The organism is Pontibacter beigongshangensis, from assembly GCF_014332515.1.
GTDB lineage: Bacteria > Bacteroidota > Bacteroidia > Cytophagales > Hymenobacteraceae > Pontibacter > Pontibacter beigongshangensis.
Map to the genome: position 1 here is coordinate 1 of NZ_VFSD01000004.1, position 57,671 is coordinate 57,671.

At 49.8% G+C, this 57,671-nt stretch carries 53 protein-coding genes (1 of these 53 running past the window's edge); 21 read left to right on the forward strand and 32 right to left on the reverse strand.

Annotation, left to right across the window (positions count from 1 at the left end):
- From FJM74_RS04970 to FJM74_RS04985, 4 genes are all read right to left on the reverse strand, one after another.
- Window positions 1-2,140 (reverse strand): xanthine dehydrogenase family protein molybdopterin-binding subunit (locus tag FJM74_RS04970; RefSeq protein WP_187261470.1); only part of this gene is annotated, 2,140 nt, incomplete at its 3' end.
- Between the two features lie 2 nt (window positions 2,141-2,142).
- Window positions 2,143-2,607 (reverse strand): (2Fe-2S)-binding protein, encoded by a 465-nt coding sequence (locus FJM74_RS04975; protein ID WP_194349949.1) that lies wholly within the window; start codon window positions 2,605-2,607, stop codon window positions 2,143-2,145.
- 180 nt (window positions 2,608-2,787) lie between these two features.
- Complete coding sequence (locus FJM74_RS04980; RefSeq protein WP_187261471.1) at window positions 2,788-3,384, reverse strand: nucleotidyltransferase family protein; 597 nt, start codon at window positions 3,382-3,384, stop codon at window positions 2,788-2,790.
- A 296-nt stretch (window positions 3,385-3,680) separates the two neighbouring features.
- Window positions 3,681-4,880: an XdhC family protein gene (locus FJM74_RS04985; RefSeq protein WP_187261472.1), complete on the reverse strand. Its 1,200-nt coding sequence runs from the start codon at window positions 4,878-4,880 to the stop codon at window positions 3,681-3,683.
- Window positions 4,881-5,292: 412 nt separating this feature from the next.
- Here FJM74_RS04985 and FJM74_RS04990 point away from each other — a divergent pair, with 412 nt between their 5' ends.
- The 3 genes from FJM74_RS04990 to FJM74_RS05000 all read left to right on the forward strand — a co-directional run bounded on the left by FJM74_RS04990 (window position 5,293) and on the right by FJM74_RS05000 (window position 8,021).
- The gene (locus tag FJM74_RS04990; RefSeq protein ID WP_187261473.1) at window positions 5,293-6,216 is read left to right on the forward strand and encodes a hypothetical protein; all 924 of its coding nucleotides are present in this window, start codon (window positions 5,293-5,295) and stop codon (window positions 6,214-6,216) included.
- A gap of 345 nt (window positions 6,217-6,561) precedes the next feature.
- A complete protein-coding gene (locus FJM74_RS04995) occupies window positions 6,562-6,867 on the forward strand; it encodes an ArsR/SmtB family transcription factor (RefSeq protein WP_187261474.1) in 306 nt (101 codons plus the stop codon).
- 134 nt (window positions 6,868-7,001) lie between these two features.
- Entirely contained in the window at window positions 7,002-8,021 is a 1,020-nt protein-coding gene (locus tag FJM74_RS05000) for an LLM class flavin-dependent oxidoreductase (RefSeq protein ID WP_187261475.1), read from the forward strand.
- Between the two features lie 79 nt (window positions 8,022-8,100).
- Here the strand turns inward: FJM74_RS05000 and FJM74_RS05005 are convergent, their stop codons facing one another.
- On the reverse strand, window positions 8,101-8,628 hold the full coding sequence (locus FJM74_RS05005; protein ID WP_187261476.1) for a mechanosensitive ion channel domain-containing protein: 528 nt from the start codon (window positions 8,626-8,628) through the stop codon (window positions 8,101-8,103).
- Window positions 8,629-8,817: 189 nt separating this feature from the next.
- Here FJM74_RS05005 and FJM74_RS05010 point away from each other — a divergent pair, with 189 nt between their 5' ends.
- The 3 genes from FJM74_RS05010 to FJM74_RS05020 all read left to right on the forward strand — a co-directional run bounded on the left by FJM74_RS05010 (window position 8,818) and on the right by FJM74_RS05020 (window position 12,633).
- Window positions 8,818-9,114, forward strand: a complete 297-nt coding sequence (locus tag FJM74_RS05010) for a hypothetical protein (protein WP_187261477.1) — start codon at window positions 8,818-8,820, stop codon at window positions 9,112-9,114.
- A 587-nt stretch (window positions 9,115-9,701) separates the two neighbouring features.
- Window positions 9,702-11,294, forward strand: coding sequence for a peptide chain release factor 3 (locus FJM74_RS05015; RefSeq protein WP_187261478.1), 1,593 nt, complete (start codon window positions 9,702-9,704; stop codon window positions 11,292-11,294).
- Between the two features lie 118 nt (window positions 11,295-11,412).
- Window positions 11,413-12,633 carry a glycosyltransferase family 61 protein gene (locus FJM74_RS05020; RefSeq protein WP_187261479.1) on the forward strand — a complete coding sequence of 407 codons (1,221 nt, stop codon included), beginning with the start codon at window positions 11,413-11,415 and terminating at the stop codon, window positions 12,631-12,633.
- Window positions 12,634-12,884: 251 nt separating this feature from the next.
- Here the strand turns inward: FJM74_RS05020 and FJM74_RS05025 are convergent, their stop codons facing one another.
- A complete protein-coding gene (locus FJM74_RS05025; protein WP_187261480.1) occupies window positions 12,885-13,373 on the reverse strand; it encodes a YciE/YciF ferroxidase family protein in 489 nt (162 codons plus the stop codon).
- Window positions 13,374-13,822: 449 nt separating this feature from the next.
- On the opposite strand from FJM74_RS05025, the gene FJM74_RS05030 reads away from it, so the two are divergent.
- Window positions 13,823-14,743 carry a cyanophycinase gene (locus FJM74_RS05030; protein ID WP_187261481.1) on the forward strand — a complete coding sequence of 307 codons (921 nt, stop codon included), beginning with the start codon at window positions 13,823-13,825 and terminating at the stop codon, window positions 14,741-14,743.
- A 355-nt stretch (window positions 14,744-15,098) separates the two neighbouring features.
- Here the strand turns inward: FJM74_RS05030 and FJM74_RS05035 are convergent, their stop codons facing one another.
- Entirely contained in the window at window positions 15,099-16,022 is a 924-nt protein-coding gene (locus FJM74_RS05035) for an isoaspartyl peptidase/L-asparaginase family protein (RefSeq protein ID WP_187261482.1), read from the reverse strand.
- A gap of 166 nt (window positions 16,023-16,188) precedes the next feature.
- Between FJM74_RS05035 and FJM74_RS05040 the strand changes: the two genes are divergently transcribed.
- The 5 genes from FJM74_RS05040 (at window position 16,189) to FJM74_RS05060 (ending at window position 20,700) form a co-directional block, all read left to right on the forward strand.
- Window positions 16,189-16,566: a DUF3127 domain-containing protein gene (locus FJM74_RS05040; protein WP_187261483.1), complete on the forward strand. Its 378-nt coding sequence runs from the start codon at window positions 16,189-16,191 to the stop codon at window positions 16,564-16,566.
- A gap of 190 nt (window positions 16,567-16,756) precedes the next feature.
- Entirely contained in the window at window positions 16,757-17,380 is a 624-nt protein-coding gene (locus tag FJM74_RS05045) for an RNA-binding domain-containing protein (RefSeq protein WP_187261484.1), read from the forward strand.
- Between the two features lie 261 nt (window positions 17,381-17,641).
- Window positions 17,642-18,202: a hypothetical protein gene (locus tag FJM74_RS05050; protein WP_187261485.1), complete on the forward strand. Its 561-nt coding sequence runs from the start codon at window positions 17,642-17,644 to the stop codon at window positions 18,200-18,202.
- 277 nt (window positions 18,203-18,479) lie between these two features.
- Entirely contained in the window at window positions 18,480-19,754 is a 1,275-nt protein-coding gene (locus FJM74_RS05055) for an asparagine synthetase B (RefSeq protein ID WP_187261486.1), read from the forward strand.
- 676 nt (window positions 19,755-20,430) lie between these two features.
- On the forward strand, window positions 20,431-20,700 hold the full coding sequence (locus FJM74_RS05060) for a hypothetical protein (protein WP_187261487.1): 270 nt from the start codon (window positions 20,431-20,433) through the stop codon (window positions 20,698-20,700).
- A 367-nt stretch (window positions 20,701-21,067) separates the two neighbouring features.
- Here FJM74_RS05060 and FJM74_RS05065 read toward each other — a convergent pair whose 3' ends face one another.
- Window positions 21,068-21,628: a TetR/AcrR family transcriptional regulator gene (locus FJM74_RS05065; protein ID WP_187261488.1), complete on the reverse strand. Its 561-nt coding sequence runs from the start codon at window positions 21,626-21,628 to the stop codon at window positions 21,068-21,070.
- A 679-nt stretch (window positions 21,629-22,307) separates the two neighbouring features.
- Between FJM74_RS05065 and FJM74_RS05070 the strand changes: the two genes are divergently transcribed.
- From FJM74_RS05070 to FJM74_RS05085, 4 genes are all read left to right on the forward strand, one after another.
- Window positions 22,308-23,177 (forward strand): alpha/beta fold hydrolase, encoded by an 870-nt coding sequence (locus FJM74_RS05070; RefSeq protein WP_241738957.1) that lies wholly within the window; start codon window positions 22,308-22,310, stop codon window positions 23,175-23,177.
- 73 nt (window positions 23,178-23,250) lie between these two features.
- Complete coding sequence (locus FJM74_RS05075) at window positions 23,251-23,985, forward strand: glycosyltransferase (protein WP_241738958.1); 735 nt, start codon at window positions 23,251-23,253, stop codon at window positions 23,983-23,985.
- A 20-nt stretch (window positions 23,986-24,005) separates the two neighbouring features.
- Entirely contained in the window at window positions 24,006-25,271 is a 1,266-nt protein-coding gene (locus FJM74_RS05080) for a protoporphyrinogen/coproporphyrinogen oxidase (RefSeq protein ID WP_187261489.1), read from the forward strand.
- Between the two features lie 57 nt (window positions 25,272-25,328).
- A complete protein-coding gene (locus FJM74_RS05085) occupies window positions 25,329-27,188 on the forward strand; it encodes a protein O-mannosyl-transferase family (protein ID WP_187261490.1) in 1,860 nt (619 codons plus the stop codon).
- A gap of 203 nt (window positions 27,189-27,391) precedes the next feature.
- Here the strand turns inward: FJM74_RS05085 and hisIE are convergent, their stop codons facing one another.
- From hisIE to FJM74_RS05170, 17 genes are all read right to left on the reverse strand, one after another.
- Window positions 27,392-28,003, reverse strand: a complete 612-nt coding sequence (hisIE, locus tag FJM74_RS05090; RefSeq protein ID WP_187261491.1) for a bifunctional phosphoribosyl-AMP cyclohydrolase/phosphoribosyl-ATP diphosphatase HisIE — start codon at window positions 28,001-28,003, stop codon at window positions 27,392-27,394.
- Between the two features lie 141 nt (window positions 28,004-28,144).
- A complete protein-coding gene (locus tag FJM74_RS05095; RefSeq protein WP_187261492.1) occupies window positions 28,145-28,444 on the reverse strand; it encodes a HigA family addiction module antitoxin in 300 nt (99 codons plus the stop codon).
- A 9-nt stretch (window positions 28,445-28,453) separates the two neighbouring features.
- The gene (locus tag FJM74_RS05100; protein ID WP_241738964.1) at window positions 28,454-28,555 is read right to left on the reverse strand and encodes a type II toxin-antitoxin system RelE/ParE family toxin; all 102 of its coding nucleotides are present in this window, start codon (window positions 28,553-28,555) and stop codon (window positions 28,454-28,456) included.
- A gap of 177 nt (window positions 28,556-28,732) precedes the next feature.
- A complete protein-coding gene (locus tag FJM74_RS05105; protein WP_187261493.1) occupies window positions 28,733-29,290 on the reverse strand; it encodes a hypothetical protein in 558 nt (185 codons plus the stop codon).
- 152 nt (window positions 29,291-29,442) lie between these two features.
- A complete protein-coding gene (gene hisF / locus FJM74_RS05110) occupies window positions 29,443-30,201 on the reverse strand; it encodes an imidazole glycerol phosphate synthase subunit HisF (RefSeq protein ID WP_187261494.1) in 759 nt (252 codons plus the stop codon).
- Window positions 30,195-30,917 carry a 1-(5-phosphoribosyl)-5-[(5-phosphoribosylamino)methylideneamino]imidazole-4-carboxamide isomerase gene (hisA, locus tag FJM74_RS05115; RefSeq protein ID WP_187261495.1) on the reverse strand — a complete coding sequence of 241 codons (723 nt, stop codon included), beginning with the start codon at window positions 30,915-30,917 and terminating at the stop codon, window positions 30,195-30,197. Before hisA ends, hisF begins: the two co-directional genes overlap by 7 nt.
- On the reverse strand, window positions 30,914-31,495 hold the full coding sequence (gene hisH, locus FJM74_RS05120; RefSeq protein ID WP_187261496.1) for an imidazole glycerol phosphate synthase subunit HisH: 582 nt from the start codon (window positions 31,493-31,495) through the stop codon (window positions 30,914-30,916). The genes hisA and hisH overlap by 4 nt, the downstream gene beginning before the upstream one ends.
- Before the next feature lie 444 nt (window positions 31,496-31,939).
- Entirely contained in the window at window positions 31,940-33,283 is a 1,344-nt protein-coding gene (gene mgtE / locus FJM74_RS05125; RefSeq protein ID WP_187261497.1) for a magnesium transporter, read from the reverse strand.
- Window positions 33,284-34,113: 830 nt separating this feature from the next.
- A complete protein-coding gene (locus FJM74_RS05130; RefSeq protein WP_187261498.1) occupies window positions 34,114-35,124 on the reverse strand; it encodes a bifunctional 3-deoxy-7-phosphoheptulonate synthase/chorismate mutase in 1,011 nt (336 codons plus the stop codon).
- 117 nt (window positions 35,125-35,241) lie between these two features.
- A complete protein-coding gene (gene trpA, locus FJM74_RS05135; RefSeq protein WP_187261499.1) occupies window positions 35,242-36,018 on the reverse strand; it encodes a tryptophan synthase subunit alpha in 777 nt (258 codons plus the stop codon).
- On the reverse strand, window positions 36,008-37,198 hold the full coding sequence (gene trpB / locus FJM74_RS05140) for a tryptophan synthase subunit beta (protein WP_187261500.1): 1,191 nt from the start codon (window positions 37,196-37,198) through the stop codon (window positions 36,008-36,010). Before trpB ends, trpA begins: the two co-directional genes overlap by 11 nt.
- Before the next feature lie 113 nt (window positions 37,199-37,311).
- The gene (locus FJM74_RS05145; RefSeq protein WP_194349950.1) at window positions 37,312-37,911 is read right to left on the reverse strand and encodes a phosphoribosylanthranilate isomerase; all 600 of its coding nucleotides are present in this window, start codon (window positions 37,909-37,911) and stop codon (window positions 37,312-37,314) included.
- 14 nt (window positions 37,912-37,925) lie between these two features.
- Window positions 37,926-38,741: an indole-3-glycerol phosphate synthase TrpC gene (gene trpC / locus FJM74_RS05150; RefSeq protein WP_187261502.1), complete on the reverse strand. Its 816-nt coding sequence runs from the start codon at window positions 38,739-38,741 to the stop codon at window positions 37,926-37,928.
- An 83-nt stretch (window positions 38,742-38,824) separates the two neighbouring features.
- Window positions 38,825-39,838: an anthranilate phosphoribosyltransferase gene (gene trpD / locus FJM74_RS05155; protein ID WP_187261503.1), complete on the reverse strand. Its 1,014-nt coding sequence runs from the start codon at window positions 39,836-39,838 to the stop codon at window positions 38,825-38,827.
- 101 nt (window positions 39,839-39,939) lie between these two features.
- The gene (locus tag FJM74_RS05160) at window positions 39,940-40,509 is read right to left on the reverse strand and encodes an anthranilate synthase component II (RefSeq protein ID WP_187261504.1); all 570 of its coding nucleotides are present in this window, start codon (window positions 40,507-40,509) and stop codon (window positions 39,940-39,942) included.
- A 6-nt stretch (window positions 40,510-40,515) separates the two neighbouring features.
- Window positions 40,516-41,928 carry an anthranilate synthase component I family protein gene (locus FJM74_RS05165; protein WP_187261505.1) on the reverse strand — a complete coding sequence of 471 codons (1,413 nt, stop codon included), beginning with the start codon at window positions 41,926-41,928 and terminating at the stop codon, window positions 40,516-40,518.
- 351 nt (window positions 41,929-42,279) lie between these two features.
- Window positions 42,280-43,776: a M20/M25/M40 family metallo-hydrolase gene (locus FJM74_RS05170; RefSeq protein WP_187261506.1), complete on the reverse strand. Its 1,497-nt coding sequence runs from the start codon at window positions 43,774-43,776 to the stop codon at window positions 42,280-42,282.
- Window positions 43,777-44,058: 282 nt separating this feature from the next.
- Here FJM74_RS05170 and FJM74_RS05175 point away from each other — a divergent pair, with 282 nt between their 5' ends.
- Entirely contained in the window at window positions 44,059-44,457 is a 399-nt protein-coding gene (locus FJM74_RS05175) for a hypothetical protein (RefSeq protein WP_187261507.1), read from the forward strand.
- A gap of 168 nt (window positions 44,458-44,625) precedes the next feature.
- Here the strand turns inward: FJM74_RS05175 and hisB are convergent, their stop codons facing one another.
- The 4 genes from hisB to hisG form a co-directional block, all read right to left on the reverse strand.
- Window positions 44,626-45,720: a bifunctional histidinol-phosphatase/imidazoleglycerol-phosphate dehydratase HisB gene (hisB, locus tag FJM74_RS05180; RefSeq protein ID WP_187261508.1), complete on the reverse strand. Its 1,095-nt coding sequence runs from the start codon at window positions 45,718-45,720 to the stop codon at window positions 44,626-44,628.
- Window positions 45,721-45,860: 140 nt separating this feature from the next.
- The gene (gene hisC / locus FJM74_RS05185) at window positions 45,861-46,910 is read right to left on the reverse strand and encodes a histidinol-phosphate transaminase (RefSeq protein ID WP_187261509.1); all 1,050 of its coding nucleotides are present in this window, start codon (window positions 46,908-46,910) and stop codon (window positions 45,861-45,863) included.
- The gene (gene hisD / locus FJM74_RS05190) at window positions 46,903-48,192 is read right to left on the reverse strand and encodes a histidinol dehydrogenase (RefSeq protein WP_187261664.1); all 1,290 of its coding nucleotides are present in this window, start codon (window positions 48,190-48,192) and stop codon (window positions 46,903-46,905) included. Before hisD ends, hisC begins: the two co-directional genes overlap by 8 nt.
- Window positions 48,192-49,043: an ATP phosphoribosyltransferase gene (gene hisG / locus FJM74_RS05195; RefSeq protein ID WP_187261510.1), complete on the reverse strand. Its 852-nt coding sequence runs from the start codon at window positions 49,041-49,043 to the stop codon at window positions 48,192-48,194. Before hisG ends, hisD begins: the two co-directional genes overlap by 1 nt.
- A 565-nt stretch (window positions 49,044-49,608) precedes the next feature.
- Between hisG and FJM74_RS05200 the strand changes: the two genes are divergently transcribed.
- Together FJM74_RS05200 and FJM74_RS05205 are read left to right on the forward strand one after the other, a co-directional pair.
- Window positions 49,609-50,478, forward strand: a complete 870-nt coding sequence (locus FJM74_RS05200; protein ID WP_187261511.1) for a DUF2911 domain-containing protein — start codon at window positions 49,609-49,611, stop codon at window positions 50,476-50,478.
- Between the two features lie 380 nt (window positions 50,479-50,858).
- A complete protein-coding gene (locus tag FJM74_RS05205) occupies window positions 50,859-52,685 on the forward strand; it encodes a M2 family metallopeptidase (RefSeq protein WP_187261512.1) in 1,827 nt (608 codons plus the stop codon).
- 368 nt (window positions 52,686-53,053) lie between these two features.
- On the opposite strand, the gene cysM is transcribed toward FJM74_RS05205, so the two are convergent.
- On the reverse strand, window positions 53,054-53,938 hold the full coding sequence (gene cysM / locus FJM74_RS05210; RefSeq protein ID WP_187261513.1) for a cysteine synthase CysM: 885 nt from the start codon (window positions 53,936-53,938) through the stop codon (window positions 53,054-53,056).
- 649 nt (window positions 53,939-54,587) lie between these two features.
- Window positions 54,588-54,743 carry a hypothetical protein gene (locus tag FJM74_RS05215; protein WP_187261514.1) on the reverse strand — a complete coding sequence of 52 codons (156 nt, stop codon included), beginning with the start codon at window positions 54,741-54,743 and terminating at the stop codon, window positions 54,588-54,590.
- A 7-nt stretch (window positions 54,744-54,750) separates the two neighbouring features.
- Here FJM74_RS05215 and FJM74_RS05220 point away from each other — a divergent pair, with 7 nt between their 5' ends.
- Window positions 54,751-55,389 (forward strand): hypothetical protein, encoded by a 639-nt coding sequence (locus FJM74_RS05220; protein WP_187261515.1) that lies wholly within the window; start codon window positions 54,751-54,753, stop codon window positions 55,387-55,389.
- A gap of 470 nt (window positions 55,390-55,859) precedes the next feature.
- On the opposite strand, the gene FJM74_RS05225 is transcribed toward FJM74_RS05220, so the two are convergent.
- Window positions 55,860-56,537 carry a porin family protein gene (locus tag FJM74_RS05225; RefSeq protein ID WP_187261516.1) on the reverse strand — a complete coding sequence of 226 codons (678 nt, stop codon included), beginning with the start codon at window positions 56,535-56,537 and terminating at the stop codon, window positions 55,860-55,862.
- 383 nt (window positions 56,538-56,920) lie between these two features.
- Between FJM74_RS05225 and FJM74_RS05230 the strand changes: the two genes are divergently transcribed.
- A protein-coding gene (locus FJM74_RS05230; RefSeq protein ID WP_187261517.1) for a nucleoid-associated protein crosses the window boundary here: on the forward strand, window positions 56,921-57,671 show its 5' portion. The gene runs 302 nt beyond the window's last position; 751 of the gene's 1,053 nt are visible here — the first part of the coding sequence; the start codon lies at window positions 56,921-56,923; its stop codon lies off the right edge, out of view.

Genomic DNA, 57,671 nt, shown 5'->3' on the forward strand with positions numbered 1-57,671 from the left:
TAATCTTCAGATCCTCCTGCTCCATAAAGGGCTGGTGGCGCAGACGCTTGCCTGTTGCCTTAAAGATGGCGTTGGCTACGGCTCCTCCTGTAGGCGGCAAGGCAGGCTCGCCTAAACCGGTAGGGTCAATGCCGTTGTTCACAAAGTGCACGTCTACTTCCGGCACCTCTTTCAGCCTGATCAGGTGGTAATTATGGAAGTTGGTTTGCTGTGGTGCTCCGTTCACAAAACTCAGGTTCCCATACAGGGCATGTCCCAGACCATCTACCACGCCACCCCTCACCTGCTGATACGCCCCGCTCAGGTTCACCACGATGCCACAATCGGCGGCAGCAAAAATCTTGCTGACAACCGGTTTCTTGTCTTTTAGCTGCACCTCCGCCACCTGTGCCACATACGACCGGTGCGAGAAGTACACGCTGAAGCCCTGCGATACCTTCTTTTTCTTTCCCCAGCCAGATTTCTCTACGGCCAGGTCTATCACGCCCTTCATGCGGTCGATGTCGTATTTAACGGCGCCTACAGGTGTTTTTTTGGCTCGCTCCAGCAACTCCAGCCGGAACTGCACCGGGTCTTTTCCGGCAGCCTGCGCAACTTCGTCTAGAAAAGCCTGCTCGGCAAAAGCCAGAAAGTTGGTGATCGGGGCCCGCCAGGGCCCCGTGGTAATCGGCGTTTTGTGCTCGATGGACTCGATCAGCAGGTTGTCTACGGCACCGGACGGGAAGTTGTCTTCGCGCGTGGGGTTCCCGGCGTTCATGCCTGCTCCACGCACCTTGTAGCCGATCATGTTTCCCTTTGCATCCAGAGCGGCTTCGAAGCGGTAGCGGACGGCTGGCCGGTAAATGCCTCCGGCCATGTCGTCTTCGCGGGTCCAGATTACTTTTACCGGGGCTTTGATCAGGCTGGAAAGTTCGGCTGCTTCCAGCACATAATCTGCATTAAGCCTCCGACCAAAACCACCACCCAGGCGCGTAAGTTCCAGGCTAATTTTATCAGGGTCCATGCCCAGCAATTTGGCTACCTGCCCCCGGGCCATTTCTGGTGTCTGCGTAGGGCCTATCAGTTCCACTTTGTCAAGGCGCACATCTGCAAAGAAGTTCATGGGCTCCATAGGGCTGTGCGGCAGGAACGGGCACTGAAACTCGCTTTTCACCACCTTGGCAGCCTTGCTGAATGCCGCCTCCACATCGCCATCTTTCCGGCGAACAGTGGCTTCCGGACTATCGAGCAGCTCCTTAAAAATGCGGTTGTGGTCTGCGGAGCTCTCCAGGGGGCGTTCTTCTTCGTACTCTATTTTCAGCAGTTTGCGGGCCTTCATGACCTGCCAGGTCGATTTGCCAACCACAGCTATTTTATCTTTAAAGCTCACCACATCCACAATGCCGGGCACCGCTTGGGCCGCTGCCGCATCTACAGATTTCAGTTTCAGGCCAAAGGCTTTTGGCCGCTGGATCATGGCATACAGCATCCCCTCGCGGTATACATCCATCCCATAAAGGGGCTTGCCGGTAATCATCTCGTGGTTATCGACGTTGCGGACGGCTTTACCTATCAGTTTAAAGTCTTTCTTGTCCTTCAGCTTCACCTCAGTTGGCACAGGCACCTGAGCGGCTTCGGTAGCCAGCTCGCCGTAGCTCAGCTTGCGGCCGGTTGGCTGGTGCAGCACCAGGCCCTTGTCGGTGCTGAGGCTGCTGGCGGGCACTTTCCAGCGTTTGGCGGCAGCCTCTACCAGCATGTGCCTTGCCGTGGCGCCGGCTTTGCGCAGGCGCTCCCAGGAGTGCGGAACAGCGCCGCTGCCTCCGGTTACCTGCCGCTGAAACTTCTCTGAGTCGAGCGGTGCCTGCACTACTTTTACCTTGCTCCAGTCGGCATCCAGCTCCTCGGCCACAATCATCGGGAAGGAGGTTTTGATGTTCTGCCCCAGCTCCGGGTTAGGAGAGAAAATAGTGATGATGCCATCCGGGGAGAGCGAGAGGTAGCTGTTAAAATTAATGTTGCCACTGGCCATGGTTGCGTCGCTCACCACTTCCAGCACAGCGGCAGCGGAGTTGGACCAGCTAAAGCCGAGCATAAGGCCACCACCTGCCGCTGCGGCCAGTTTCATGAAATTACGTCTGCTTGGTACGGGTACGTTTGGCATGGCTACTCTATCAGTTTAGTGGCGGCTAAGGCAATGGCTTCGCGGATGCGGTGGTAAGTGCCGCAGCGGCAGATGTTGCCGTTCATGGCATTGTCGATTTCTTCGGGAGTGGGCTTTCTGTTTTTAGTGAGCAGCGCCGTGGCCGACATGATCTGTCCGGCCTGGCAGTAACCGCACTGGGCCACGTCCACCTCGTCCCAGGCGAGTTGCACCGGGTGGTCGCCATCGACTGAAAGGCCTTCTATGGTGGTGATCTTGCTGGTGCCGACTGCCGCTACCGGTAACACGCAGGAGCGCATGGCATTTCCGTTCATGTGCACGGTGCAGGCGCCGCATTGCGCTATGCCACAGCCGTACTTGGTGCCCACCAGGCCCAGGTTATCGCGCAGTACCCACAGCAGCGGGGTATCCGGCTCCACGTCGGCATCGTAGCTCCGACCGTTTATTTGCAGTTTGTAAATAGCCATGGTAGTTGCAGTAGACTTATGAGTTAAATTTAAGAAGCCAAAACCTGAATTCGATGCTCCGAAAACTGAATATCAATGAGATTAGCAAATTTATTTTGCCTGAATATGGCTATCTTCCTACTAATTATAAAGTAAGTTAAGATTATTTTTGTTTAAGTGAAAATCGCTCCTGAATCAAGGTCAGGTGCTGGTGGAGGACCGGAGCAGCCCGGCATAATCCGCAGCCGTATCCACATCGATAGCCCCCTGCGGAAAAGGAACAGTGACGACATCGTGCATATGTGCGAGAAGCAATTTGCGGGCTCCCTCCTCTCCGTTTAGCGCCAGCAGCTCCGGGAAATATTTTTTATCGAAGAGCGCCGGAGTACCGGCTATATTTCCGTAGGCACTGGCCACCATCCCAGCCCTGTTCTCCGCCTTCGCCTCCAGCAGCCTGTTCAGTAACGAGGAGCTGACATAAGGCTGATCGCATACCATCAGCAAACAGGCTGCCGCCGCTGGTGCTTCTGTCAGGAGCGCCAAAAGCCCACACCTGATGGAGGCTCCCATGCCTTGCGCCCACTCCGGATTAGTGACAACACTCAGGCCAGGAGCAGTGAGCTCTGGCTGCACGAGACTGGCGTTAGCCCCTAGCACCACCACCACCGGGCTGCAGGCAGAGGCAAGCGCCGCCTCTGCAGCACGCTGTATCAGGCGCTGCCCCTCAAACAAAAGGTTCTGTTTGGGCTCTCCCAGCCGTGTAGAGGCTCCCGCCGCCAATAGTACTAGTCCTGTCATATAACAAATTTACCCCCTCTGATCTGACGCAGATTTAGCCTGCGACTTACCTTACCGGAACTCAAAATGGCATCACCTTTAGAAAAACGACTTACATATCAGAAACAGGTATCACGACATTCTATAATTGGTATAAAAGGTGACACAAATTAAGGTAAGCTGTGCCGCTCACTATATTCTTTATCAACTCTCCCTACCGCCTGATCAACAGTTTAATCATTAAGCCTATCAATAACCAGCAATTATTTGAATGAAAATGGCCCTCCGGAGGCGCTGCTGCGGGCCGTTCCTTTAGATCACGCGATCCGGATGCTGCAGTTCATGGGTATTTCCTGCTCCTTTCTTAGCAGGGTTTCGTTCTGCCCTTCAGGCACAGGCGCGTGTATCGCCCCGGTTCTTTCCCGCAACAAACCGCCTGCCCTTTGTGCCAGCACCGCCTTTATCTCCGACAGAATAGATAAGGCAATTTCTTCAGAGGTCTCTGCCCCTATATCGAGTCCTACCGGCCCGTAGAGCCCCCTTATGGCAGCTTCAGAAAGACCCAGCCCCTCCTCCTGCAGCTCGTTGACGAGCCGGTTCAATTTCTTTTTGGGGCCCAGCACCCCCACATACGGCAGGTGCTGCGGCAATAGCTGCCGCAACAGCGCCAGTTCGTAGTTGTAGTTATGCGTCATGAGCACCAGCACCGTCTGCGCATCCAGGGTCAGTTGGTCCGGCACCTGTTCCGGCTTTGCCACATGCACGGCGTGTGCCGCAGGAAACCGTGCGGCCGTGGCATAGTTGGATCGCCCGTCTATAACCGTAATTCTCCAGCCGAGCAGTGCTGCCATGGCCGTGACAGGTATAGCGTCGTTTCCGGCTCCCACCACTACCAGCGACACCTGCGGGCGGAGCACTTCTATAAAGCCAGTGAAGGAGCAGTCTGCCTGCGTGTATGTTTTGGTGCGGGAAGTCTGAGTCAGAAGCGCTTCCCGGGCATCGGCGAGAAGTTGCTCCTGCAGCGGCTGCTCGGCTACTCGTCCAACCAGAAGTCCGTTTTCGGGCAGGTAAAGACAGGTACCTGGCTGATGCGCTGCTCTGTTTTGCCCCGAGAAAAGCGTAACCAGCACGGCCACCTGCCGTTTGCTCAGAAAGGTTCTCAAAATAGAAACTGGATTGGCAGGATCTTCCGGACGGATAGGCTCTATCAGGATCTTTATGATGCCATTGCAGCCTAGCCCCACTCCCAGCTTCGCATCGTCGTCATCGGTGGTGTCGTAGGTGATCAGCATCTTTTTTTGCTGCGCCATGGCCAGCCGGGCTTTCCGTAGCGCGTCTCCTTCCAGGCAGCCGCCACTAATGGCGCCCGTCAGTTGCCCGTCTTCCGTTACCAACATGCGGGCGCCGGGCCTTCGGTACGAAGATCCCTGCACCTGCACAACCGTAGCCAGGGCCGTCTGCTTGTTTTCGCTGCTGGCCACCTCAAATGCCCGGACAATATCCTGCATCTCCTTCATTTCTTTTCTGTATTAGAATCCTCTTCTGAATCATGTGCGCCCTCCTGATAGCCGGCACTTGTATCTGGCTGCTCTTACAACCTTTAAGTTAAGTTTTTTTGCAGAAAAAAGTGCAGAAGGAAACAAATATAGCCATCACTTAACAGATCAGAAATGGTCGCGCTTCGGGAAACGGGACTTTTTTATCTATCTGTTGAAATTGAAGTGGCCAAACCCTTAATACCGGGCTTTGTGTCGCTGGCGGTAATACCAAAGAAAAAAGTCCTGTGAAAATCAGGCTGAAAAACCTGGAAAAGAGACGAAAGTCATTTTTTTGTATGCGCCAGGTCATCGGAGATTGCTATCTCAGATTGTAACTTACTTCCAGTGTATTAATAAATAAAGGAAATTTTTAACTCAAACTTATACAGCCATGAAACAGAAATTTACCATCAGCATACTGGTTCTGCTTATTGCCGGGGTAGCGATAATAGCCACGCTCGCAGGTATTACTTCTAGTGGTGGCACTGGACCGTTCTGGCACGACACCGTGCGTGGCGAAACTATCGTAATTTACGGGCAGGGCATTTACCAGCACATGTCTGCTGAGGTGGCGCCACAAGGCATTGCCCATGATTATGTAACCCTGTTTCTGGGAGTACCCTTGTTGCTGGTGTCGTTGTTCTTTGCCCGTGGCGGCTCCCTGGTGAGCAGGTTTATCCTGGCAGGCACCTTGCTGTACTTTTTGCTTACCTACCTGTTCTACCTGGTCATGTGCACCTACAACATCATGTTCCTGCCTTACGTGGTGGTGCTCTCTGCTTCGTTCTTTGCCCTGTCGCTTACATTGCTTTCATTCAATAAAAAACGGCTCCCGGCTAGTTTTCATCCTAATACACCGGTAAAATCAGCCGGCGCTTTTCTGGTGCTGACGGCTTTTGCCATTGCCCTGCTCTGGCTGAGCGTGGTGGTTACGCCGCTTCTCAATGGCACCATCATTCCGTCTCAGGTAGAGCATTATACCACCTTGGTGGTGCAGGGGCTGGACCTGAGCCTTTTTCTTCCGCTGGGCACGGTAGTGGGCGTTCTGCTTATCCGGCAAAAGAAGATGGGTTATTTGCTGGCGCCCGTGTACTTTGTTTTCCTGTCGGTGCTGATGACGGCGCTTACAGCTAAAGTTTATGCCATGTACATGCTTGGCCACAGTGTGGTGCCGGTCGTATACATTATCCCTGCCATCAACCTGCTTACCCTGTGCTTTACCGTGCTTCTGCTGAGCAAGGTTGGGGCGCAGCAACAGGCTATAAAAAGCCCGCAGACACGCTTCTCCGGAAGGGCGCATGCCCTGAGTGCCTGACAGAAAAAAGCGTTGCCCGCCTTTGGGCAACGCCACCTCCTTACCTGCTATTAACAATTTAGCGGACTAAAGCTTTGCCTTCTCCCTGGTTGCAAATAAACCAGGGAGAAGGCAAAGCTTTTTCCGTTAATCAAAGCGCCACATGCCGGGGCGAGCAGCAGCAGAAACCTTCGAAGGGGCATTTTTTATTGGAATAATTTATGACTGCCGATCCTGCCATTCCTCCCCTGCCTTCTGCCCCACCTGTTAAGTTGTCTGGCTTCCCTTTCTGCGGCAATTGAGTTATCCGATTAGGCGGGCGGCCTATAATTTTGGCTTATCGGGAATTTTCGATATCTTTGCCAAATGAATAAGGTTGAGATTTTTAAGGCGCTCTCAAATAAGACCAGGCTCCAGATCCTGAACATGCTCAGAGAGCCGGACCGATACTTCCCGCCGCAGCAGGCTGGCGATAGCGCATTTGGTCTTGGCGTTTGCGTAGGGCATATTCAGCAAAAGCTCGGGCTTTCACAATCCACCGTGTCGGAGTACCTGGCTACACTACAGCGGGCAGGCCTGATTACCGCCACCCGCTCCGGCCAATGGACGTACTATAAACGAGATGAGGCAGCCATACAGCGCCTAGGCGAAACAATCAGGCAGGAACTGTAAAAACAGCCCTACATACCGGAAAGCAGCCTTTCTCTTTTTAATCGGGATTTGGCGAAATTCCGAACCATATAGCAGGCACGTGCTGCCCGAATTTTTCTCACCCACAAAACCAGTTAAAACCTAATCCTAAACCCATGAGTGATATAAAGCAGAAGCAGTTAAAGGACGTAAGACTGTCGGTATTGGACCTGGTACCGATTTTAGAAGGCCAAACAGCAGCAGACTCTTTTAAAAGCAGCCTGGATCTGGCGCAACAGGTGGAGCGCTGGGGATACACCCGCTACTGGCTGGCTGAGCACCATAACATGGCCGGCATCGCCAGCTCCGCCACTTCCCTACTGATCGGGCATATAGCCGGCGGCACCTCTACGATTAGGGTAGGCTCCGGGGGGATCATGCTCCCCAACCATGCCCCGCTGGTGGTGGCGGAGCAGTTTGGCACCCTAGAAACGCTCTTCCCGGGCCGCATAGACCTGGGCCTGGGCCGCGCACCTGGCACAGACCAGTTCACGGCCATGGCCCTGCGCCGCGACCTGACCGGTAACGTGGAGGATTTCCCGCGCCACGTGGAGGAACTGCAAAACTATCTTGGGCCAGCCAACCCCGCCGCCCGTGTGCGTGCCGTTCCCGGAGAGGGTACGCAGGTGCCAATCTGGATATTAGGTTCCAGCACCTTCGGAGCGCAACTGGCCGGTATCCTGGGCCTCCCCTACGCCTTTGCCAGCCATTTTGCGCCAGCGGCTCTTCACCACGCCTTAAAAGTGTACCGCGACAGTTTCAGGCCTTCCGACTCCCTGCAGGAGCCTTATGCCATGGCCTGTGTAAACGTAACCGCTGCCGATACCGACGACGAAGCCAAACATCTGGCGACCTCCCTCTATCAGTCTTTCCTGAACGTGATCCGGGGAACTGCCAAACCCATGCAGGCACCCGTCAGCAGCATGGAAGGTCTCTGGGATGCTTCGGAGCAATATGCCGTGCACCAGATGCTGCGCTATACGTTTATTGGAGGACCTGAAACCGTAAAAAACCAGTTGCAGGCTTTTCTGGAGGAGACCCAGGTAGATGAGATCATGATCGCTTCTCATATCTACGACCATGCTGCCAGGCTGAAATCTTACGAGATCGTGAGTACGCTTGCCACTGGCAAATAGGCCATCTCTTTACAAGGAGGTTTAATCTTAGCTTTATCCCTTCCTCTGAAGCTTCCGGCCTTAGGGGAAGGGCAATTTTTTACTGCTCCTCCCTCGAGGCTGGAACAAGCATTTCGTCGGGGACGATAGATATTATTTTTTGAAGAGCCAAAGTGTTGGGCATCGTAATGTTCCTACCGTCTTTGGTCTGGATGTGCATAAAGAAAACAGAAATATCCTGCAGCCTTCCCTCCACTTCAAAGTCTTTTTCGAAGATCCTGATATTGTCGCCAATCCGGAGCGGATGGCTGAAGAAAAGGACAAGCCCCGACGTAACATTGGAGAGAATGGACCATTGCGCAAAAAAAGCCACCCCCAGCACTGTAATGGTAGAGGTAATAAAGAGGAGCAGCTCTTTCTGATCCAGCCCCCAGATTGCGGCCAGCGTGATAGTTCCGAAGAACAGCAGAATGATATTGATGATCCGGAAGGTAATATTGATCCGCCGCAGGGCAAAATCGAACCGTGTGCTGATTTTGTTGATGCTTTTACTCAGGAGCAGCTTTATGAGCAGCAACACAGCAATAACGACGACGGTCTGAAGGATTTTAACTTTATAGGGTTCCATATCTTATTTTTTGGTAGAGCCACAGGGGCTTTATTCAGGTGTGGCGGCAGCTGGTATGGCCTTTAACTGGCCGGCAAAGGTAGGGGTTACTTCTGTGCCGGTCAAGGGCTACAAAGGCTGGCGGGGCGCCAGGCAGCACAAAAACCATCCGCCCCGGAATCAGTAAAAGACTAAAAGGAGCAACCGCTTATGAAAAACGAACATCTGGAAAACTGGGACGAGGCGAGGTACAAAGAGCTGAACACCTACTTCCGCATCAGAATTGAGCTTCTGCTCCGGTCAGATCCGCAGCTGCAACAAAATGGCAACCTGCAACTCAGCGACCTGGTGGCCTATTTCGATGAAGACGACCGGCAAAGATGGGACGAGTTTCTGGTGCTCGACAAGCAGAAGCTGGAGGCAGACATGTGGAATTATCTGCATGGGGAAGGCCCCCGTTTCCGGCCAGGATTCGGCTTCTCAAGCCCCGAAGATGCGACCTGGTAAGCAAGCCTATTTCATGCAGCTGCGCTGAGGCAAATTATTCTAATCACAAAGCCCCTCCGGAGCCTGCTGCACTTTATAGAGGGTAGACGCTAAATGTTAGGTATTTTGTCTGCATCTTTATACTGTGGCCCTACCCGAAGGATTTACAGGATTAAGGGGTACGCAGAATTCTATCAAAGCTTTTCTTTCCTGCTTCGCGCCCACCAGATTCTTCCAAAATAACAATAAAGGCTGAGGTCGTTTTCAAATCAGCCACCTAACCATGTACCCATTTAACAATTAAACTATTTAACAATCAACAATAAACATCCGGCAACCACTGCTGCCTGCCACAGCAGGCACGAAATAAAATCAGGAATTTTGAACCAAATTCACCCTAATAAGGTGTTTAAATAATTAAAGGTGGTAATTTTGCCCCATCATGAATAATTTCTCCCAAACCAACTGTTTCCCATCTTCAGCATGATGAGCCACTACTGATGTGCCTGTATTGCCTTAGCACATGGCCTTTGCAATAACCAGATTTTAAAATATATAAAATATTGGTTGCGCAGTTTATCAAGTCTGCACAATCCAGCTCCTACTATATGTCAGCGAACGTAGAAATAAAGAAACGCAGAACCTTTGCCATCATCAGTCACCCGGATGCGGGAAAAACGACGCTCACCGAAAAGCTTTTGCTCTTTGGCGGAGCCATCCAAACAGCGGGCGCCGTAAAAAGCAACAAGATCGTAAAATCGGCTACCTCTGATTTTCTGGAAATAGAGAAGCAGCGTGGCATCTCGGTGGCCACCTCCGTCATGGGCTTCGATTACAAAGGCTACAAAGTAAACATACTCGACACGCCCGGCCACAAAGACTTTGCAGAAGACACCTACCGCACCCTCTCTGCCGTAGACAGCGTGATTCTGGTGGTGGACTGTGTGAAAGGCGTGGAAGAGCAGACCCGCAACCTCATGCAGGTGTGCCGCATGCGCAACACGCCTGTTATCATCTACATAAATAAGATGGACCGCGAAGGCCGCGAACCCTACGAGCTGCTCGACGAGCTGGAGAAGGAGCTGAACATACACGTGAGGCCGCTGAGTTGGCCTATTGGCATCGGCCGTGATTTTAAGGGCGTGTACAACATCTATGAAAAAGACCTGCGGCTGTTCTCCGTGAACAAGTCGCAGATCTCGAATGATGTGGTAGCCGTGCACGACCTGGCAAGCGAACAACTCGACCAGCTGCTGGGCCAGAAATATGCCAGCCAGCTCCGGGAAGATGTGGATTTTCTGGAAGGCTATTACGAACCCTTCGACGAGGGGCTCTACAAAGAAGGTTACCTGGCGCCTGTGTTTTTCGGCAGCGCCATCAACAACTTTGGCGTGCGCGAACTGCTGGACACCTTTGTACGAGTAGCCCCGCACCCGCAGCCCCGCGAGTCTGCCCAGCGGCAGGTAGCCCCCGAAGAAAAGAGCTTTACTGGCTTTATCTTTAAGATACATGCCAACCTGGACCCCAACCACCGCGACCGGATTGCCTTCTGCAGAATCTGTTCGGGCAAGTTTGAGCGCAACCAGCAGTATTACCACACCCGCCTCGACAAAAAAGTGCGGTTCTCCAGCCCGACCAGCTTTATGGCCAACGAAAAAAGTCTGCTCGAGGAGGCCTGGCCCGGCGATGTGGTGGGCCTCTACGATACCGGCTCCTTTAAAATAGGCGATACCCTGACCGAAGGCGAAACACTCCAGTTTAAGGGCATCCCGAGCTTCTCACCAGAAATTTTTAAGGAAGTTATCAACAGAGATCCTTTTAAGGCAAAACAGCTCGACAAGGGTATCCGGCAGCTAACCGACGAGGGGGTGGCGCAGCTTTTTGTGCAGCAGCCGGGCAGCCGCAAAATTATTGGCACGGTTGGTGAGCTACAGTTTGATGTGATAAAATTCAGGCTGCTGCAGGAATACAGCGCTACATGCGAGCTGAATACGCTCCATTATCATAAGGCCTGCTGGATTACCTCAGACGACAAAGAGGCGCTAAAAAGGTTTATCTCCCTGAAAGGCAGTAACATAGCCTACGACAAGGACGATAACCCGGTCTTTTTTGCCGAAACATCCTGGATTCTGAGGTCTGTGCAGGAAACATACCCTGCCCTGCAGTTCCATTTTATTTCTGAATTTTATCAGAAGCAATAATAACAGCTAAAAAATATAGACAGCGTATATATTTAAAAAGGTAATTTTAGCTTTTGATACTTCGACCTGAATGGGCCCTACCAGTTAGAGCAGTTTGAATATTGAGTATACGAACAACATGAACAAACTTTATAATAAGATTTCAGTACGCATTTCCAGGGTGGCCCGCCAACTAGTCCCTTTTAACCAGAAATACAAGCCCATCGGGGTTTGCCGTGCCGGCTCGCTCACTAACGGGCAAAAAGAGGTAAACTCAGGAGAGGTGATCGTGCATACTGTGTATCCTGCTGTTGTTACTACCCTCAATATTTCCGACGACCTCTACCATGCCTGCTCCGACTACTGGAAACCCGCCAAAAGGGTGGAAACCTCTTATGTGGTGGCTGAAGTACCCCATGGCCGTATTCATACCGACAACGAGAACAGCGTAGCCATCATCAGCAGGTTCAACAACCTGGTGGGGGAAGTGTCGCTTAGCCTGAATGAGGGAAAAGTGATTGACCCTGCGCTGAACCCTGTTTTCGGGCAGCGCTATTTCAAGTCACCTGTAAAAATACAAGGCACCGTTTTTTCGCTACTCTCTGGCGGGGCAGGCATAAACAACATCAGCCATTGGTTTATAGATGTGTTGCCACGGCTCCACCTGCTGCAGAAAAGTGGGCTTTATGAAAAGATTGACTGGTTCCTGGTACCAAGCCTGCGCTACAGCTACCAAACCGAGACCCTTGCTATGCTGGGCATTCCATCAGAAAAACTGTTGGCTGGTGATCAGCACCCACACATAACCGCAGACTGTATAATTGCCTCTACGGCACCACGTGGTAGCCATACCCTGCTCCCAACCTGGCTCTGCGACTATATTAAAAGCGCCTTTCTTCCACTTGCTGACACTGGCGAGGCCGGAGTTGCCGCACCTGCACGCATTTATATAAGCCGCAGCGACTCCAACATGCGCAATGTGCTAAACGAGGAGGAGCTGGTAAAGGAACTGGAGCAGTACGGGTTTGAGCACGTTATTTCGAGCAAGCTGTCTATCCGGGAGAAGCTGAATCTCTTTTCAAGGGCCGAAGCAGTTGTGTCTGCCACAGGGGCCGGCCTGGTGAGCATATTGTTCTGCCAACCCGGTACCAAGGTAATCGAAATATTTAACGAGGGGTTCGTCATTGAGCCTTTCTACGACATTGCCACCAAAACAGGCCTCGACTACGACTACATCATTTGCCCCAGTAAAAAGAAGATAAGGGATGCCGCCAAAGGCCAGCGCGAAAACCTGTATGTGGATATTGCACAGCTGAAGAAGAAACTAGGGAAGATACTGCAGCCGGCAGAGCGCACCTGAATTTATATTTTGACTGATTAGAGACTCGAAAACGAGGTGCAGCTAATGGCATAAGGGCATGAATTGAACTTTCCGGTCTTAAAACAGAATGGACCGTGGTCCGGCCGGAAAATATGCCTGTTACTTATTTTTTTCTGGGCTCCAGCCTCCATAAAACGAAAATCCCCCGTCTCCTTCTGGCCGGCTTGCTGGCTCGGGGAAGGACAGGGGATTTTTCTGTTTACGGTAGCAGCACCAGGTCTGCTTATGTTTTATCTGGCTCTGACGTTGATAGTGCTTTCAGCCAGTGATGTCAGTAACATGTCGGTTTGTTTCTCCTCCTCGAGGGTAGTGTGCAGCAGGTCCAGTGCATCGTTAAGTCCAAGCTGCTTGGCATAGGTGCACACGGTGCCATAGGCGGCAATTTCATAATGCTCCACGCGCTGTGCGCAGCCAATGAGTGCGGCATCCATCACATCAGCGTCAGCCTTCTCTTTCATCATGGATTCGCACTCTTTGATAATTCCTTCCATGGCCATACATTTCTCTCCGGATACTTTCTGGCCCAGCAACTCAAATACCCTTTCGAGGCGGTCTATCTGCCTTTCGGTCATTTCCAGATGATCCTGAAAGGCGGTTTTCAGCTGCTCCGAAGAGGCCGCCTTGATCATGGCTGGCAGTGCTTTGGTAATTTGCTTCTCTGCATGGTAGATATCTTTTAGCTCATGCAGGAACAGGTCATTCAGATTAGTAAGTTTCATAGCTTGGAAAGGTTTAGGTTTATAGAAAGTTAATCTATCTGTCTCGTGCTGTTACTATACGTGCCTCATGAGGAGGGGTTAAAAAAATATAAATTAATTAGGGTTAATACGCTTAATTTAGTGGTAAAGAAGCACGAATATACCTTTTCATATATAGGGCCCTTTTGTTTTTATGGTGAAACCGGAGTGCCCAGGTTTGGAAAAAGACCTGCCAGGCAACGATTTTCATCAATTACGTGTACTAGTTTGAAAGCAATTTGACTTTTGCTGCCCCTGAAAATAATAGAGGCAACCTGGCAGCCTGGAAGTGGCCGGTTTGCTTCCTGGTCGGCAACCATGTTCAATTGTTTTAACCGGTACCGCTATTGGCCCTTGGGCAGGCACTGTGCCGGGTGGTCTATGACGGATATTTTAAGCTCTATTTACCCTTTTACGAAACTATAATTCCAGTGAACGACAAACCAAAAGGCAAACTCATAGCAGTTGGTGGAAACGAAGACAAGGGCAGTTACCCTAATTCAAAATCAAAGAAAAAATATTACCTCGATTTTTTTGAACTAGGTATTTTGAAGAGATTCCTGGCGGAAATTCCCTCAGAGCGCCCTCGGGTTGAGGTTGTTACGTCGGCCTCCCTTATTCCGGAGGAAGTAGGCGAACGCTACCAGAGTGCTTTTGGCATTTTAGGCTGTGGGGAGATAGGCCTGATGCATATCCGTGAAGCTGCAGAAGCACATCAGCCGGCCTACCTGGAGCGGCTGAAGCAGGCAGACGGCATTATGTTCAGTGGTGGCGACCAATCCAGGCTCACCCGCTTTTTTGGCAACTCCCCCTTCCTGGATATCCTGAAAGAGCGCTACCAGAACGAGAACTTTGTAATTGCCGGCACCAGTGCGGGCGCCATGGCCATGTCAGAAATCATGATCAGGGGCGGCAGTGCCAAGGAGGCCTTGTTGAAGGGCTCGGTGCGCATCAGCCAGGGGCTTGGGCTGATGCAGGGTGTTATCATCGATTCGCATTTTATCATCAGGGGCCGTTTTGGGCGCTTAATGGAAGCCGTGGTAACTCACCCCAGAACCATGGGTATCGGGTTAGGCGAAGACACCGGCGTGCTGATTACCGACGGCCATCTGATAGAGACAATCGGCTCAAACCTGGTGGTGATCATGGACGGGCATGTACTGGGTTACTCCAATATCAGTGAAATTGAAAGGGGCAAGCCGGTGGCCATCGAAAACATGCTGATGCATGTGCTGGCAAAAGGCAACGTGTACGACATCAACACCCGTGAATTCTACAAAGATATGGATGCCCTGCGGCTAAAACAGGTGAAGAGTAAAAAGTTGAAAGTGCCTCGCCAAATCAAGAATTAGAAGTTCAAAATTATGGCCAGTGACAAAACTTATCGGAACTCAACACAAGATTTTTTCTGATTATAAAAAATCTTGTGTTGAGTTCCTGTTTCTTGTGTCCTGTTGCAGATCGTAGTGCAGGTGCAATTTCCGGATTTTAAGTCGCCATCTATAGACATGGTGGCAGCTTTGCTTTCTGCCGGTTTCAAAAGTATTGCACCTTTCTGAATATCAAATCGGAGGAGCATTAGTTTCCAGGATTTCCATCAAAATTCTCCTTTTACCAGTTTCCAAATCTTTACTTCAAGCATTCAACTATTCAACAATCAAATTATTCCAATCAAAACAGCCCTCCGGAGCTGCGCCGGGCAAGATGCTATTTATAGATGCCCACATAAGTAGCTTGCTGGTTGCTTTTACTAGCCCGGTACATACCCTCTGAATTAAAAGGCAGCGCCAGATGGCCGCTGGCGTCTACGGCAATAAGGCCGCCTTCGCCTCCAAAACTAACCAGCTTTTCCATCACCACCTTGTCGCAGGCCTGCTGCAGCGAGTAGCCTTTGTACTCCATCAGGCAAGAGACATCGTAGGCCACCACCGCCCTTAAGAAATACTCGCCGTGCCCGGTGCAGGAAATGGCGCAGGTGCTGTTGTTGGCGTAAGTGCCCGCCCCTATCACCGGGGTGTCGCCTATGCGGTTGTAATTCTTGTTGGTCATGCCGCCTGTAGAGGTGGCCGCTGCCAGGTTCCCGTCAGCATCCAGGGCCACGGCCCCCACGGTGCCGAATTTCCGGTCGCCAGTATGGTCGAGCATAAACAGGTCGGTGTCGCGCACCTCACGCCACTGCCTGTACCGGAAAGCGTCGTAGAAATACTCCTCCGGCTCAAAGGCCAGCCGGTGCTTTCTGGCGAACTCCTCCGCCCCAGAGCCCGCCAGAAACACATGGTCTGAGTGCTCCAGTATAGTCCGGGCCAGTACCACAGGGTTCCGGATGCTCCTGACTCCTGCCACTGCCCCGGCTCCCAGCGTCTTGCCGCACATAATAGAGGCATCCATTTCATGGCCTCCCTCTTTGGTGAATACAGAACCCCTGCCCGCGTTAAACAGTGGGATGTTTTCCAGCAGGGCTACGGCCTGCTCCACCGCATCAAGGGCAGTTCCTCCTGCCTCTAACAGGCTGTAGGCCTCTTCCACCGTCTTCTGAAGCGCGGTCTTGTAGGCTTTTTCGAGTTCGGGCGTCATGGAGGCAGGGGTTATGGTGCCGGCCCCACCGTGTATGGCAATGGCGATTCTGGTCATGGTCAGTGCTTGTCTTTTAGTCTGCTGCTCTCCTTTACGCCTGTTTTGCAAAGGCAGTTATAAGGCCGGCAAATCCTGAAAAAAAATGAAGTTTAGCAGGGCTTTGGCTCCTGAATTTGCTCCTAATTCAGTATCTTTGTTTATTCTAAATAAATAAAATTTAATTATGTCGTTTGAAATCCAAGGTAAGCTTTACGAAGTGTTTGATGAACAACAAGTAAGTGAGAAGTTCAAGAAGCGGGAATTTGTGCTGGAAATTCCGGATGGTCAGTACACCCAATATCCTAAGTTCCAACTAACACAGGACAAGTGCTCGCTGCTGAACCAATTCAAAGCTGGTGACGAACTTAAAGTGACTTTTAACCTGACTGGTAAGCCATTTGTGAAAAACGGCACTACTATGTACTTCACCAACCTGCAGGCCTGGCGTATAGAGGCTGCCGGTGCCGGCTCTTTTGGTGCCCCAGCCGGTGCACAACAGGCCCCTGCCGACAGTGCCCCATCGTTCTACAGCAGCGATGCCGACAATGACCTACCTTTTTAATTAAGGCGTACACGCATAAGTTAAGCGGGCTGAAAGGTCCGCTTTTTTTATGGGCATTTCCGGCACAATACCCCCCCGCTGCTAAAGCAGCCAAAGGACCTCGGGAGGAGGCTTTTCATTAGAAAAATTTGCTTCTCACAACCTCAGCCCCGCTTTTTCTGTTTACCATCTGTAGACCTCAGTTTTTGATATGGACGACCTGCAGCGCCTGATCCTCCAGGGCGAGAGCGATAGACTGGATTTTAAACAGCGCGTAACCCAGCCAGACAAAATTGCCCGTACGCTGGTTTCTTTTGCGAACACGCGCGGAGGCCGTGTCCTGGTAGGCGTAAAAGACAATGGAACCATTAGTGGCGTAGACCCCGAGGAGGAGAAATACACCCTACAGCTTGCCGCCGACTTCTACTGCGACCCGCCGGTGCTGCTGCAATACGAGGAGGTGGAAATAGAAAAAGACATTGTCCTGGTTGTGACCATTCCGGAGAGCGGCCAGAAACCGCACCTGGCCAAGGTGAAGGAGAACGACTGGCGTGGGTATATACGTGTGAAAGACACCAGCGTGCAGACAAGCAAGCTGGTGCACAAAGCACTGCAGCAGGAAGAGCCCCGGCCGTTTGAGCAGGTCCCCCTGGACCGGCACGAGCTTACGGTGCTTACCTTTCTGCACGCCAACCCCCGCATTACCCTACGCCAATTCATGAAGCTCGCCAACCTTTCGGAAAGGCGCGCTTACCGGATACTGGTTAAACTGGTCATCCACGGATACCTGCGTCTCCACGACAAGGAGAAGGAAGCCTACTATACGCTTAGCTGAGACGCTTGGGCCACTCGCCTACGGAGGCGATCCGGGTATTTAGAATATAAACTTAATGATGCCATCCAGGAGGCTTCCGCCAGATTATTCTAATGAAAATGCCCCTCGGGAGGCGACAGGCTTTGCTGCTGCTCCTGCTGCCTGTACAATTAAGGGGCAGGCTAATGAGCGACTGACGTAGCAATCAGCAGAAAAAACAGCTCCTTTTTCGCCAAACCGAAACAAAATGGCGGCATATAGCTATAACTCTATTTTAGGGTGATGAATTATAGCTTACTAACCAAAATACTGGCCCCTGCCGGAATCCTGCTGTTCGTACCCCTGGTGTACAGGCTGTTAGCCGCCTATGGTAAAAGAAGTGGAAAGCCTTTCTCTACCGCTTATAAGGTATGGCTGGCTTACCTGCTCTACGTTTACTTGTTCCTGAGCCCTGTATTAGCCTTCGACGAAGGCATTCCGGCTGCCAACCTAACCAGTATCCGGTATTTCGCAGTTCTGATTTATGTAAGAGTCGTGCTACAATATGCCTTTACCTTCTGGAAAAAAAGGTGGACGCCCCTCATTGGGTTTAGTTATAACCTCTTCTGCCTGTTTCAATTCAGTTACCTCTATAATACCTACGCAGAGGCCTTCCTGGCAGGCGGCGCCCCTTACCATTCGTCCGGCCTGTTTCTGCAGATTGTGGTAGGCTGCCTCCTGGCAGACAGTCTCTATACCTTGCTGGCCTACCGGAACCGCCAGCCCGACAACCGGCTCATGCAGGTGCTCAACGTGCTTTTTAGCCTCGCCTTGCTCGTATTTCTGGGAAGCGTCTATCTGTGATACCCACTGCCGGAGCAGGACATGTATCCTTGCAGATGCAGGTTTTTCTTCGACCTAAAAACTGGAAAACATCGGCCTTTCAACATCGTAAGAGTAAGAAAGGCAGTCTTTTAGAAACTACACCACCACAATTGCTCCACCCGGATCGTGATCTTTGTTACCCTGACGGCAGCCCCTGAAAAGGCAGCCGCTGGTGCGCCTGAAGATCAGGTTCTGTTCATTTTAACTATCAGCTGTTTTCTGTGTCTTTATAGAACTACCACCAAGGCTCTCCGATATGAGCAAGTTCCTTATAATCAGCCTCCTTGTCTCCGCTTCGCTTGGGTTGCAGGCCTGCCCTGCCTTTGCCGCCCAAATTCTGGTGCCGATGGACGAAACCCAGAAAGACCATTTAAAATCTTACGGCCTCGCCTTCTGGATACTGCAGCAGGAGCAAGAGGTGGATTGGCTGCTGAACTACCGTGGCGGGAGCTTCGGTTTTCGGCACGCAGAGCCAGTAGAGAAAGAGCTGCTTGCCAGGGGCATCACCTTTCAGGTGCTGTCTGATGCCGAGTACCAGAACATTCTCAACCAGATTGCTCACCCCGATGTGAACATGGATGTGATGAAGCTGGAAAAGGCGCCCAGAATTGCCGTTTACTCCCCTCCCATGGCCGAATACGGCGATGATGCCGTGACCCTGGTGCTTACCTATGCCGAGATTCCGTATGACCTTGTTTTTGATGAAGAGGTGCTGGACCAGAAGCTGCTCGCATACGATTGGCTGCACCTGCACCACGAAGATTTTACGGGCCAGTACGGCCGGTCGATCGGCCGGCGCAGGGGGCGTGAGAAATTTCTGGCCGAGCAGCAGGAAGCGCAGCGGCTGGTAGCCAAGTTCGGGTACGAGAAAGTATCGCAGATGAAGCTGGGGGTGGCAACCAGAATAAAAGAGTTTGTGGCAGGGGGAGGCTTTATGTTTGCCATGTGCTCGGCCACCGACACCTATGATATTGCCCTGGCCGCCGAGGGGGTAGACATTGTGGATGAGCTCTACGACGGCGATGGCATAGACCCACAGGCCCAGCAAAAGCTCGATTTCAGCAAAACCTTTGCCTTCTATAATTTCACCATCAGCCAGAACGCCTATGAACGTGGTTTCTCCAGTATCGACAACCAGCGCTGGGAAAGAAACCTCGACGAGGAAAACGATTTCTTCGCGCTTTTCACCTTCTCTGCCAAATGGGATCCCATACCGACCATGCTCACGCAAAACCACGTTAAAACCATCAAAGGGTTTATGGGGCAGACCACTGCCTTTAAAAAAGATCAGGTAAAGCCGGAGGTGAATATTATGGGAGAAACCGCCGAGGCTAATGAGGTGCGCTACATGAACGGCACGGTAGGCAAAGGCACCTGGACTTTTTATGGCGGTCACGATCCGGAGGCCTACCAGGCAAGGGGCAGCCAGTACCCGACAGACCTGAGCCTGTACCCTAACTCTGCCGGCTACAGGCTTATCCTGAACAACATATTGTTTCCGGCGGCCAAAAAGAAGAAACCCAAAACCTGAGGCAGCAAGTCGGCACAGCTTCCGGCACACGGCCAGCAGTCTCCTGAGGGCCATTTTGATTAGAATAATTGCCTTTTAACCTAATTTTCTACGGCCAGGAGGCTTTTCTGCAAGGTGGATGCCTCATAAAAATATACGGGCAGGTCCCTGCCTGATGTATGAGATTGGCAATAACACGGGTTAATAAAGATTGGTTTTTAAGAACTTAAAAAAATATTTTGATCCTGGACCTTATTTTGGCAACAAACTACTACCCTACTCACGTAAAACGACCAAAGGATTATCTTCCAAAATTATTCTGTAAAGCATCAGATAACTACCTGCACGCTAAAGGCAGTAGTGCTTTAACAAATCAGGAAGACCGCATGCCCTGTTTAGTGGTTTTTGCGTATTTCCTGCAATCTAACTTAATACAAATCGTATTCATTCTCCTAACTATAAGAAAGTTGTATGGTTAGAGAGAAAATTATTTTCTGACTAAATATACATATAACTATTTTTTGTTTTTATTTCTCTTTATTTATATTTGTATTCCGGAACGTTTTAACTAGGCTTTTATTAGCCATAGGTTAAGGTTTGTTTCAGAGAGTGTTGCTGATTTGTTGAACAAGGCATGCTCCTGAGACCTAAATGAGACAAAAACTTAATTTCATACATATTAGAGACTATACTACCTATGCAGACTGCAGAAAAACCTTTAAACGTTGTGGAAACGCTTCTCACAGTTTCCCGCAATCAGTCAGTTAGCTCTGAGCCGATCCTCAACTACCTGAAAGAGATGAATCCTACTGATTTAATGGACCATCTAAACCTGGTACTGGAGTATGCATCCTGTGGCGTTGTGCATAGAGAGTCTGGCAAAACTGACGAGCACCTCGGTGAAACCATGTTGTTTGTGCATGGTCTTCGCAGTGCCATTAAAAAAGCAACCGGAGAAGAAAAATAAATTTTTACTTCCCTCTCAGGCGGAATATTCTGACAGAGTATTCCGCCTGACTTTTTATTGCCTTTTTCTGAAGCAGAACAAGGTCCGCCAAGCGCCGCTGCGGCCTGTATGGTTGCAGGCCTTTCTCGCTTGCCCACTAATTTTTTGTACATTCCGTCAGGACATGCAAGCAGGTGCTGTCGGAACAGTTTGAGCGGAAGAGATTGGGTGAGCTATTGAATTATGCTAATTAAAATGCCCCTCCGGAGCATATTGCTGTTAAGCTGCGGCAGAATGTGACCGCCCGCAAAAAGTGGCGGGGCACAAGTGAGGGTAAAATTTTTGAATAGAGGGAGAATTTTGTAACTTTGTGTAAGTAGCTGATGTATTACCTTTTGTACTTCATCAGTAGCAGAGTGGCAACGTCATCAATCGGATAAGTGTCGTGTGTCATGTAGTGCTGCACCATGCCATCTACAGAGGCAAAAAGCAGTTTGGCTTCGAGCTCAGGAAAAGGAATACCACTGTTGATCAGGTGGTGCCGAACCTTATCCTCAGCAGCAGCCGATTGCTTTTTAATTTCCGTATGCAATTGCCGGGCCTCATCCGATTGCAGATGCATGGGCTGTAGGAGTTTGCAGAACTCCTTATTCCCTTTCAGGAATTTTACCGTGTGCCGCACATACTGCTCAATGGCTGAAGGAGAAATAGGCTCTGCCGATTGCGCAGCAAAAGACTCTTTCATCGCCTCACTTCCCTGCTTCAGAATCTCGAGCAGCAACTCATCTTTACTTTCAAAATAATTATACATGAGGCCCAACGATATACCGGCTTCTTTAGAAATATTTCTGATAGAAGTAGCCTCAAACCCCTTCTCCGAAAATAGCCTAAGCGCTGTCTGAATAATAACCTGAATACTTTGGTCTCGTTTTTCCTGGAATTTGCTCATGGGCTAATAGGTGAACATGTGTTCAAATATGGCATAAATTTTACTCATTCGCAAATAAAGCTAAAATGGCAACTGCCTGTGTACCTATCCGTTCTTTCAGGATGTAACTCGTTGTTACAAAGGAATAATTCCAGCATGAAAGATGACCTAATACCTTCATTATTTGCACCAAGCTAATCCTACCAAGTCAGCTACCCGTTACTGTTCATCTTATGCCTTCTTACTTCCTGAAACTAGAACAATAGATTCGTACTTTATTCTCGTTGGCAATTTTTTGAACACGGACAAATAGGGCGCAATAAGCTGAAGTCTAGACCCCAATTCAATTCTACCACCGGCTCATGTCATTAGCCAGGGCCACCAACTTTCCACCTATAAACATTTTGAACTATGGTTTAACTTCACTGTACAACACTATAAATAATAAACATTTGTTCATCGAAGATCTCGTCCTAGCAAGTAAATGAACATACGTTCAGTAATAACAAATGATGTTTTAAATTATGAACAAATGTTCAAAGTAAACATAAACTCTTCCTTTCCTGAACCATTGTTCAAGTCTGCCAGAATTATAATATATATATTAAACGGCTTTCCAATAGACACTCCCTATGTTGGCATATGTTGAACTTAAAATTGGTGCAACCCTTTCATGATTACTTCAATTCACTTAAATTTCATGATGGAAACTCCTGCATGGCTCGATCGAATTCTCTATCCTTTTCAGCACCATAGCCTGGAGCTGGAAAAAGGCAAAATCAATTACCTTGACGAAGGCAGTGGCGAGCCCATTGTATTTGTGCACGGCACCCCCACCTGGTCTTTTGTCTGGCGGCAACAAATTAAGTCGCTCAGCCGGGACTTTCGGTGTATTGCCCCGGATCATCTTGGCTTCGGCCTTTCGGATAAGCCTGCCGACTTTGCCTACACGCCCAAAGCCCACGCTGCCAACCTGGAACTACTGCTGGAGCATCTTAACCTGGATAAGATAACACTGGTTGTGCATGACTTCGGGGGACCAATTGGCCTGGCTTATGCGCTAAAGCACCCGGAGAGGGTGAAGCACCTGATCATCCTGAACACCTGGATGTGGGACCTGGAAGAGGAAACAAAGATCATGCGGATCAGCCGGTTTATGAGCGGTGGCATGGGGAAGTTTCTGTACACCCGCCTGGCCTTTTCGCCAAGACTGCTGTTGCCCCAGGGCTACCACGAGCGCAAGCATTTAACCAAAGATGTGCACCGGCATTACCTCAAACCCCTCTCCTCCCCTGCTGCCAGGCTGGGAACCTGGCGTTTTGCTGCATCCCTCTCTGAGTCGGGCCCCTGGTTCCGGCAGCTTTGGGAACAACGCGCCAAGCTGCAGATGATCCCCATGCTGATCATCTGGGGAGAAAAAGACAAGCTCCTGCCGCTCAGCCTGCTCGATAAATGGGTGAAGCACTTTCCGGATGCGACAGTGAAGCGTCTAAAAGCAGGCCATTTCCTGCAGGAGGAAAAAGGAAGCGAGGTAACGGACGCGATCCTGGCGGCAATCCGGCAGGATTAATGTTTAAATATATATCAATATTAAATTTGAATATTTACTTTTGCCTAATTAGCCAGAAATAAATTAACAACTCATGTATTTTGATAACGATTGGGCATTAGTAATTCCAATGGCCAACGAAGAAAGTGATTTTGATCCTTTCACCTCATTATTAACTGCCGTTCTGGACCGTCTTGAAAGTGGTCACGTTTATTTGGTAGTAGATAAAGTCTCAAAAGACAATACGCTGCGTCTTTGTCGTGATTTGTCAGCTGCAGATGCCAGGTTCATCACGGTGTGGGCTCCTGAAACCAAAAACGTAGTAGATGCCTATTTGGCAGGATACAAAGCGGCTTATGAAGGCGGCCATGCCTTTATCATCGAAATGGATGCAGGTCTTTCACACGACCCTAGGGCGCTACCAATGTTTTTGAGGGTTCTGAACGAAGGCAATGAATGTGCTTTTGGCAGCCGGTTTATCAATGGAGGCAGCACCGCAGATTCAGCATGGGGCCGGTGGTTTCTCTCTAAATTCGGAACCTTGGTTTCAAACCTGCTGCTCGGCACCAACATGAAAGACATGACGTCTGGTTACCAGGGTTTTCACAGAAGCGTTGTAAAGCAATTTCTGGACTATCCACTAAAATCAACTGCACATTTTTATCAAACAGAAATAAGGTTCCTGCTGCGCAAGAAACGGTTTATGGAGGTACCTATCCATTACCGGGCCCCTTCGGCCAGTGTGTCGCCTAAAGCAATCCGGAATGCTCGCCAAACGCTGCTCCACTATGTGCGACTTCGGCTGACAGGAAGAAACGTGTACCTATAAAGGCCTGCTCAAATTAGCTGATGAAAAAAAGAATATTAATTATAGGTGCAGGAATTTCCGGGCTTTCGATAGCGCGCTTTCTGGCAGACATGGCAGAAGTGGTTGTGCTGGAAAAAGCGGAAAAAGCTGGCGGCCTCATAAAATGCGACCTGATAGCTGGCAATCTTTTTCATAAAGTGGGAGGCCATGTTTTTAATGCCAAAAACGAAACGATATCGGAGTGGTTTTGGTCTCAGTTCGATCGTGACCAGGAATTTATAAAAGCCAAAAGAAACGCGAAGATACTTTTCAACAACAAACTGATAGGATATCCCATAGAAAACTATCTTTATGAATTTGACAAAGAAACGGTGCAGCATGTTATTGCTGACTTGCTGCAGATCCAAAGCGCTACTCCTAAAGCACCTTTTGAATACGAGAATTTTGAGGCATTTCTGGTAGGCAGTTTCGGAGCAACTTTATACAACCTTTACTTCAAACCATATAATCAGAAAATCTGGAACACAGACCTGAGCAAAGTGGCCCTGGAATGGCTGGAAGGTAAACTGCCGATGCCTGATATAAAGGAAATTATTCTGAGTAATGTGATGAAGGAGGAGGAGGCACAAATGGTGCATTCGACTTTCTACTACCCAAGAAGGGGTGGTTCCCAGTTCATTGCGAACCGGTTAGCCAAAAACTCAAATATTAAAACAAGTTCACCTGTCAACGGCATCAGGAAGCAGGCAGGAAACATAGTAGTGAATAGCACCTACACGGCAGATGCCATTATTTATACGGGTGATGTTCGTAAATTACATAAGATGATTAAAATAGAGGATGCCGATCTGCAGCAAGCACTACTGGACGTGACAATGCTTAAATCTAACGGCACCTCCAACCTATTTTGTGAGTGCGACGAGAACGAGCTTTCATGGTTATATATTCCTGAAAATTTCACCAGTGCCCATCGTATAATTTACACTGGCAACTTCAGCCCAGACAATAACCAGGGCTCCAGCCGAAAGACCTGTGTCGTGGAGTTTTCCGGAAAGGTTTCTTTTGAAGAAATGCAGCTTGAAATAAAAAAACTGCCGGGCAACCTGACACCTCTCCACCATAATTATGAGCCAAATTCTTATGTAATTCAGGAAAAGGATACGCGCCATAAAATTGCACGCCTGAAAATGCAGTTAGAGAAGCACCAAATCTACCTGACGGGCCGTTTTGCGGAATGGGAGTATTATAATATGGATAAGGCACTCGAGGCATCTCTAAATCTAGCAAGGCATATAACTGCCATTTAACTAACTGGTAGCCCGCACAGGAAACAAGCGCTACTATTGTCTGTTTTATATCGTTTCATGAAAAATTTAATTTCCAGAGCACAAGGCTACTACTTCCAGTTGGCCATATTTCTTTTCTTTCTGACCATTTACTCCCTCACCATGTTTCCTGGCGCGGGTGGCAGAATAAACTGGGGCGATTCTATTAAATGGCAATACCTGCATCTGGCAAATGGGTTACCGCACAGTACCGGATATCCTCAGTTCCTGTTACTCTCAGAAATTTTCTCAAGAGTTTTGTTCTTTCTGGATATGCCTGAGAGAATTACCTTTATCGCTGTTTTTTTTGGGGCTCTGGCCATGGCAGTATTCTACTCCTTAGTCCATTTACTTACAAAAAATAAAACAGGCAGTGTATTGGCTACGCTGTTCATGGGTTTTACGTACACCTTCTGGGCTCAGTCAACAGAAGCCGAAGTGTATACCCTCAATATCTTTTACCTCCTGTCGGTTTTCTACCTGTTTATCCAGTTCTACTACACCAAAAGCAACAAGTATTTTTTAGCTGGTTGTGCTGTCTACGCCTTAAGCTTCGGCAACCATTTAACTATGGTGACCATATTACCGGCAATTCTGTTTATTTCATTATGGTCAGATTACAGGAAAGTGTTTGCACCCCGTAACCTGGTGGCAATTGCTGTGTTTGTGCTGATCGGAATGTCGCAATACTTACTGATTTATTATCGGGCGCACACCAGCGACCCTTTATATATGGAGTCGCCTTACAAACCCGATTTTTCCCAGTTCATAGGTTATGTCACGGGCAGAGGTTTCCATGATCAGATGCTCTCATTCACGCTTCCGCAGATTCTTTATGCAAGAATAAATGTCCTTTTTCAATTCCTTAACCTGAATTTCACTATTGTCGGCCTTCTCTTGTCTTCTGCAGGATTCTTCTATTTCCTATATCAGAAAAAAGGATATGTAGAGCTTATTTTTATCAGTCTGGCCTTGCTCGGCCAGCTAGCCTTCAACATAAGCTATGACGTAGGAGATCTGATCGTATTCTTTATCCCTGTTTATATTATCCTGGGGCTATTTGCCGGGCTTATTTTCGCAGCCAGAAACACCCTTATTCCATCCGTATTAATGGGGGCGCTGACGATCTGTACATTCTGGATAAGCACCAGGAAAATGGACATTCTGACCGAAAACACATTCGTACAACAAAACATCCGCCCTTTTACTTCCATGTATGAGGAGCAAAACTCCTCTCACCCCCTGTACCTCTGGCCAAGCGATTACTACATTAATATGTATATGAAGTACGACAAATTAACATCAGAAAACAGCCCGTTCTTTTCGCTGGCCTATACCGACATCTTGCCCGACACTTTTTATATAGCGAAAGAATCTGAAATCACACCAGCCTTGCAGGATCAACATGAAATAAGTGTTGCCTATACTGAAGATGCCTCACAATTCTTATACAGGAAGATAAAGCCATCCCAGGCTGTTTTTATCAGCGTTATGGATGAGGGTGCTGCAAAATTACCTGCTGAATTTTACAATATCTTACAACAGCATGGCTCCAAAATAGATAGTATACCATTTAGAGGATCTTATGCGGCAGTTCTGTACAACGGCAAAATGGTGGAGGAATTGAATGGAAATGGGCCGGCTGATATCAGATCAACCACTATTACCAACAATCCCCTGACAGATCAGCTTACGTATCATGTACACTCCTCTGGGTTTGACTTTGGTAATAACAGCATCATCCGGCTAAACGGATTTGACTACGCTACTAAAAGAAGAGGAGTGAATTTTGTAGTGTATGATACCGTTAAGGAGGAAGTAACTGATATTATAAATTTTGACACCCACCTCGGGGAGGAAAAAAAATTACTGAAGGCCACACGGAAGCCAAAAGAATAATGCCTTTTATCTGACTTAGGTAACCAGATAAAAGGCATGGCTGAATAAACCCGGTCTGAGCTCTGGAGGCAGGGGAGGCTAAAACTCCGGGAGCCAATTATGCTAATGAAACTGGCCCTCCAGCGCCTCTGCACCTGCTGCTGCCGCCTCTTCAGAAATTGCTCCCTGGGCTTTTCTGCTTTACATAACAAAACAACCGCAAACTACTTAGCTTTATGCCGTTCCTGGAGCACGGCCACCACATCCTTCAGTTCCAAACCGGTAGCCGCTAGCAGCACAAGCAGGTGGTAGAGCAGGTCGGCGGCTTCGCCTTTCATGGTTTCTATTTCGCCGGCCACCGCATCAATCACAGTTTCTACGGCTTCTTCGCCTACTTTCTGGGCAATTTTGTTCACACCCCGGTTAAACAGGAAATTGGTGTAGGAGCCTTCTTCCGGATTGGTCTTCCGGTTTTGGATCACGCCTTCCAGCTGGGCAATAAAGCGGATAGCTCCCGAACGGTTGGCTGCTTCTTCTTCGCCGAAGCAACTGGTGGAGCCGGTGTGGCAGGTGGGCCCATTGGGTTTCACCTTTATGAGCAGCGAATCGTTGTCGCAGTCTTTGGCGATGCTGATTACCTCTAAGGTGTTGCTGGAGGTTTCGCCTTTGGTCCAGAGGCGGTTTTTGGTGCGGGAGAAAAAGGTGACAAGTCCCTCCTGCTGTGTTTTTTCAAGCGCTTCCTGGTTCATGTAGCCCAGCATGAGCACCTGACCTGTCAGGTCGTCCTGTATTACGGCCGGTACCAGGCCACCTGCTTTTTCGAAATCTAATTCCACGTTTTTATTTTTGAATAAGTGATTGAGTGGGTGCTATTTTGTTTTAGGCCGAAAGGATATGGAAGTTAAATTTACTGATTTATATCTAACGGCTGGTGCAGTTGAAGCCCATAGCTTAGCAAGGGTTAAAGGTTCACTGGGTTAGGCTGCGTTTTTCTCAAATCGTTTGATGGATTCCAATTCTTGCAGCTTGTTAGCCTTCTCCTCTTCCAAATCGTAATCATCTTGCAAACCAAGCCAGAACTTAGGGGAGTTGCCAAAGTAGTAGCTTAACCTTAAAGCTGTGTCGGCTGTAATGCGCCTGTTTCCTTTCAAGATTTCAGACACTCTGGTTTGAGGTATACCAATGTCCTTTGAAAGCCTGTAGGCGGTAATGTTTAGCGGACCAAGAAACTCTTCTTGCAGTATTTCTCCTGGATGAATATTAGGTAATCGCTCCATTTTTTCTTCTTAGTGGTAATCTAAAATTTCTACTTTTGATGCCTGGACGTTATGCCACTGAAAGATGATTCTCCACTGGCTGTTTAGCCTGATACTGTAGAACTCTCTCAGGTTTCCCTACAAGTTCTCTAACGGCTTGGCTAAGGCACGTTTATGTGCTTTAGTTATTTTTGGGCTTACTAATACTCTTAGTTAAGCCTGCCTTATATTTCTGATTATAATCAGTTTATAATTACCTGTATAAGTAAAAGGGGTTCAATCATTCACATAAATGAATCTACAACAAAATCAGCGTAATATATCACTTTCGTGCCTTTCGTAAAGCCAGCGTTTATTTAGTACCTGTAGCTTCTTGGATGTAACAAAACTTTCAAATTGGTCTTGAGACAGGTCCACAGCATAGTATAACACTACTTCTTCAGCGTATTGAAAAGCAACATAAGGTTTCGAGTTTATACCTCTCACCTGACTTACTCCTATTTTATGGTAAGAAGTAATTTTGCCATGCATCAAAGGGAGTAGTTTTTCTTGAGGGATGTTGTTAACTATACAGACTTTATCTATGTCTCCTTGAATTGCAACTGTTGGATGATAAAACCTTAGCTCGTGAGGTTTGTTGGGGCTATAACCAGTAACAGTAAATTGAACATAACCAATCCTATTATCTGCAGGAAAACTAACCAAATAGATATCACCCCTTGGCTTAATATTGATGTTTAAAAAAGTTTCTGGAGGTACAGTTGAAATCTTTTCTTTTACTATGGCTTCAGCTGTATCTCTTACACAGCCACTTAGAGATAAAGCACTTGTCAGAAATAGGAATAGAATAAGTAAGCTGTTCTTCATCGCTCAATGTGATTTTACTATTCCTAAAAGTCTATTAACATTTATTTGGCCCAACGGTTGTATATAAGTAATACCACCTCAAACATACGGTTATCTGCACTATGTGCGGAGTACTATATTCGCTTTCTCTGGTCAATTCTACATCATAACACTCATACCCTTACATCCACCCCCTGCTCCTTCAGAAAGCCTTTCAGCACCGGAATTTCCAGCTCCCGGAAATGGAAGAGGCTGGCAGCAAGAGCAGCATCGGCACTGGCCTGGTGAAAGACATCAGCAAAGTGTTGCATCGTACCGGCTCCACCTGAGGCAATAACGGGCACAGAAACAGCTCTGGCCACCTCTCCGGTTATGTCGAGGGCGAAGCCGGCTTTAGTGCCATCGTTGTTCATGCTGGTGAGCAGGATCTCGCCTGCCCCTAATTCTGTTACTTTCCGGGCCCAGTCTACGGTGGCATGCTCTGTTTCTACGGTTCCGGCGCGTGAATATACTTTCCAGCCGGTGGCCTCGGTATATTTCGTATCGATGGCCACAGTCACGCACTGGCTGCCGAAACGGTTGGCCAGCTCCGCTACCAGTTTCGGGTGGCGTATGGCCGAAGAGTTGACAGACACTTTATCGGCTCCGGCCTGCAGCAGCAGTTCCACATCGGCCACGGCTCCTATGCCTCCGCCTACTGTAAACGGTATGTCGATGTGGCGGGCAATGTCGCGCACGAGAGCGGCGAAGGTTTTGCGCTCTTCGTTGGTGGCTGTAATGTCGAGAAACACGAGTTCGTCGGCACCTTGTTCGGCATACCAGGCGGCCAGCTGCACCGGGTCGCCGGCGTCGCGGATGTTTTCGAACTGGATGCCCTTTACACAGCGTCCGTTCTTAATGTCGAGGCAGGGTACTATGCGTTTAGTTAACATAAAAATCGCTCCAAATCTTTTAAGGTGATGGTGCCTTCGTAAATGGCTTTTCCGATAATGGCGCCGTGAACGCCAATCTCCTGCAGTTCCTCCAGATCCTTTACGGTAGTTACGCCACCGCTGGCAATCAGGGCTGCGGCTGGCAACGTTTGCCTCAGCTGACGATACGTCTCCGTAGAGGGTCCTTGCAGCTTGCCGTCTTTGCTCACATCAGTGCAGATAAACAGCTTCGCCCCTGTCTGCACATAGTCCGAAATAAAATCCTGCAGGGCATAATCGCTTTCTTCGGTCCAGGCGCTGATGGCAATGTTAGCTCCTTTAAAATCGGCTCCTACAATAATCTTGTCGGCACCGTACTGCTGCAGCCAGTTTTTCACAGTCTCAGGCTCGCGCACGGCAATGCTGCCGGCCGTTATCTGCGAAGCACCTGCCTCAAAAGCCTGCTTCAGCGCCTCCTCCGACTGCAGCCCACCACCAAAATCGATGGTAAGGCTGGTGTTGGCGGCAATTTTTTCCAGCACGGCCAGGTTCACGGGTTTGCGGGCGCGGGCACCATCCAGGTCCACGAGGTGCAGGCGCTTAATGCCGTGTGCTTCGAAACGTTTGGCTACCTCCAAGGGGTTGCTGTCGTATGTGGTTTGCTGGGCAAAGTCGCCTTCGGTGAGGCGCACGCACTGGCCACCGATCAGGTCGATGGCGGGGATTATTTCCATCATAATGCTAAGAAGTTCTGTAAGATCCGGCTACCGGCAGGCCCGCTTTTTTCGGGGTGGAACTGGGCAGCGTAAAAGTTTTTGTATTGCAGGGCCGCCGAGAAAGGCTCCGGGTAAGAAGCCTGGGCAATGGTATGCTCCCCGAGTGGCACATAATAACTATGCACAAAGTACACGTATTCCTGCTCCTGCAGCCCTTCAAAAAGTGGCGTCTGCAGGTGGTGCAGCTGGTTCCAGCCCATGTGCGGCACTTTGAGGTCGGTCTGGAAACGAAGCACTTTCTCCGGGATAATGCCCAGCGTTTCGGTGTCGTTTTCTTCGGAGTGCTGGCAGAGCAGCTGCATGCCCAGGCACACCCCAAAAAATGGCTGCTCCAGCGTGGGCAGCAGCTTATCAAGGTTGCGGGCGCGCAGCTCGGCCATGGCAGAAGATGCCTCTCCCACGCCCGGGAAAATCACTTTATCGGCCGCTTTAATCACTTCGGCTTCGCTGCTCAGGGTTGCCTGCACCCCCAGCCGCTCCAGCGCAAACAGCACCGACTGCACATTGCCGGCCTTATAATCAACAATAACTAAGTTCATTCCTTCCTTCAAATTAAAAATTAGAAATTAAAAATTAGAAGTGGTGTTCAGGTACATTCTAATTTTTGAGGCTACCGGAAAATAAACAAAAAAGCCTGGCTCTTCCGGAGTCAGGCTTTTGGATATATTTTTACAAATTCAGCAAATCCATAGGCAAACGGCTCCGAAACTGATGCTTCGTGCGTGGTGGTGATGCAAAACTGATATCTTAACTGCCATACCGTAAAGATAAAGCTTCTGTTTTAGATTGTATAGTTAATTTTGAATTTTTTGTTTCTGTCTGCTGCTCCAGGCCGGTATTTCCAGCCGGCAAAGGCCACTGGAGCAGCAGACGGAAACAACTCCGGAGGGGTGTTTTAATCTGAATAATTTCCTTTTCCGCTGCTGCTCATCAAAACAGGTCGGGAATAACAGCCAGACTTGCGGACAGGTCATGACCTTTCCTTACAGGATCGTGCCACTCAGCAGGGCCGCTGCTATGGTGAAATAAATGACCAGACCGGTTACGTCTACCAGCGTGGCAACAAATGGTGCCGAGGAGGTGGCCGGGTCCATTCCTAACTTATGCAGCAGAAAAGGAATCATCGACCCGGATAAGGTGCCCCATAGCACGATGCCGATGAGCGAGAAGCCGATGGTGAGGCCAATCAGGTGGGCATGCTCGCCGTAGTCGTAAAAGCCGGCCTGCTGCCACACCATAATCCTGATGAAGCCTATCATGCCCAGGATCAGGCCCAGCAGCAAACCAGAAAGTATTTCCTTGCGCATCACATACCACCAGTCTTTCAGATAAAGCTCTTTAATGGCCATGGCCCGCACAATAAGCGTGGCAGCCTGCGAGCCGGAGTTGCCCCCGCTGGAAATTATGAGCGGAATAAACAGCGCCAGCACCACCGCCTTCTCCAGCTCGTCTTCGAAAAAACCCATGGCCGAGGCAGTCAGCATCTCGCCAAAGAACAGGATAATCAGCACACTGGCCCGCTTCCGCACCAGCGACAGCAAGGGGGTGTCGGTGTAAGACAGCTCCAGGGCTTCGAGGCCCCCGAACTTCTGAATATCTTCCGTGTCGCGACGTTCGATCTCGTCAAAAATATCGTCGTGGGTTACTATGCCAACCAGCACGCCGCTCTCCGACACCACCGGCATCACGGCGCGGTCATACTTGTCGAAATGGTCGATGGCCTCCTCGCGGGTCATGGTGGTGGTGAGGCACACAAACTGGTAATCCATCAGCGATTCGATGGTCTGCTCCTCGTCTGCCATCAGCAATTTGCCGATCCGTATGTCATCCACCAGCTTATTTTCCTTGTCCACGATATAGACATGGTTGAGGGTTTCGGCTTTTTTGCCGTACCTGCGAATGTTCTGCATGGCCTGCTTCACGGTCCAGCCTTTTTTGGCCTGTATGTAATAGGGTGTCATGATGCGGGCAATGCTTTTTTCGGGGTAGCCCAGCAGGTTCAGCGCAATGCTCTTTTCCTCGTCGGAGAGCAGGTTGATGGACTCCTTTATCAGCAGATCCGGGAAGTTCTCAAATATCTCCGTCCGGTCGTCGGGCGCCATGTTCTCCAGTATCTCAGCGGTCTCCCTGGAACCGAGTTCTTTCAGGATCCCCTCCTGCACATTATGGTTGAAATACGTGAATACCTCTGCTTTCAGCTGGCCTGGCAGCAGCAGGAAGCCAATTATACGTTCTTTTGAATTAAGATCGTTTATGGTCTCGGCAATATCGCTGGGGTGCTTGCTCCTTAAATCCTTTAAGTTTAATTCGCTGTAGATAGCCTTCATATAGCTTTTTATTAAAGTATTAGTTCAGGTTCAGGCCAAAGGCCGATCCTTGCCAGGGTTTGTGCTGATACATCCTGCTGCTGCTGCTGTTTCTGTCCGTCAAAAAATTCACGTCCACGGTAAGGCCGATGGAGACATGGTTGATCCCAAGGATTCCAGCCACACCATTGGAGAACAGCAAACCGTCCTACTCATACGGCACCTGCCCCTTAATAACCTATGAAGGGTTATATCGATAGCCCAAAATATTTTCTGCCTCTGCATCATTAGCACATCAGCACATTAAACAACGAGCGCGTTAAATCGAATTATTCTAATGAAATCAGCCCTCCAGAGTCCCTGAAACGGTTGCTGTACCTGTATAGGACCTACCGGTAAAGAAGCCGACATAGCCTGGGCTAAAACTGCTTTAGGAATTGAAGAAAAAAGACGGAATAAGAGACAGCAAAAACAGCCAAGACCCCGCAGCCTGCGCTAATGCAAGATGTGTACCAGTGCTCCTCTTGTTCGTCTGGAGATGGGCCGGAGGCGTTAATTACTTCCGTGAAATTATTTACTGATGGTATACCTTTATTCAACAGATTCCTTCTCAGGCAATTATTTAAATGAAAAAGGCCCTCAGGAGGCTACCGAGCTACTGTTGCTGACCGGCTTAGGCCTTACAAAATAACGCCGCTACTACAAGGTTTGGCAAACGGGTGCGTAACATCAATTATTCTAATGAAAACATACCTCCGGCGCCTCCAGCCATTGCTGCTTATCCGGAAGCCAGACCTGAGTCAACAAGATCACCCAGCCCCAAAATCACTCATTCAAAATTCAGCTTCCCTTCAAAAGTTCTGCCGAAGTGCGTACGCCTGGCGCATTCGGCGGATCAGCCGCTCCGATTCCTGGAAGTTAACTGTCTGCTGACCATCTGAGAAAGCCTCTTCCGGTTTCTGGTGCGTTTCGTAAATCACGCCGTCTGCTCCTGCCATAACCGCTGCCAGCGACATGTCTTCCACGTAATCGCGGAGGCCGATGCCATGCGAAGGGTCTACTATGACGGGCAGGTGTGTTTTGGCTTTCAGCACCGGTACGGCGTTCAGGTCTAGCACGTTGCGGTAGGCATTTTCGTAAGAACGGATGCCGCGTTCGCACAGCATGATCTTTTCGTTGCCGTTAGAGAAGATGTATTCTGCCGCCTGCAGCAGTTCCTCCAAGGTGCCGGAAATGCCGCGCTTCAGCAGCACTGGCTTCTGCGCCTCACCCAGGGCATCGAGCAGGTTAAAGTTCTGGCTGTTGCGTGCTCCCACCTGAAACACGTCCACAAAATCCACCATATCGGCTATCTGCGACACTTGCATTACCTCCGTTATAATTTTGATGCCGTTTTGGTGGCAAAGCTGATGAAACATTTTCAGGCCTTCCAGCCCCATGCCCCGAAAGGCATACGGCGAACTGCGGGGCTTGAACACGCCGCCGCGCATCATCCTCACGTCGTTTGCCTTCAGGTGCTCCACCACCAGTTCTATCTGCCGCTCACTCTCTATGGAGCAGGGGCCGGCCATAATGCTGAACTGCCCCTCGCCCACTACTACCCCATCTCCTAAATCTATTTGGGTAGGAGAAACGCGCCATTTGCGTGAAATGAGCTTGTACTCATCCGAAACCCGGTGTATGTCAGCTACTCCCGGCAGTTGCCCAATCGTGCGGATGTCGAAGTCTTTCTTGCCAATGGCTACCAGGTAGTCGCCTTCCTGTGTCTTCACCTCATTGGCTTTATACCCGATCGCTTTCACCTGCTGAAGGATATTCTCCTTCAGGTTATCGGGCAGGCCCTGCTGTAGTTGTATGATCATGGCTGCGTTGCTGTGCCAAACAAAGATTGGAAATTTAAAATATTTTAGGGAGCTGCAGCTATAGACTCAGCTTCTGACAGAGAATATAGCTGCAGCTTAGATTTTGTCGCAACCTCCTTAGTTCCTGAGGCTTTGAATAAAGGAGCTGATGTTCTGCTTCAGATCTCCTTCCTGTGACAGCGCCTTGATGAAAGCGCTCCCGATAATGGCCCCTTTGGCATGGTTACAGGCCTGCCCGAACGTGTCTTTATTGTGGATGCCAAACCCGATCAGGCCAGGGTTGCGCAAACCCATCTTGGCCACACGGTCAAAATAATCGGTGTTGGCAACTGCCTTACCCGTTGTGCTGCCCGTGGTAGAGGCCGATGACACCATGTACACAAAGCCGTTGGTGTGGCTGTCTATTTCGCGGATGCGCTGCTCCGGGGTCTGAGGCGTTACCAGGAAGATTTTGCTCAGCCCGTTCTCCTCAAAAATGCCTTTAAACTCCCGCACATAATCCGAGAGTGGGAGGTCGGGCAGAATAACCCCGTCAATCCCAATCTCTTTGGCCTTCTGGCAGAAGCGCTCCACTCCATATTGCATCACCGGGTTCAGGTAGCCCATCAGCACCAGCGGAATCTGGGTGTGCTTCCGGATGTCCTGCAACTGCTCAAACAGTTTCGGAATGGTCATGCCATTTTTCAGGGCGATGTCGCTGCTCTGCTGAATGGTTGGCCCGTCTGCCAACGGGTCGGAGAATGGCATGCCCACTTCAATCAGGTCCACACCGTTTTTCTCCAGTTCCAGGATAATTGGCACGGTGTCGTTCAGGTTGGGGAAGCCGGCAGTAAAGTAAACGGAGAGCAGCCCCTGCTGCTTTTCTGCGAATAGCGTCTTGATTCTATTCTCCATCGAAGTGAAATCTTTTTAAGTAGGTTGCTAAATCTTTGTCGCCACGGCCGGAGAGGTTTAAAACTACCACCTCATCGGGCTTTGCGCCAATTCTATCTAGGGCTGCCAGGGCATGTGCGCTTTCCAGGGCCGGAATTATGCCTTCCAGCTGTGTGAGCTCCAGCACCGCCTGCAGGGCCTCCTCGTCAGTAATGCTCTTGAAAATAGCCCGCCCTGACTGGTGAAGGTGCGCGTGCAGCGGACCAACGCCCGGGTAATCCAGGCCGGCTGAGATAGAGTATGGCTCCACCACCTGCCCGTCTTCGGTTTGCATGAGCAGGGTGCGGCTGCCGTGTATCACGCCTTCCTTGCCAAGCACCGAAGTTGCCGCCGACTCGCCGGAGTCCACCCCCAAACCGGCGGCCTCCACGGCTACCAGTTTTACTTCCGGCCGGTCGAGGTAATGGTAAAAAGCGCCCGCGGCATTGCTGCCTCCGCCTACACAGGCCACCACGAAATCCGGGTAATCGCGGCCTTCTTTCTCCTGCAGCTGCGCCATCATCTCTTCTGAAATAACCGCCTGGAAACGGGCCACCATGTCCGGGTACGGGTGCGGCCCCACTACCGAGCCGATAATATAATAAGTGTCTTCCGGGTTGCTGATCCAGTCGCGGATAGCCTCGTTGGTGGCATCCTTGAGGGTGCGGCTACCACTGATGGCTGGCACTACGGTAGCACCTAACATCTTCATACGGGCCACATTAGGTGCCTGGCGCTCAATGTCCACTTCCCCCATGTACACAATGCACTCCAGTCCCATTAGGGCGCATACCGTAGCTGTAGCCACGCCATGCTGCCCGGCTCCGGTCTCTGCTATGATGCGCTTCTTGCCCAGCCGTTTCGCCAGCAGGATCTGCCCCATGGTGTTGTTGATCTTATGAGCACCGGTATGGTTCAGATCTTCGCGCTTCAGGTAAATTCTGGTGTTGTATTTCTCTGAAAGGCGTTTGGCAAAGTAAAGCGGTGTTGGCCGGCCTACATAATCTTTCAGCAGCCCCTGCAGTTCCTCCTGAAACGCAGGTTCATACATGATCTTCAGGTAATTCTGGCGCAGCTCCTCCACATTGGGGTAAAGCATTTCGGGCACGTAAGCCCCACCAAACCTGCCATAAAAGCCATTTTCATCTATTGAGTATTTCATGTTTATTAGTTAAGAGTTATGAGTTATGAGGTAAGAGTTTCTTTAGCTCTTGAGGCTATGGCTCTTCATTCAGTTACTCTAACCAGATCATACAACTGTCTAACTTTAAACTTTTACCTTATTAACTTCTCAAAAAGGAGTTTCACCTTCTCCACGTCCTTCAGCCCGGGCTGGTGTTCGAAGCCGCTGTTCACATCTAAGGCATAAGGTTGCCTGCTGATGCTGCCGAGATTGGCGATGTTCTCCAGGTTCAGGCCTCCGCTCAGGAAGTAAGGCTTGTCGAGGTGGTAGTTCTCCAGCACCCGCCAGTCGAAGGTGACGCCGTTGCCGCCATAGTTCTTGCCTTTGGTGTCGAATAGGAAAAAGTCGCAGCTGTTGCTGTAAGGATCAAGGGAAGCGAAATTAAAGTTTTCATCTACTGAAAAGGCCTTAATCACCTCTACTCCTGCTGCCTGCATAGCGGCGCACTGTGCAGGGGTTTCATCGCCGTGTAGCTGAACGAGGTCCAGTTTTAATTCCTGCACCAGGCGTGTTGTCTCCGCGGTCTGCTCATTTACAAAAACGCCTACTCGTTTAGTAGTAGCTGGCAGTTGGTGTAAAAAACCGAGATCAGCGGCGGGGCCGGCAAAACGTTTGGAGCCGGGGTAGAAAATAAACCCCAGAAAATCCGGACGCAAGGCAGCAACCTGCTGCACGTTCTCCGGCTCACGCATGCCGCATACCTTTATCAGCACAGCGCCTCCCTATCCTCCAGCAGCGACCTGAACGCACGGATAAACTCTGCCGCGGCCTGCTCCGGCCGGCTGTTGGCCATAAAAGTTTCCCCAATCAGGAAGCCATTAAAACCTGCTGCTCTCAACTCCACCAAAGTATTTGGATCGCTGAGCCCGCTCTCCGAGATTTTGGTAATGTTTGCCGGAATGTGAGCGGCGATTTCGTAGGAAGCAGCAATATCGGTCTTAAAGTTTTTGAGATTGCGGTTGTTGACGCCCACTACGGTAACGAATTCGTTCAGGGCAGCGTCTAATTCTTCTTTATCACGCACCTCTAGCAATACTTCCAGCCCCAGAGACCGTGCAAAGGCTGCAAACTCCTTCAGCCTGGCAGGTTCCAGTGCCGCCGCAATCAGCAGAATGGCATCTGCACCGATAGACTTGGCTTCTACAATCTGGTATTCATCTACGGTGAAGTCTTTGCGCAGGATGGGGCAGTAATTGAACTTGCGGGCCGTTGTCAGGTCTTCGTTCCTGCCGCCAAAGTAAGGCGTATCAGTGAGCACAGACAAGGCTGAGGCGCCTGCCTGCATATAGCCTATGGTGGTCCGCTCCACCTGTGCATGCGCGTTAATGTCGCCTTTTGAAGGAGAACGGCGCTTAAATTCGGCTATTATACCACTCTTGTCGGGGCGCAGCAGGTAGTGGTTCAGCGAAATACAAGGCGTTTCGAAATAAAGGCTTTTTTCTAACAGCTTCACCGGGTACAGCTCTTTGCGCTCAGCTACTTCCTTATACTTAAAATTGATTATTTCTTCTAAAACATTCATTTCTTATTCGATTTCAGATAGTGGATTTAAGAAGTTAGATTTCCTTGGCAGTTTATTGACCTCACAGAAAAACCTGTCGCCTATCATCTGGCGCTTATAACTTTCTTAGTATCTTTTATCAGGTTGTTAAACAGTTGGTAAGCCTTGCCAGATGCAAGCGTTTCTTTAGCTATTCCGGCTGCGTGGCTAAAGCTAAGCTCCGGCCTGGCGCACTGCAAAGCCATGCCGGCGTTGGCGGCCACTACAGCTTTCTGCGCCTCTGTGCCCTCGCCCTTGATCACCTTCAGGAAAATTTCGGCAGACCCGGCCACATCATGACCTCCCTTAATCTGGCTGTGCTGCAGGGTGGGCAGCCCCAGCGCATCGGCGTCGAGCAGCAGCTCATTCTTATCTGAAATAAGCTTGAATGGGCTCGTCAGCGACACCTCATCATAGCCATCCAGGGTGTGGATGATGCTGTAGTGCACATCGGTCTGCTGGTACAGGTAGCCGTACATGCGGGCCAGCTCCAGGCTAAACACGCCCACCATCTGCCGTTTCGGGAAGGCGGGGTTTACCATGGGCCCCAGCATGTTAAAGAAGGTCTTCACGCCCAGGTCTTTGCGGATGGACCCTACGCTCTTTAAAGCCGGATGGAACAGCGGCGCGTGCAGGAAGCAGATATTGTGTTTCTCGATGCTCCGCTCCAGCTCGCCATGGTCGGTGGTGAACCTGATACCCAGCGCCTCCAGCACATTGGAGGAGCCGCAGGACGAGGAAACGCCATAGTTGCCGTGTTTTGCTACGGCTATGCCGGTGGCAGCCACCACAAACGAGGAGATGGTGGAGATGTTAAACGTGTCTTTCCCGTCGCCGCCCGTGCCACAAAGGTCAATCGGGTTGTAAGCATCCAGGTCTACGCGGTGGCAGAGGTCCAGCAAGGCATCCCGGAAGCCCTCCAGTTCCTGCACCGTGATGCTGCGCATCATATACACCGTCAGAAAGCTGGATATCTGATTCTGGTTATACTTGCCGGCAGTTATGTTTACCAGCACCTCCCGCGCCTGCTCTTTGGTCAGGGATTTATGCTCGAATAAATGGTTGAGTATTTCTTTCATTGTTAAGGTCTTAGATGCTAGTTTTTAGATAATAGATTGTTTATGATAGTAAATTCAAGACTTGCAATAGAGTCTAAAATATAATATCTATAATCCAGCATCTAACTTTCTAACCAGTTCTTAATAATAGCTTTGCCATGCTCCGTCAGCACCGACTCAGGGTGGAACTGCACGCCGCGCACATCATATTCGCGGTGGCGGAGCGCCATAATATGGCCAGTTTCGTCTACAGCTGTCGCTTCGAGGCATTCCGGCAGGTCGGCCTCCACTAACCAGGAGTGGTAGCGGCCGGTGTTAAAGGAGCCCGGAAGGCTTCTGAACAGTACTTCCTCCTTATCAGACACAACCACCTGCGTGGAGACAGATACGCCGTGCCATACCTCGTTGCTGTTGAACAACTTGCCTCCGTACACTTCACCTATTGCCTGATGCCCCAAACAAACGCCAAGCAGACTCTTCGTGGCCCCGTAGGTGCGGATCACGTCTTTTAGTATTCCGGCTTCGTCTGGTATGCCAGGTCCGGGCGACAGCATAATTTTGTCGTAGGCGCCTACTTTTTCGAGGGATATTTTATCGTTTCGGTATACATCTACCTCGGCTCCCAACTCCTGCAGAATATGCACAAGGTTGTAGGTAAACGAATCGTAATTATCTATTACAAGAACTTTCATGTCTGGTTAGTTTATCTCCTGGGCAATTTGTAACGCTTTTCGCAGGGCCATTAGTTTATTATCCACCTCCTGCAGTTCATTTTCGGGCGAAGAGGCCGCTACAATGCCGGCTCCTGCCTGGTAGTACAGCTTGTAGTTCTGGCTCAGGAAAGACCGGATCATGATGGCACTGTTGAAATTGCCGTTGAAGTCGAGGAAGCCGATGCAGCCGCCGTAAAAAGCGCGGTTGGTGGTTTCGTAGCGGTCTATGAGCTGCATGGCCATGTGCTTGGGAGCCCCGGAGAGCGTGCCTGCCGGAAAGGTGCTGGCCACCATCTGCAGCGAGTCGGTGTGCGGGTGCAGCTTGCCAGATACTTTAGAAACAAGGTGAATGACATGCGAGTAGTACTGCACTTCCCTGAAAGTCTCCACCTGCACATCGGATCCGTTGCGGCTCAGGTCGTTGCGGGCCAGGTCCACGAGCATCACGTGTTCGGAGTTTTCTTTGGGGTCGGCCAGCAGTTTTTCTGCCAGGGCTGCGTCTGCGGCATCGTCGCCGGTTCTGCGGAAGGTGCCGGCAATCGGGAAGATGCTGGCCTTGCGGTCTTTGATCACCAGCTGCGCCTCCGGCGAAGACCCGAAGATCTTAAAGCTGCCATAGTCGAAGTAGAACAGATATGGCGACGGGTTCACTGAGCGCAGGGCACGGTATACGTTAAACTCATCGCCTTTAAAGGCCTGGGCAAAACGCCGGGAGAGCACCAGTTGGAACACATCGCCCCGGAAGCAGTGCTGCTTTGCTTTTGCCACATTCTCCAGAAAACCTTCGCGGCTGATGTTGTGCTCCTCCTCGCCGGATGTCCGGAAAGTAAAGCTCGGGATGTTGAGGCTGTTCAGGAGCGCCTCCAGTTGCACAATGCCATCTTCTTCGTTTGGAGTATAGCTATGAGAGAAGATAAAAGCCTCGTTTGTGAAGTGGTTGATGGCGATGATGTACCGGTATGCTGCATAGTAAAGCTCCGGAATCTGCAGCCGGTCGGGCCGCAGGTTCATATCCAGGTCTTCGTAGTAACGCACGGCATCGTAGCTCATGTAGCCGAACAAGCCGTTATGGATAAAGCCGAAGCCCACCTGCTCCTCCACCTCAAACAGCTGCGAGAAGGCAGCCAGTTGCGTGGGCACGTTCACAGCTTCGGTTATAGGTGTCTGCCGCTCCGTGCCATCCGGGAATTTTTCGAAGATCACCTCATGCTCTACTTTAATGCTGGCCATGGGGCCGCAGCAGATATAGGAGAAGCTGTTCTCGGCGCCATGGTAGTCGGAGCTCTCGAGCAGGATGCTGTTGGGGTACTGGTCCCGCAGCTTCAGGTACACGCTCACCGGCGTTAGCGTGTCGGCCAGCAGGCGCTTGTGTTTGGTATAGATCTTAAATTTTTTCATGCGTTTTAGAGAAAAAGTAAAGGCCTGCTATTCGAGTGAACAGCAGGCCTTTTATACCTTTGGTTATTGCTACGTCTTATTTGTATAGATGCATAGCAGGGCTGTCCACGAAGTTTTTATCCACGTGCCACCACCATGCTGTATGAAGATTCTGATTCATCATGTTTCTGTCTTAAGGGCTAACCTTACTGAAAGCAAATGTATAGGTATACAGTTATACTTGCAAAACTTTTTTGAATAATTATCAAAAAAGATTCCTTTAATTAAAGAAACCGATAACCTGTCGGAATTTTATTGGCAATTATTTAAATGAAAAAAGCCCTCCGGAGGTAAAATCCACTGCTGCTGCTGCTATTTAAGAATTTCTCCCTTATGCACCAGGTATTCCTCCTGGTCGGCCACCTGCCGGATCAGGTGAGCGTAGAAATCGATGCAATCGTCAAAAACAGTTAAAGGGAGGCGCTCGTTTACGTTATGCACCCGCATGGCATCATCGGCGGTAACCACCAGTGGGGCAAAGCGAAAAATGTTATCGGTCAGGTTTGCATAATGACGGGCATCTGTCGCGCCCGGAAATAAGGCCGGCACAATTAAGGCATCAGGAAACAATTCAGAAATCGAGTTTTGGAGCGCCTGATATACCCAGGAGTTGGTATTGGCCACTGGCGAAGGCGGAGAATAAGCCCCGTACGCGGTCACCTGCACCCGGTCATCGTTAATCGCTTTAACCAGATGCTTTTGCACACTCTCTTCTGACTCTCCGGTAAGGATGCGCACGTTTACCACAGCAGTTGCCTCCCGGGGCAGCACATTCTCCTTTTCGCCCGCCTGCATAATGGTAGGCGATGCTTTGGTGCGGATCAGGGCATCGGTGGCCATGTTTTTTGCCAGCTCCTTTTTAATGGCTCCCTTAAAGAGGCCATAATGCTTCATCGCGAACCTGCTTTTGCCTCCTAACCTGTCCAATAAGATGGTCAGCGTTTCTTTTGTAGCAGGAGTTATCCGTGCCTTGAACGGATTGTTGCCGATGTTGACGATGGCCTGGCTTAGGATAGAGATAGGCGTTTCGGTGGGCGGCACAGAGGAATGCCCTCCTTCGCCCTTAACCGTGAGTTTAAAATTGGCGCTTCCTTTAGAGGCTGTTCCAATAAAAGCCACAGGCTCCGCTATTCCCGGAAAAATGCCTTTCGTTACGGCAAGCCCTTCGTCGAAAACGGCTTCCAGCCGCTCATACTTCTCCTGCAGGAACTGGCTCATTGCGCCCGCCCCCTCTGTTCCGCCTATCTCTTCGTCGTGTCCGAAAGCCAGCAAAATAGTGCGTTCCGGGCTAAAGCCGGCCAGGATCAGTTGCTCCACGGCTTCCATGATAGCAATTACCCGGTACTTGTCGTCGAGGGTGCCTCTGCCCCAGATAAACAAATCATCTATGAGCCCGGAGAAGGCACCCTGCTCCCATTCTTTCACTGACGCATCCTCTACCGGCACCACATCCAGGTGGGCACTCAGCAAAACTGGCTTAAGCGCAGGATCAGACCCCGGCCAGGTATAGAGCAAGCTGTACTTGTTTAGAACCTTCCGCTCCAGGCGCTCGTGCAGTGCCGGGAATGCCTTTTCCAGGTAAGTATGCAAGGCAGTAAACTCACTGGCAAAAGCGTTTTTTTCTTCTGTCTCCGAAATAGTTTTAAAGCGTATGGCCCTGGAAAGCTTATGGGCCGCTGCAGCATACCGCACTCCTCCTGTAGCTGCCGAGTCTGGCATAAAATCTGGCACACCAGCAAAAGTTCCCTGAGAGAAAATAGCACTGAAGAGAGAAATAAGGACAGGAAGGAGAATAGATTGTTTTTTCATCTGGAGGGAATATAACCATAAATGAACTTGCAGGAAACAAAGATTCAGGATTATGGCAGCCTCCGGAATCTTCGCCAAACATAGCCAAACATAAACAACTGATGGCCTGCTACTTACAACAGGTCCTATTTTAGACAGTACGAAAGTGTTCTTTTCAAGGGTTCAACATCAACCCTCCCGATAAGTTCAAAAAGACTAAAAATAGTCTTTTTCCTGTTTTATTAACTTAAAGGTTATTACATTTACAAACCTCGTATTTAATGAAAGCTCTTACAAAAGCTGATGAGAAACGAATTATTATTTAGAGAATCTTATATTGCCATCGAATATAACCAGTCTGATGACTGGATTTATGTAAACTGGAGAGGTTTTGTAAACTATGAAACCGTGACGACAGGATGTGAAAAAATATTATTTTTCATGAAGGACCTTGGCTGTACGAAAGTCCTGAACGACAATACCAATGTAGAAGGGATCTGGTCTGGCGCCTCTAAGTGGGTGGGGCAAGATTGGTTTCCCCGAATGGCAGAGGCTGGCATGCTCTATTTTGCCTGGGTGCATTCCTCCAGCGCTTTCAGCCGCCTCTCCACCGAAAAGGCCCTGAAAAACACAGCCGATCTGAGATCTATCCAAACGTTTGATAATATTGAAGCCGCAAGAGACTGGCTCCGGTCTGTTTAGCCGCGGTGCAAAAGTAGCTATTTTGAACCTGAGAAGAAGAGTTTAAACTCTAACTGGTGAGGCACCTGCCTTTTGTTTTGTGACCCCAGAAACCCCCTGATTTTTAACCTGATACCATAAAAGAAAGAGGCTGCTCCCAATACGGAAACAGCCTCTTTCTTTTGCCAGCTACAGAGTTCCTTTGGTGCTGGGTATGGTATTATCCTGCGGGTTACGCTGCACCGCCATTTTTATGGCCTTTGCAAATGCTTTGTAAATAGCTTCGATTTTGTGGTGCTCATTTGCTCCTTCCGCCTTAATATTCAGGTTTGCCTTAGAAGAGTCGCTGAAAGACTTGAAGAAGTGGAAGAACATCTCGGTGGGCATGTCTCCTACCATCTCCCGTTTAAAATCGGCATCCCACATAATCCAGGGGCGGCCACCGAAATCTATGGCCACCTGCGCCAGCACATCATCCATGGGCAGCAGAAAGCCGTAGCGGTTTATGCCTTTCTTATCGCCGAGGGCCTGCAGGAAGGCCTCCCCCAGCGCAAGACCGGTATCTTCGATGGTGTGGTGCTCATCTATGTGCAGATCGCCGTTAACTTTTACCCCCAGGTCTACTTTGCCATGCTTCGCCAGCTGCTCCAGCATATGGTCGAAAAAGCCCAGCCCCGTGCGGATATCCATTTGGCCGGTCCCGTCCAGGTTTAGGTCGATGGAGATATCTGTCTCGGAGGTTTTGCGGCGGATACTGGCTTTGCGTTCTGGCAATTTGAGGTACTGATAAATTTCGTCCCAGCTGTTGGTGCTGAAATTAGCGGCTTCTGCAGGTTCCTCCCCCAGAAAAATGGATTTGGTCCCCAGGTTCTTCGCCAGCGTAACGTCTGTCAGCCTGTCGCCGATAACGTAGGAGTTAGCCAGGTCAAATTCACCTTCCAGGTAGTGCTTCATCATGCCAATGCCTGGCTTCCGGGTTTCAAGGCCTTCGTGCTCAAAGCTTCGGTCTATGAGAACCTCTGCAAATGATATGCCTTCACTCTCCAGAACCTCCATCATCTTGTTCTGGTAAGGCCAGAACGTGTCTTCCGGGTAAGAGTCGGTCCCCAGGCCATCCTGGTTGGTCACCATCACAAACTGGTAATCCAGCTCCTGGTAAATCTTTACCAGGTTAAAGATCACTTTCGGGACAAAGGCAAATTTCTCAAAAGAGTCTACCTGAAAATCGGTTTTTGGCTCCACCAGTATGGTGCCGTCCCGATCAATAAAAAGTGCTTTTTTCATTTTTTAGGAGATGCTAGATGCTAGATTTTAGATGTAAGACTTTTGATTTTTAAAGAAACAAAAAACCAAAATTGCATCCTGACACCTTTTATCCATTATCTCGCATTCTGAATTAAAATCTAAAATCTATTATCTAACATCTATAATCTAAAAGAAGCCATTGCCTTCAGTAACTTCTGGTTCTCCTCAAGGGTGCCAACCGAGATGCGGAGACAGCCTTCACAGCCAGGCAGGCTGGATCTATTCCTCACCACAATCCCATTCTCTACCAAGTAATTATACATCCCGTTCGCATCTGTTACTTTAACCAGCAGGAAGTTGGCATCCGATGGGTACACGTGCAGCACAGACTCCAGGCGCGGCAAGGCATGCTTAAGAAGCTCCCGCTCCTGCACAATCTCCTCGATCATGTAGCGCAGGTCCTCCGATTTCTCCAGCGCCTGCAGCGCCAGTTCCTGGGTTGCCTCGTTGATGTTGTAAGGCGGCTTTATCTTATCGAGGAGTTGAATAAGCTCTTCTGAGGCAAAAGCTAACCCGAGGCGCAAACCAGCCATGCCCCAGGCTTTGGAGAAAGTCTGCAGCACCAGCAGGTTCGGAAACTCGTCCAGTCGGGTGATCCAGCTTGGGCTGTCGCAGAAATCAATGTAGGCCTCGTCTACTACCACCACACCGTTAAAACCTTTCAGGATAGCTTCAATACTCTCCGGATTGATCAGGTTGGCCGTCGGGTTGTTGGGTGAGCAGATAAAGATAAGCTTCGTATTGGGCTTTACCTGTGCCAGCACCTCCTCCACCGGCACCTGAAAATCGGCAGTGAGTTGCACGGCATCCAACTGCACATCGTTCAGGTTGGCCGACACTTCGTACATGCCGTACGTGGGCGGCAGGTGCAGCATCACGTCATGGCCCGGCTGGCAGAGCATCCGGAACAGCAGGTCGATGGCCTCATCGCTGCCATTGCCCAGGAAAATCTGGCTGGGCCGCACGCCTTTCAACTGCGCAATTTTCTGCTTCAGTTTTTTCTGGTGCGGGTCCGGGTAACGGTTGTAGTTGCTGCCTGCCAGGCTGCCAATATTGTTTTCGTTGGCATCTATAAAAATGCTGGCCGATCCTTTAAACTCGTCGCGTGCGGAAGAATAAGGCTTCATCTTCAGCACATTGGGGCGAACAAGCGACTCCAGGTTAAACATTTGTCACCTCCTTTAATCTGATGCTCACGGCATTTTTGTGGGCCTGCAAGCCTTCTGCTTCGGCCATAACCTCTATAGTATTGCCTATGTTCTGCAAACCGGCTGGTGTGATATATTGAAATGTTATCTTTTTAACAAAGCTGTCCAACGATACACCGCTGTAAGCGCGGGCGTAGCCGTTGGTGGGCAGAGTATGGTTCGTGCCTGAAGCATAGTCGCCGGCAGATTCAGGGCTGTAATTTCCCAAAAATACTGAGCCGGCATTGGTAATGCTGTCCAGCACATTCCCGAACTCCGCGATAGAAAGAATCAGGTGCTCTGGCGCGTACAGGTTAGAGAAACCAATCATTTCGTCTACAGTTTGGAAGAGAATGCCTAAGCTATTTGATAAGGCCTTCATAGCAAATTCCTTGCGTGGCAGCAACTCCAGCTGTACTTGCAGTTCCTGCTCTACCTTCTCCAGGAATTCAGGTGAATTTGTGAGCACCACCACCTGGGAGTCGGCACCGTGCTCGGCCTGCGAGAGCAGGTCTGCCGCCACAAACGCTGGGTTGGCAGAATCGTCAGCGATAACCATAACTTCAGACGGTCCGGCCGGCAGGTCTATAGCTACGCCATATTTGTTTACCAGTTGCTTGGCCACGGTTACGTACTGGTTGCCTGGGCCAAAAATTTTATCGACGGCTGGCACGCTTTCGGTGCCGAAGGCCATGGCAGCAATAGCCTGGGCTCCGCCTGCCTTCACTACCTTGCTGATGCCTAAGATCGAGGCCACATACAAGATGGCCGGGTGCACCGTGCCATCTGCCGAAGGTGGCGTACAGAGCACCACTTCGGGGCAACCGGCAATGCGCGCCGGAACGCCCAGCATGAGCAGCGTAGAGAACAGCGGAGCCGTGCCACCAGGTATATAAAGTCCTACCTTACCGATGGCGACACTTTTGCGCCAGCAGGTAACGCCAGGCATGGTTTCCGTCTGCGTTACCGGCTCGGCCTGCGCCGTATGGAATAGTTGTATATTGCTATAGGCCTGCAGAATAGACTCCTTCAGCTCAATCGACACTTGTGCTTCGGCCGCCTTTATTTCTGCTGCCGAAACCTGCAGCTCCTGCAGGTTTACTTTGTCATATTTCCGGGCCAGTTCCAGCAAAGCGGCATCTCCCTGCTCCTGCACCAGCCGGAAAGTTTCCCGGATGCCCGGCTCCAGCTCCTCCAGGTTTTTGGTAGGCCGTGTGGTAAGGTCGGCCCAGGCATCCTGCGCCGGATATGATATTTTGCGCATCATACGATCATCTTTTCAATTGGCACCACCAGTATTCCCTGCGCACCGGCATCCTTCAGCTTCTCTATAATCTCCCAGAAATCATCTTCGTTTACCACCGAGTGCAGCGAACTCCATCCTTCTTCGGCAAGGGGCATTACAGTGGGGGCCTTTATTCCAGGAAGCAGCTCGCTTACTGACTCTATCTGGTCGTTTGGCACGTTGAGCACAATGTATTTTGCCCGCTGCGCCCGCTGTACGGCATGTACCCTGAAAAGCAGCTTCTCCAGGATCTGTTTCTTCTCCTCGTTCAGGTTGTCGTTGGCGATAAGCACTGCCTGCGAACTGAACACACGCTCCACCTCGCGCAGGCCGTTGCTGATAAGCGTGCTGCCGGAGCTCACGATATCGCAGATAGCCTCTGCCAGACCAATGCTCGGCGCAATCTCTACCGATCCGCTGATGGTGTGGATCTGAGCCGTCACCCCGTGCCTCGACAGGTACTCCTGCAAAATGTTTGGGTAGGAGGTGGCAATGTTCTTGCCTTCCAGATCGGAAATGGAGCTGTATTCTTCGGCTTTGGGCACTGCCAGCGACAGGCGGCATTTCGAAAAGCCGAGCTTTTCGACGGTCAGCTCCTGCTTTCCTTCCTCTACCAGCACGTTCTCGCCTACAATGCCAATGTCTGCCACGCCATCGGCCACGTAGCCGGGAATGTCATCGTCGCGCAGGAAAAGTATTTCTAAAGGGAAGTTGGTAGATTCGGTCTTTAACTTTAAAGAGCTGCTGATAAAAGAGATTCCACATTCACGGATCAGGTTAAGCGAATCGTCGCTGAGCCTGCCTGACTTTTGGATAGCTATTCGGAGCATTTTTCTGAGAGAATGTTAAGGTACAAAAATAGAGACTGCTTTGCATCCGGCAAAGTAGAAGGCGGCTAAAAAAAGCCTGACGGGGCGATATATTGATTTTATTCCTCTTACGAGGAATGGTGGAAGTGATGATGAGGCGCAACAGAACCACAGGCAGCAGGCGCTGCAGCAGGAAAAAGGGCTGTATAGATAGTGGCGTTGCTCATATGCGCTGCAAAAGTAACAGAAAATTCGGGAAATGAAAATTTATTTCTGGTTCTGTTGCCTTTTCTAAGAAATACCTGTCGTTCAGGTTAAGGTTTGGTAAACTTCCCGGAAAAGAGAATACAAAACCAATGAGAGGACACTACATGTGATCAATAAAATCTATTGCTGACAAATTATCTTTGTCTGACAGACGTACAACGGATCAATTAACACCCTGGCGCTGCCAGGAAACATAAGTCCTCGAATTATATTATTTTGTAATTAAAATTTTATAAATTGTTGGAAATTTAATTTCGCCGAGGTATCTGGCATAATTTTTTCAGTTTACAAGAAGTGAAATTAGCCGATGGATAAGAAAATGATAAAGTACCTTTTAAGTCTTTTTATATTGTTCTCAGCTTTGCTGGCAAGCGTTTCTGTGCAGGCGCAATTAAAACTGCCGCAAGCCAGCCCGGAAGCCTTTGTAAAACAGACGATCGGGTTAACCTCCATTTCCATTCAATATCACGCACCAGGTGTAAAAGGCCGTAAAATATTCGGAAATCTGGTTCCCTATGGCCAGTTATGGCGCGCAGGTGCTAACGAGGCCACCGTTATTACATTTGAGGATGATGTGTACCTGAACCATGAGCGGGTTCCGGCCGGTTCCTACTCCTTCTTTATTCTTCCCGAAAACGAGACAGACTGGAACATTGTACTTAACAAAGACACTACACTTTGGGGGCTTGAAGGCTATAACGAGTTAAATGATGTGGCCTACCTGCGGATTACGCCTCAGACAGTAGATTTTCAGGAGACGATGCAGTTCCAGTTTTCGGATATCGGCGCTAACGCCGGCAAACTGCACATGGTATGGGAAAACTCCAGAATAACCCTGCTGATTGAAACGGAGGTGGAGAAAAAGGCCATCGCCAACATCAGGTCTGCCCTGAAAGAAGCTGATACGGATGACTGGTATATCTGGGCTCAAAGCGCTGAATACATGATTCCCCGCAAAGAGTACCACGAGGAGGCGCTTACCTGGATCAATAAATCGATCACCATAAAAGAGAACTTTTATAACAACTGGGTAAAAGCCCGCCTGTATGCCCAGCACCAGGAGTTTGAGGAAGCCGCCAACCTGACAGCTAAAGCCATGCAGTTGGGAAGCACGGAGCCGGAGGCTTATAAAGTGTATGCCAAGGAAATTGAGACCGCTTATAGTGTCTGGAAGAAAAGGAGGTTCTGACCCTGTAATCCTCACCCAGCCAGTCGCTTTAACCCTAAAAAGATTCGATTAAAGGCCATCCAGCAGGCGCAGCAACAGCAGCAATACCTCTGGAGGCCTTTTTTTATTCAAATAATCTGACTCGGATTGTAAGTGGCTGATTCCTAAATTATAGGAAGATTGATGTGAAGTTTAGGAAATGAGTCGCCAGAGCAAGCTTAGCAAACTCTTAACCCTTCATTAAGGCGAATATCTATAAAAAGCAGTAGAAACCTCCGGAGGGGCATTTTCATTCAAATAATCTCAAAAAGGCCAAACATTTCTCCTCCTGCTGCTCCTGCTCCTGTTAGATTTTGTAACTTACATTTTCTGAGAAAATAACATCTACTACTTTCTATTTTATGAAAAAAATCATTCTCACCGGCCTCACAGCCGCCATACTCCTCTCCTGCTCCAGTCAGAAAACAGATACTGCTACAACTGCTGTGGCAACTGAAATAAACGATTGGCAACAGGAGGCGCAGGCATTTCTGGAGGAGTATTCGGATACGTATCAGAAGCTTTATACAGCCTCAGCAGAGGCGGAATGGGCCTCCAATATTCGAATTGTGGATGGCGACTCTACCAATGCCGTGGCGACACGCAAGGCTAACGAGGCGTTTGCTGCTTTTACAGGCAGTACCGAAAACATAAAGCAGGCTCGGCAGCTGCTCGAACAGAAAGAGCAGTTAACCAACCTGCAGGTGCTGCAACTGGAGGAGGTGCTGTATGTTGCCGCCAACAACCCGCAAACGGTGCCGGAGGTGGTAAAGGCGCGCATCAAAGCGGAGACGGAACAGACAGAGAAACTCTACGGCTTCGACTATAAATTAAACGGAACGCCCGTTACCACCAACGACATTGACCAGATCCTGCGAACGGAGAAGAACGTGCAGAAACGGCTGGCCGCCTGGGAGGCCAGCAAGGAGGTTGGCAAAGGACTACGGGAAGGTATTCTGAACCTGCGGGACCTTCGGAACCAGACGGTGCAAAGCCTTGGCTACGACGACTACTTTACTTACCAGGCCTCCGACTACGGCCTTACCCGGGAAGAAATGATGGACCTGATGCAGCAGCTGAACCAGGAACTCCTGCCCCTGTACCGGGAACTGCACACCTACGCCCGCTACGAGCTGGCCAAGCAGTATGGTGTAAAAGAGGTGCCCGACATGCTGCCTGCCCATTGGCTGCCTAACCGCTGGGGCCAGGATTGGAGCGCCATGGTAGAGGTCAAAGGCCTGGACCTGGATGCTGCCCTGAAACCAAAAGGCGATAAGTGGCTGGTGGAGCAGGCGGAGCGGTTCTATACAAGCCTTGGTTTCCCGGAGCTTCCTGCCTCCTTCTATGAGAAATCGAGCCTGTACCCGCTTCCTCCTGACGCCGGATACAAGAAAAACAACCATGCCTCCGCCTGGCACATGGACCTGGACAAGGATGTGCGCAGCCTCATGAGCGTAGAGCCGAATGCCGACTGGTACGAAACCACCCACCATGAGCTCGGCCACATTTACTACTACATGACCTACACCAACCCCGATGTGCCGGTACTGCTGCGGGGAGGAGCCAACCGAGCCTATCATGAGGCGATGGGAAGTCTGATGGGGCTGGCCGCTATGCAAAAGCCTTTCCTGACGGAGCTGCAGCTGGTTGATGCCGGGGCCAGTACTGACGAAATCCAGACACTGCTGAAGGAGGCGCTGAGCTATGTGGTGTTCATTCCGTTTGCCTCCGGGGTCATGAGCGAGTGGGAGCACGACTTTTATGCCAAAGACCTGCCGGCAGACCAGCTGAATAAACGCTGGTGGGAACTGGCCCGAAAGTACCAGGGCATGGTGCCCCCAACAGAACGAGGTGAAGCTTTTACAGATGCCACCACCAAAACGCATATCAACGATGATGCCGCTCAGTATTACGACTATGCCCTGTCTTATATCATCCTGTTCCAGTTGCACGACCACATTGCTAAAAACGTTCTGAAGCAGGACCCGCACGCCACCAATTACTATGGCAGCCAAGAGGTGGGCGAGTTTCTGAGAAGCATCATGTACCCCGGAGCCAGCGCCGACTGGCGCCAGATGTTAAAAGACAAAACCGGCGAAGAACTAAGCGCCCGCGCCATGGTAGCCTACTTTCAACCGCTTATGGACTACCTGAAAGAGCAGAACAAAGGCAGGAAAGCTACTATTTAGTTAAGAACACAGAACCTCAGACACACCACCTCATCTTCAGAAAGGTCTTAACCTTGAAATCTGATATTGAAATTAAGAGGAGCATTTTGTTCGATTAAAAAAAGCAGCATAGGTCTTTCCCTATGCTGCTTTTTTTTAATCGAATCTCAATTGTACTAAGTACTTTTAAGCAAAGGTTGCCACACTAAAAGCCGGATCAGCAGCCCCAGGAGCAACGGTATGCTCCGGAGGTCTGTTTTAATTAGCATAATTCAGAATGAAGGCTGTGTGCAGCTTCGGAAACCCACGAGCCAAATCCTTCTTGAAAGCACTTCGTAAATTATCCGTTTATAGAGTCTTGTGTCCTGTATCTGGCGTCGTGGGTCTTTTCAGTTACCGAACAGATCAGACGACAGGTAGCGGTCGCCACGGTCGCAGATGATGCAGACAATGACGCCTTCGTCCAGGGTCTCCATTAATTTAAGAGCTGCTGCTACGGCACCTCCGCTGCTCATGCCGGCAAACACGCCTTCCTCCCGGGCCAGCCGGCGGGTCATGGCGGTGGCTTCGGCCTGCGACACGTCAATTACCTGATCCACGCGCTCCGGCTCAAAAATTTTAGGCAGGTACTCTTTTGGCCACCTGCGGATACCGGGGATCTGAGAGCACTCTGTGGGCTGTGTGCCCACAATCTGCACCTGCTGGCTCTTCTCCTTCAGGTAGCGCGAAACACCCATTATGGTGCCCGTGGTACCCATGGAAGAAACGAAATGGGTAATGGTGCCATTTGTTTCGTTCCAGATCTCGGGGCCGGTGGTCTGGTAGTGCGCCAGGTAATTGTCGGGGTTGGCAAACTGGTTGAGCCCCAGGTATCCGCCCTCCGCCTCTCTGTCCCGCACATAATCGATGGCGGCTTCCATGGAGCCTTCGGCCGGCGTCAGAATAACTTTGGCACCATAAGCCTCCATGGTCAGCACGCGTTCGCGGGTGGCATTGGCAGGCATCACCAGTTCTATTTCAACGTCAAACATGCGGGCAATCATGGCCAGTGCAATGCCTGTGTTGCCACTGGTGGCTTCTATGAGCTTCATGCCAGGCTTTAACTCGCCACGGTCCAGGGCGCCTTTTATCATGCCGTAAGCGGCCCGGTCTTTTACACTGCCGCCCGGGTTGTTGCCTTCCAGCTTGGCCAGCAGTTTCACCTGAGGCCTGGTAGAGATAGTTTTTAGTTCTATGAGAGGCGTATTGCCTATAGTGTCGAGTAGAGAGGCCATGTTGGTTCGGTTATTATCTTCTATTCAGCCTGGCAATCATTCCAGGTCTTGTTTACAAATCTATCATCAGGTGGCACAGGCACCTGCAATTAAGTAAAGGCACAAAAGGTGCAAAACCTTTTTCTGACAATCCGGAAGAAAAGTTTACCTGCAGCCAAAATAGTAAACCTTTGCCGAATTAGCAGTATCCCAACCCATATTTAAGGAGGCGACTTCTTTGCTGCTTCGCCAAATGAGAACTTCAATATAAAAAATTATGATCGATAGGCTACCCGGCAGCTTTTCGGGTATTCAACTTTTCTAAGAATCAGATGGGAGGCTTACCAGGCTCCACCGGACCGAAAGTATCTAAGCGGCTTTTCCTTTTACTCCCGAATGAGCTTTTAAGAGAAAAATGCATTTACTGCACACTAAGATTCCTGTGCCGGCAATGGAGCTGGTGCCGGAACCTCTGAATAACAGAAGAAGCCACAACAGCAGCTGCAGAGAGCTCCGGTGGGCTATTTTCATTCAAATAATTGCTTGTTGTTGGTTGTGGCTAAACCACGCGGCCGTTAACACCTGGATTACATTCCGTTGATAATCAGACGTTTTAAATAAATTTTCTTCCTAACTTAAAAATATTTTTAAAAATTGTCACATTCATTATTCAAGTTCCTACAATATTTTTATTTTTGATGTTTCCGAGTACCCTCTCTTTATTTTTCAATGAGATAATTGGCAAATGATTTCCTGCATCAGCTGCAGAAAAGAGGTGTGCTGGAAATTTTTGATGTACCTGCTTTAATTCTATAATCATCATCATTTAGCCCATGAAAAGAATTTTACTCTTACTGATCGTCGCAACTACGGTATTGTCGGGATGCGGACCACAGATTTACCAGTCGAACAACTTTGCCGTTGAAAAGCAAAAGCATAAAGTTGTGGCTATTTTGCCCTTCGAAGTTTTAATCGAGGCCAAAAGACTGCCAAAAGGCGTCACAGCCCAGATGCTTCAGGAGCAGCAGCGCGACTATGGCTATGGCCTGCAGGGCGACGTTTATGGCTACTTCCTGAAACAAATGAGCAAGGACCGCTACACGGTTACTTTCCAGGACGTATCTAAAACGAATGCCATCCTGAACGATGCTTTTATTTCTTACGAGGATCTCCGAACGTACTCTAAAGATGAGCTGTGCCGTATTTTAGGTGTGGATGCGGTGGTGTCCGGTAAAACAACCATGTCGAAACCTATGTCGGACGGCGCTGCCATTGCAGTAGGTTTGCTGGTGGGTGCCTGGGGGTCTACCAATTCTATCAACACCACTGTAACAGTGCATGAAGGAGAGAAAGGGGACCTGATGTGGAAATACGATTACATGGCCTCCGGCAGCGTAGGCAGCAGCAGACAGTCGCTTTCTAATGCCTTAATGAAAAACACATCCAAGAAATTCCCTTACAAAAAATCATAACACGAAAAAGACGCAGGTAAAATGCTCCCCTTCTCTTATTACAAATGTTCATAACAAAAAAGGCCGGTGCATGTACCTGCCTTTTTTGTTAAAAGATGGCCCTTGGCACATCCTGCTGGCTTAGCTTAAGGAAGTCGAAATTATTCAAATAAAAAATGGCCTCCAGAGGCTTTTCTGCTGATGGCTTCATTCCTATGACTACCTTATTCCTGAATGCTCCCCTTTCTTTAGGAAAGTCAAAGAAGAGGCTTTTTGTGCATCAGCAGCAGCAGCCAGTGTGCCGCTGGAAGGATATTTTGATTGAAGGAATCCGGAATGGCGGTGTATTCCTGGTTCTCAGCCTGACCAGACAAAACTAAGGAAATGGCATAAAGCCCCGCGCACATGCAAACGCTGGAGTCAGCCTCAAAAACAAAACGGCCACAGCAGGAGCCGTGGCCGGGATAATCACCATATCACTAAACACTATCTTAAAAGGCAAAACCGATAGAAGCTTTGATCACACTGTTATAAGTTTTAAAAGCGGCAGCATTGTCTATGGGGCTAAGGCCGAAGTCGTAGCCGGCGCTCATGTTAAAACCGTTGCTGAAGCGGTAGCCGACACCACCTGTCATGGCAAAGTCTATCTCGCGCATGCCGCTTTTCATGTCCCACTCCTGGTTGAGAACGTTTATGCCCAGTGCCCCCGCCCGCACCTGTATTTTATTAGAAAGCAGGTACGATACCTGCGGGCCGGCAAACAAATGGAACCCCTCCCCCACATAAACTTTGGCCAGCACAGGCAGGTCCAGGTACTCGGCTTTGTTGGTAACAGTTGCCCTCACATTCAGCCTATCGGCCATTTCGAAAGGTAAAGTTCCGGTTAGTCTGGTGCCTTTCTGGGAGTACTGCAGGCCCGGCTCAATCTCGAAACCGGGTGCGATCGGAATGCTCACAAAGGCGCCTGCATGAAAGCCTTCGCGCATCTGCTGCGAAACGGCGCCGTTAGTAAAGTCCATCAGGTTGTTGGCGCTTTTCACGCTCTCTCCCTGCCAGTTGGCCAGGTTAAGACCTGCTTTAATGCCGAAGCGCACTGGTTGCTGCTGCGCGAACACATCTGGTGCCGTAAACCCCAACACCAGGGCTATAAGTATGGCTATCTTTTTCATGATTCCTCTCCATTAAATATCAAAAGTTTATTTGGAGCCGCGCAGCTACCTGACTAACTAGAAAAACCGTGCCATTAATGTTGGAACAATCAGTCTTACCAAACAACAAGTATTGCAAACGCCTGATTTTCAGATACAAATATTTAAAACAAAAGCAGCGCCTGGCCTTGTGGCAAAGTTTTACAGGTTCAGCTGTTGGAGCCGGGAGCGTCTCTGATGGAATGCAATACCCCTGGCAGCCGCTAAAACGCCTGCTTCCCGGCAACTGTTTCTGCTCCCACTGCCAGGCCGGGTTACTGATAAATCTTCGGCACAAAACAATTGCCTTTGGGCGAGGTTCGCGTACCTTTGCAGCTCATAAAAAAAGCAATTCAGGAAAAGGCATGACAGACAAAAAGCTGGTGCAACTTAAAAAGCTGGCAGTACACCGTGTAGGCAACAAGGCAAAGGAAGAAGGCGTTATCGTATCGAAAGACCTCGTGGACCTGCGGGACGAGGAGCTGAACAGGCTGCTGCTGGGCTACTTCCTCTCCCCTTTTAAGCAGGAGGAGTTCTTCCGGTTCACCCACACTTCCGACCTCACCCTGAACGAGCTGTTTGCCTATGCCACGCTAATTTTTGGCAAGCCTGAGAGCTTCCATGAGTACTCCATCCATATTCTAAACCATCTCTACGAGCAGTCAGACCACCCCAAGGTGAAGAGCGGGGAGCTGTATATTGCCTATTTCTCTGGCTGTGGCCTGGAGGAGGGCACTACCGTAGATGCCATCGGTATTTTCAAATCAGAGAATAAAGACACTTTTCTCACTTTTCAGGATGAGGAAGAGGACCTGGCGCTGCAGTACCACGCCGGGGTGAACATAAAAAGTGTAGACAAGGGCTGCATGATTTTTAATAGCGAGGCCGAAGATGGCTACCGTGTAAAGCTGGTAGATGCCAACAGCACCGATGCCGTTTTCTGGAAAGAGGATTTCCTGCACGTAACCGAGCTGAAAGACACCAACTTCACCACCAAAACCTACCTGAACCTCTGCAAGGATTTTTCGGAGGAAGTATTTGCTCAGAAAGACAGCAAAAAAGACCAGATCGATTTTATAAACCGCTCGGTCGACTATTTCTCAAAGAACGAGACCT

Bases quoted from the DNA above. Each gene is read 5' to 3' on its own strand.
- FJM74_RS04975 (WP_194349949.1), bottom strand. From the start codon at position 2,607: ATGGCTATTTACAAACTGCAAATAAACGGTCGGAGCTACGATGCCGAC.
- FJM74_RS04980 (WP_187261471.1), bottom strand. From the start codon at position 3,384: ATGACAGGACTAGTACTATTGGCGGCGGGAGCCTCTACACGGCTGGGA.
- FJM74_RS04985 (WP_187261472.1), bottom strand. From the start codon at position 4,880: ATGAAGGAGATGCAGGATATTGTCCGGGCATTTGAGGTGGCCAGCAGC.
- FJM74_RS04990 (WP_187261473.1), top strand. From the start codon at position 5,293: ATGAAACAGAAATTTACCATCAGCATACTGGTTCTGCTTATTGCCGGG.
- FJM74_RS04995 (WP_187261474.1), top strand. From the start codon at position 6,562: ATGAATAAGGTTGAGATTTTTAAGGCGCTCTCAAATAAGACCAGGCTC.
- FJM74_RS05000 (WP_187261475.1), top strand. From the start codon at position 7,002: ATGAGTGATATAAAGCAGAAGCAGTTAAAGGACGTAAGACTGTCGGTA.
- FJM74_RS05005 (WP_187261476.1), bottom strand. From the start codon at position 8,628: ATGGAACCCTATAAAGTTAAAATCCTTCAGACCGTCGTCGTTATTGCT.
- FJM74_RS05010 (WP_187261477.1), top strand. From the start codon at position 8,818: ATGAAAAACGAACATCTGGAAAACTGGGACGAGGCGAGGTACAAAGAG.
- FJM74_RS05015 (WP_187261478.1), top strand. From the start codon at position 9,702: ATGTCAGCGAACGTAGAAATAAAGAAACGCAGAACCTTTGCCATCATC.
- FJM74_RS05020 (WP_187261479.1), top strand. From the start codon at position 11,413: ATGAACAAACTTTATAATAAGATTTCAGTACGCATTTCCAGGGTGGCC.
- FJM74_RS05025 (WP_187261480.1), bottom strand. From the start codon at position 13,373: ATGAAACTTACTAATCTGAATGACCTGTTCCTGCATGAGCTAAAAGAT.
- FJM74_RS05035 (WP_187261482.1), bottom strand. From the start codon at position 16,022: ATGACCAGAATCGCCATTGCCATACACGGTGGGGCCGGCACCATAACC.
- FJM74_RS05040 (WP_187261483.1), top strand. From the start codon at position 16,189: ATGTCGTTTGAAATCCAAGGTAAGCTTTACGAAGTGTTTGATGAACAA.
- FJM74_RS05045 (WP_187261484.1), top strand. From the start codon at position 16,757: ATGGACGACCTGCAGCGCCTGATCCTCCAGGGCGAGAGCGATAGACTG.
- FJM74_RS05050 (WP_187261485.1), top strand. From the start codon at position 17,642: ATGAATTATAGCTTACTAACCAAAATACTGGCCCCTGCCGGAATCCTG.
- FJM74_RS05055 (WP_187261486.1), top strand. From the start codon at position 18,480: ATGAGCAAGTTCCTTATAATCAGCCTCCTTGTCTCCGCTTCGCTTGGG.
- FJM74_RS05060 (WP_187261487.1), top strand. From the start codon at position 20,431: ATGCAGACTGCAGAAAAACCTTTAAACGTTGTGGAAACGCTTCTCACA.
- FJM74_RS05065 (WP_187261488.1), bottom strand. From the start codon at position 21,628: ATGAGCAAATTCCAGGAAAAACGAGACCAAAGTATTCAGGTTATTATT.
- FJM74_RS05070 (WP_241738957.1), top strand. From the start codon at position 22,308: ATGATGGAAACTCCTGCATGGCTCGATCGAATTCTCTATCCTTTTCAG.
- FJM74_RS05075 (WP_241738958.1), top strand. From the start codon at position 23,251: ATGTATTTTGATAACGATTGGGCATTAGTAATTCCAATGGCCAACGAA.
- FJM74_RS05080 (WP_187261489.1), top strand. From the start codon at position 24,006: ATGAAAAAAAGAATATTAATTATAGGTGCAGGAATTTCCGGGCTTTCG.
- FJM74_RS05085 (WP_187261490.1), top strand. From the start codon at position 25,329: ATGAAAAATTTAATTTCCAGAGCACAAGGCTACTACTTCCAGTTGGCC.
- FJM74_RS05095 (WP_187261492.1), bottom strand. From the start codon at position 28,444: ATGGAGCGATTACCTAATATTCATCCAGGAGAAATACTGCAAGAAGAG.
- FJM74_RS05105 (WP_187261493.1), bottom strand. From the start codon at position 29,290: ATGAAGAACAGCTTACTTATTCTATTCCTATTTCTGACAAGTGCTTTA.
- hisF (WP_187261494.1), bottom strand. From the start codon at position 30,201: ATGTTAACTAAACGCATAGTACCCTGCCTCGACATTAAGAACGGACGC.
- hisA (WP_187261495.1), bottom strand. From the start codon at position 30,917: ATGATGGAAATAATCCCCGCCATCGACCTGATCGGTGGCCAGTGCGTG.
- hisH (WP_187261496.1), bottom strand. From the start codon at position 31,495: ATGAACTTAGTTATTGTTGATTATAAGGCCGGCAATGTGCAGTCGGTG.
- mgtE (WP_187261497.1), bottom strand. From the start codon at position 33,283: ATGAAGGCTATCTACAGCGAATTAAACTTAAAGGATTTAAGGAGCAAG.
- FJM74_RS05130 (WP_187261498.1), bottom strand. From the start codon at position 35,124: ATGATCATACAACTACAGCAGGGCCTGCCCGATAACCTGAAGGAGAAT.
- trpA (WP_187261499.1), bottom strand. From the start codon at position 36,018: ATGGAGAATAGAATCAAGACGCTATTCGCAGAAAAGCAGCAGGGGCTG.
- trpB (WP_187261500.1), bottom strand. From the start codon at position 37,198: ATGAAATACTCAATAGATGAAAATGGCTTTTATGGCAGGTTTGGTGGG.
- FJM74_RS05145 (WP_194349950.1), bottom strand. From the start codon at position 37,911: ATGCGTGAGCCGGAGAACGTGCAGCAGGTTGCTGCCTTGCGTCCGGAT.
- trpC (WP_187261502.1), bottom strand. From the start codon at position 38,741: ATGAATGTTTTAGAAGAAATAATCAATTTTAAGTATAAGGAAGTAGCT.
- trpD (WP_187261503.1), bottom strand. From the start codon at position 39,838: ATGAAAGAAATACTCAACCATTTATTCGAGCATAAATCCCTGACCAAA.
- FJM74_RS05160 (WP_187261504.1), bottom strand. From the start codon at position 40,509: ATGAAAGTTCTTGTAATAGATAATTACGATTCGTTTACCTACAACCTT.
- FJM74_RS05165 (WP_187261505.1), bottom strand. From the start codon at position 41,928: ATGAAAAAATTTAAGATCTATACCAAACACAAGCGCCTGCTGGCCGAC.
- FJM74_RS05170 (WP_187261506.1), bottom strand. From the start codon at position 43,776: ATGAAAAAACAATCTATTCTCCTTCCTGTCCTTATTTCTCTCTTCAGT.
- FJM74_RS05175 (WP_187261507.1), top strand. From the start codon at position 44,059: ATGAGAAACGAATTATTATTTAGAGAATCTTATATTGCCATCGAATAT.
- hisB (WP_187261508.1), bottom strand. From the start codon at position 45,720: ATGAAAAAAGCACTTTTTATTGATCGGGACGGCACCATACTGGTGGAG.
- hisC (WP_187261509.1), bottom strand. From the start codon at position 46,910: ATGTTTAACCTGGAGTCGCTTGTTCGCCCCAATGTGCTGAAGATGAAG.
- hisD (WP_187261664.1), bottom strand. From the start codon at position 48,192: ATGCGCAAAATATCATATCCGGCGCAGGATGCCTGGGCCGACCTTACC.
- hisG (WP_187261510.1), bottom strand. From the start codon at position 49,043: ATGCTCCGAATAGCTATCCAAAAGTCAGGCAGGCTCAGCGACGATTCG.
- FJM74_RS05200 (WP_187261511.1), top strand. From the start codon at position 49,609: ATGATAAAGTACCTTTTAAGTCTTTTTATATTGTTCTCAGCTTTGCTG.
- FJM74_RS05205 (WP_187261512.1), top strand. From the start codon at position 50,859: ATGAAAAAAATCATTCTCACCGGCCTCACAGCCGCCATACTCCTCTCC.
- cysM (WP_187261513.1), bottom strand. From the start codon at position 53,938: ATGGCCTCTCTACTCGACACTATAGGCAATACGCCTCTCATAGAACTA.
- FJM74_RS05215 (WP_187261514.1), bottom strand. From the start codon at position 54,743: ATGATGATGATTATAGAATTAAAGCAGGTACATCAAAAATTTCCAGCA.
- FJM74_RS05220 (WP_187261515.1), top strand. From the start codon at position 54,751: ATGAAAAGAATTTTACTCTTACTGATCGTCGCAACTACGGTATTGTCG.
- FJM74_RS05225 (WP_187261516.1), bottom strand. From the start codon at position 56,537: ATGAAAAAGATAGCCATACTTATAGCCCTGGTGTTGGGGTTTACGGCA.